General features: G+C 61.4%; 59 protein-coding genes and 2 tRNA genes (1 of these 61 cut by a window edge). 34 read left to right on the top strand and 27 right to left on the bottom strand.

Annotated features, from left to right (window positions below; all coding sequences use genetic code 11):
• The 5 genes from GR212_RS00300 to rnhA all read left to right on the top strand — a co-directional run.
• On the top strand, positions 1 to 151 hold the final stretch of the coding sequence (locus tag GR212_RS00300) for a DUF983 domain-containing protein (RefSeq protein WP_163984472.1). It extends 269 nt beyond the left edge of the window; 151 of the gene's 420 nt are visible here — the last part of the coding sequence; the start codon falls outside the window, past its left edge; its stop codon occupies positions 149 to 151.
• Between the two features lie 7 nt (positions 152 to 158).
• Entirely contained in the window at positions 159 to 905 is a 747-nt protein-coding gene (locus GR212_RS00295; RefSeq protein ID WP_163985141.1) for an SURF1 family protein, read from the top strand.
• Between the two features lie 105 nt (positions 906 to 1,010).
• Entirely contained in the window at positions 1,011 to 2,018 is a 1,008-nt protein-coding gene (gene ispH / locus GR212_RS00290; protein ID WP_163984471.1) for a 4-hydroxy-3-methylbut-2-enyl diphosphate reductase, read from the top strand.
• Between the two features lie 193 nt (positions 2,019 to 2,211).
• Positions 2,212 to 3,177 (top strand): homoserine kinase, encoded by a 966-nt coding sequence (locus tag GR212_RS00285; RefSeq protein ID WP_163984470.1) that lies wholly within the window; start codon positions 2,212 to 2,214, stop codon positions 3,175 to 3,177.
• A complete protein-coding gene (gene rnhA / locus GR212_RS00280) occupies positions 3,174 to 3,614 on the top strand; it encodes a ribonuclease HI (RefSeq protein WP_163984469.1) in 441 nt (146 codons plus the stop codon). Before GR212_RS00285 ends, rnhA begins: the two co-directional genes overlap by 4 nt.
• Positions 3,615 to 3,818: 204 nt before the next feature.
• On the opposite strand, the gene GR212_RS00275 is transcribed toward rnhA, so the two are convergent.
• Both GR212_RS00275 and GR212_RS00270 read right to left on the bottom strand, forming a co-directional pair.
• The gene (locus GR212_RS00275; protein ID WP_163984468.1) at positions 3,819 to 4,958 is read right to left on the bottom strand and encodes a DUF262 domain-containing protein; all 1,140 of its coding nucleotides are present in this window, start codon (positions 4,956 to 4,958) and stop codon (positions 3,819 to 3,821) included.
• Positions 4,951 to 5,574, bottom strand: a complete 624-nt coding sequence (locus GR212_RS00270; protein ID WP_163984467.1) for a hypothetical protein — start codon at positions 5,572 to 5,574, stop codon at positions 4,951 to 4,953. The genes GR212_RS00275 and GR212_RS00270 overlap by 8 nt, the downstream gene beginning before the upstream one ends.
• A 217-nt stretch (positions 5,575 to 5,791) precedes the next feature.
• Here GR212_RS00270 and GR212_RS00265 point away from each other — a divergent pair, with 217 nt between their 5' ends.
• Complete coding sequence (locus tag GR212_RS00265) at positions 5,792 to 6,100, top strand: Dabb family protein (RefSeq protein WP_163984466.1); 309 nt, start codon at positions 5,792 to 5,794, stop codon at positions 6,098 to 6,100.
• A 51-nt stretch (positions 6,101 to 6,151) separates the two neighbouring features.
• On the opposite strand, the gene GR212_RS00260 is transcribed toward GR212_RS00265, so the two are convergent.
• From GR212_RS00260 to GR212_RS37480, 4 genes are read right to left on the bottom strand one after another with little or no spacing between them, the layout of a single operon-like run.
• On the bottom strand, positions 6,152 to 7,054 hold the full coding sequence (locus tag GR212_RS00260; RefSeq protein WP_163984465.1) for a metal ABC transporter solute-binding protein, Zn/Mn family: 903 nt from the start codon (positions 7,052 to 7,054) through the stop codon (positions 6,152 to 6,154).
• A gap of 19 nt (positions 7,055 to 7,073) precedes the next feature.
• Complete coding sequence (locus GR212_RS00255) at positions 7,074 to 7,946, bottom strand: metal ABC transporter permease (RefSeq protein WP_163984464.1); 873 nt, start codon at positions 7,944 to 7,946, stop codon at positions 7,074 to 7,076.
• Positions 7,943 to 8,725, bottom strand: a complete 783-nt coding sequence (locus tag GR212_RS00250; RefSeq protein WP_163984463.1) for a metal ABC transporter ATP-binding protein — start codon at positions 8,723 to 8,725, stop codon at positions 7,943 to 7,945. Before GR212_RS00250 ends, GR212_RS00255 begins: the two co-directional genes overlap by 4 nt.
• Positions 8,722 to 8,850, bottom strand: a complete 129-nt coding sequence (locus GR212_RS37480) for a hypothetical protein (RefSeq protein ID WP_281411010.1) — start codon at positions 8,848 to 8,850, stop codon at positions 8,722 to 8,724. The genes GR212_RS00250 and GR212_RS37480 overlap by 4 nt, the downstream gene beginning before the upstream one ends.
• A 182-nt stretch (positions 8,851 to 9,032) precedes the next feature.
• Here GR212_RS37480 and GR212_RS00245 point away from each other — a divergent pair, with 182 nt between their 5' ends.
• Both GR212_RS00245 and GR212_RS00240 read left to right on the top strand, forming a co-directional pair.
• Positions 9,033 to 9,278, top strand: coding sequence for a type II toxin-antitoxin system ParD family antitoxin (locus GR212_RS00245; RefSeq protein WP_163984462.1), 246 nt, complete (start codon positions 9,033 to 9,035; stop codon positions 9,276 to 9,278).
• Positions 9,279 to 9,587, top strand: a complete 309-nt coding sequence (locus GR212_RS00240; protein ID WP_163984461.1) for a type II toxin-antitoxin system RelE/ParE family toxin — start codon at positions 9,279 to 9,281, stop codon at positions 9,585 to 9,587.
• Between the two features lie 46 nt (positions 9,588 to 9,633).
• On the opposite strand, the gene GR212_RS00235 is transcribed toward GR212_RS00240, so the two are convergent.
• A complete protein-coding gene (locus GR212_RS00235; RefSeq protein WP_163984460.1) occupies positions 9,634 to 10,119 on the bottom strand; it encodes a peroxiredoxin in 486 nt (161 codons plus the stop codon).
• 83 nt (positions 10,120 to 10,202) lie between these two features.
• Entirely contained in the window at positions 10,203 to 11,030 is an 828-nt protein-coding gene (locus GR212_RS00230) for a protein-disulfide reductase DsbD domain-containing protein (RefSeq protein ID WP_163984459.1), read from the bottom strand.
• Between the two features lie 140 nt (positions 11,031 to 11,170).
• Here GR212_RS00230 and GR212_RS00225 point away from each other — a divergent pair, with 140 nt between their 5' ends.
• The 3 genes from GR212_RS00225 (at position 11,171) to GR212_RS00215 (ending at position 13,260) form a co-directional block, all read left to right on the top strand.
• The gene (locus tag GR212_RS00225; protein ID WP_163984458.1) at positions 11,171 to 11,776 is read left to right on the top strand and encodes a YqgE/AlgH family protein; all 606 of its coding nucleotides are present in this window, start codon (positions 11,171 to 11,173) and stop codon (positions 11,774 to 11,776) included.
• Between the two features lie 95 nt (positions 11,777 to 11,871).
• The gene (locus GR212_RS00220) at positions 11,872 to 12,063 is read left to right on the top strand and encodes a CsbD family protein (RefSeq protein ID WP_112796577.1); all 192 of its coding nucleotides are present in this window, start codon (positions 11,872 to 11,874) and stop codon (positions 12,061 to 12,063) included.
• 141 nt (positions 12,064 to 12,204) lie between these two features.
• Positions 12,205 to 13,260 carry a zinc-binding metallopeptidase family protein gene (locus GR212_RS00215; RefSeq protein WP_163984457.1) on the top strand — a complete coding sequence of 352 codons (1,056 nt, stop codon included), beginning with the start codon at positions 12,205 to 12,207 and terminating at the stop codon, positions 13,258 to 13,260.
• A gap of 7 nt (positions 13,261 to 13,267) precedes the next feature.
• Here GR212_RS00215 and GR212_RS00210 read toward each other — a convergent pair whose 3' ends face one another.
• From GR212_RS00210 to thrC, 4 genes are read right to left on the bottom strand one after another with little or no spacing between them, the layout of a single operon-like run.
• On the bottom strand, positions 13,268 to 16,180 hold the full coding sequence (locus tag GR212_RS00210) for a sensor domain-containing phosphodiesterase (protein ID WP_163984456.1): 2,913 nt from the start codon (positions 16,178 to 16,180) through the stop codon (positions 13,268 to 13,270).
• Positions 16,177 to 16,791 (bottom strand): GNAT family N-acetyltransferase, encoded by a 615-nt coding sequence (locus GR212_RS00205; protein ID WP_163984455.1) that lies wholly within the window; start codon positions 16,789 to 16,791, stop codon positions 16,177 to 16,179. Before GR212_RS00205 ends, GR212_RS00210 begins: the two co-directional genes overlap by 4 nt.
• A gap of 50 nt (positions 16,792 to 16,841) precedes the next feature.
• Positions 16,842 to 18,140, bottom strand: a complete 1,299-nt coding sequence (locus GR212_RS00200) for a M16 family metallopeptidase (protein ID WP_163984454.1) — start codon at positions 18,138 to 18,140, stop codon at positions 16,842 to 16,844.
• Positions 18,141 to 18,160: 20 nt separating this feature from the next.
• Positions 18,161 to 19,558 (bottom strand): threonine synthase, encoded by a 1,398-nt coding sequence (gene thrC / locus GR212_RS00195; RefSeq protein ID WP_163984453.1) that lies wholly within the window; start codon positions 19,556 to 19,558, stop codon positions 18,161 to 18,163.
• 313 nt (positions 19,559 to 19,871) lie between these two features.
• On the opposite strand from thrC, the gene GR212_RS00190 reads away from it, so the two are divergent.
• On the top strand, positions 19,872 to 20,492 hold the full coding sequence (locus GR212_RS00190) for a hypothetical protein (RefSeq protein WP_163984452.1): 621 nt from the start codon (positions 19,872 to 19,874) through the stop codon (positions 20,490 to 20,492).
• Between the two features lie 220 nt (positions 20,493 to 20,712).
• Here GR212_RS00190 and GR212_RS00185 read toward each other — a convergent pair whose 3' ends face one another.
• The gene (locus tag GR212_RS00185; RefSeq protein WP_163984451.1) at positions 20,713 to 21,405 is read right to left on the bottom strand and encodes an HAD family hydrolase; all 693 of its coding nucleotides are present in this window, start codon (positions 21,403 to 21,405) and stop codon (positions 20,713 to 20,715) included.
• A 232-nt stretch (positions 21,406 to 21,637) separates the two neighbouring features.
• On the opposite strand from GR212_RS00185, the gene GR212_RS00180 reads away from it, so the two are divergent.
• The 3 genes from GR212_RS00180 (at position 21,638) to GR212_RS00170 (ending at position 23,590) form a co-directional block, all read left to right on the top strand.
• A complete protein-coding gene (locus GR212_RS00180; RefSeq protein ID WP_163984450.1) occupies positions 21,638 to 22,306 on the top strand; it encodes a GntR family transcriptional regulator in 669 nt (222 codons plus the stop codon).
• Between the two features lie 271 nt (positions 22,307 to 22,577).
• The gene (locus tag GR212_RS00175) at positions 22,578 to 23,168 is read left to right on the top strand and encodes a biotin transporter BioY (protein WP_163984449.1); all 591 of its coding nucleotides are present in this window, start codon (positions 22,578 to 22,580) and stop codon (positions 23,166 to 23,168) included.
• Positions 23,165 to 23,590: a DUF1284 domain-containing protein gene (locus GR212_RS00170; RefSeq protein WP_163984448.1), complete on the top strand. Its 426-nt coding sequence runs from the start codon at positions 23,165 to 23,167 to the stop codon at positions 23,588 to 23,590. Before GR212_RS00175 ends, GR212_RS00170 begins: the two co-directional genes overlap by 4 nt.
• Here the strand turns inward: GR212_RS00170 and GR212_RS00165 are convergent.
• Positions 23,587 to 24,312, bottom strand: a complete 726-nt coding sequence (locus tag GR212_RS00165; RefSeq protein WP_163984447.1) for an ArsR/SmtB family transcription factor — start codon at positions 24,310 to 24,312, stop codon at positions 23,587 to 23,589. The two genes, GR212_RS00170 and GR212_RS00165, sit on opposite strands and share 4 nt — an antisense overlap.
• Before the next feature lie 72 nt (positions 24,313 to 24,384).
• Here GR212_RS00165 and GR212_RS00160 point away from each other — a divergent pair, with 72 nt between their 5' ends.
• The 3 genes from GR212_RS00160 (at position 24,385) to GR212_RS00150 (ending at position 26,346) form a co-directional block, all read left to right on the top strand.
• On the top strand, positions 24,385 to 24,714 hold the full coding sequence (locus GR212_RS00160) for an NIPSNAP family protein (protein ID WP_163984446.1): 330 nt from the start codon (positions 24,385 to 24,387) through the stop codon (positions 24,712 to 24,714).
• Positions 24,711 to 25,076, top strand: a complete 366-nt coding sequence (locus GR212_RS00155; protein ID WP_163984445.1) for an antibiotic biosynthesis monooxygenase family protein — start codon at positions 24,711 to 24,713, stop codon at positions 25,074 to 25,076. Before GR212_RS00160 ends, GR212_RS00155 begins: the two co-directional genes overlap by 4 nt.
• Positions 25,077 to 25,215: 139 nt before the next feature.
• Entirely contained in the window at positions 25,216 to 26,346 is a 1,131-nt protein-coding gene (locus GR212_RS00150) for a site-specific DNA-methyltransferase (RefSeq protein WP_163984444.1), read from the top strand.
• A 129-nt stretch (positions 26,347 to 26,475) separates the two neighbouring features.
• On the opposite strand, the gene GR212_RS00145 is transcribed toward GR212_RS00150, so the two are convergent.
• Genes GR212_RS00145 through mutY form a run of 3 tightly spaced genes read right to left on the bottom strand, consistent with a single transcriptional unit; the run spans position 26,476 to position 28,571 of the window.
• A complete protein-coding gene (locus tag GR212_RS00145; RefSeq protein ID WP_112796605.1) occupies positions 26,476 to 26,841 on the bottom strand; it encodes a nuclear transport factor 2 family protein in 366 nt (121 codons plus the stop codon).
• A gap of 4 nt (positions 26,842 to 26,845) precedes the next feature.
• Entirely contained in the window at positions 26,846 to 27,460 is a 615-nt protein-coding gene (locus GR212_RS00140; RefSeq protein WP_163984443.1) for an HAD family hydrolase, read from the bottom strand.
• 22 nt (positions 27,461 to 27,482) lie between these two features.
• On the bottom strand, positions 27,483 to 28,571 hold the full coding sequence (gene mutY, locus GR212_RS00135; RefSeq protein ID WP_163985140.1) for an A/G-specific adenine glycosylase: 1,089 nt from the start codon (positions 28,569 to 28,571) through the stop codon (positions 27,483 to 27,485).
• 96 nt (positions 28,572 to 28,667) lie between these two features.
• Between mutY and GR212_RS00130 the strand changes: the two genes are divergently transcribed.
• The 5 genes from GR212_RS00130 (at position 28,668) to ppdK (ending at position 37,923) form a co-directional block, all read left to right on the top strand.
• Entirely contained in the window at positions 28,668 to 29,162 is a 495-nt protein-coding gene (locus GR212_RS00130) for a DUF721 domain-containing protein (protein WP_163984442.1), read from the top strand.
• Between the two features lie 167 nt (positions 29,163 to 29,329).
• On the top strand, positions 29,330 to 30,019 hold the full coding sequence (locus GR212_RS00125) for a DsbA family protein (protein WP_163984441.1): 690 nt from the start codon (positions 29,330 to 29,332) through the stop codon (positions 30,017 to 30,019).
• A gap of 144 nt (positions 30,020 to 30,163) precedes the next feature.
• On the top strand, positions 30,164 to 33,625 hold the full coding sequence (gene smc, locus GR212_RS00120) for a chromosome segregation protein SMC (RefSeq protein ID WP_163984440.1): 3,462 nt from the start codon (positions 30,164 to 30,166) through the stop codon (positions 33,623 to 33,625).
• Between the two features lie 136 nt (positions 33,626 to 33,761).
• A complete protein-coding gene (locus tag GR212_RS00115; protein ID WP_163984439.1) occupies positions 33,762 to 35,087 on the top strand; it encodes a hemolysin family protein in 1,326 nt (441 codons plus the stop codon).
• Between the two features lie 169 nt (positions 35,088 to 35,256).
• Positions 35,257 to 37,923 (top strand): pyruvate, phosphate dikinase, encoded by a 2,667-nt coding sequence (ppdK, locus tag GR212_RS00110; protein ID WP_163984438.1) that lies wholly within the window; start codon positions 35,257 to 35,259, stop codon positions 37,921 to 37,923.
• Between the two features lie 11 nt (positions 37,924 to 37,934).
• Here ppdK and GR212_RS00105 read toward each other — a convergent pair whose 3' ends face one another.
• On the bottom strand, positions 37,935 to 38,216 hold the full coding sequence (locus GR212_RS00105; RefSeq protein ID WP_163984437.1) for a hypothetical protein: 282 nt from the start codon (positions 38,214 to 38,216) through the stop codon (positions 37,935 to 37,937).
• Between the two features lie 92 nt (positions 38,217 to 38,308).
• Positions 38,309 to 38,725 carry a hypothetical protein gene (locus GR212_RS00100; RefSeq protein ID WP_348643432.1) on the bottom strand — a complete coding sequence of 139 codons (417 nt, stop codon included), beginning with the start codon at positions 38,723 to 38,725 and terminating at the stop codon, positions 38,309 to 38,311.
• Positions 38,726 to 38,966: 241 nt separating this feature from the next.
• Here GR212_RS00100 and GR212_RS00095 point away from each other — a divergent pair, with 241 nt between their 5' ends.
• Complete coding sequence (locus GR212_RS00095; RefSeq protein ID WP_163984435.1) at positions 38,967 to 39,899, top strand: DUF1499 domain-containing protein; 933 nt, start codon at positions 38,967 to 38,969, stop codon at positions 39,897 to 39,899.
• Between the two features lie 32 nt (positions 39,900 to 39,931).
• Here GR212_RS00095 and GR212_RS00090 read toward each other — a convergent pair whose 3' ends face one another.
• Complete coding sequence (locus tag GR212_RS00090) at positions 39,932 to 40,840, bottom strand: MBL fold metallo-hydrolase (protein WP_163984434.1); 909 nt, start codon at positions 40,838 to 40,840, stop codon at positions 39,932 to 39,934.
• A 2-nt stretch (positions 40,841 to 40,842) separates the two neighbouring features.
• Positions 40,843 to 41,139: a cupin domain-containing protein gene (locus GR212_RS00085; protein WP_163984433.1), complete on the bottom strand. Its 297-nt coding sequence runs from the start codon at positions 41,137 to 41,139 to the stop codon at positions 40,843 to 40,845.
• A 157-nt stretch (positions 41,140 to 41,296) separates the two neighbouring features.
• Here GR212_RS00085 and GR212_RS00080 point away from each other — a divergent pair.
• Positions 41,297 to 41,371: transfer RNA gene (locus tag GR212_RS00080), tRNA-Gln, on the top strand.
• 212 nt (positions 41,372 to 41,583) lie between these two features.
• Positions 41,584 to 42,021: a hypothetical protein gene (locus tag GR212_RS00075; protein ID WP_163984432.1), complete on the top strand. Its 438-nt coding sequence runs from the start codon at positions 41,584 to 41,586 to the stop codon at positions 42,019 to 42,021.
• 70 nt (positions 42,022 to 42,091) lie between these two features.
• Here GR212_RS00075 and GR212_RS00070 read toward each other — a convergent pair whose 3' ends face one another.
• A complete protein-coding gene (locus GR212_RS00070; RefSeq protein ID WP_163984431.1) occupies positions 42,092 to 42,496 on the bottom strand; it encodes a hypothetical protein in 405 nt (134 codons plus the stop codon).
• A 306-nt stretch (positions 42,497 to 42,802) separates the two neighbouring features.
• Here GR212_RS00070 and GR212_RS00065 point away from each other — a divergent pair.
• The 6 genes from GR212_RS00065 to GR212_RS00040 all read left to right on the top strand — a co-directional run bounded on the left by GR212_RS00065 (position 42,803) and on the right by GR212_RS00040 (position 46,117).
• Positions 42,803 to 42,879, top strand: a tRNA-Pro gene (locus GR212_RS00065).
• A 427-nt stretch (positions 42,880 to 43,306) separates the two neighbouring features.
• A complete protein-coding gene (locus GR212_RS00060) occupies positions 43,307 to 44,017 on the top strand; it encodes a pentapeptide repeat-containing protein (RefSeq protein WP_163985139.1) in 711 nt (236 codons plus the stop codon).
• A 36-nt stretch (positions 44,018 to 44,053) separates the two neighbouring features.
• Complete coding sequence (locus GR212_RS00055; RefSeq protein ID WP_163984430.1) at positions 44,054 to 44,551, top strand: GAF domain-containing protein; 498 nt, start codon at positions 44,054 to 44,056, stop codon at positions 44,549 to 44,551.
• A gap of 179 nt (positions 44,552 to 44,730) precedes the next feature.
• A complete protein-coding gene (gene msrB / locus GR212_RS00050) occupies positions 44,731 to 45,180 on the top strand; it encodes a peptide-methionine (R)-S-oxide reductase MsrB (protein ID WP_163984429.1) in 450 nt (149 codons plus the stop codon).
• Entirely contained in the window at positions 45,177 to 45,704 is a 528-nt protein-coding gene (gene msrA, locus GR212_RS00045; RefSeq protein ID WP_163984428.1) for a peptide-methionine (S)-S-oxide reductase MsrA, read from the top strand. The genes msrB and msrA overlap by 4 nt, the downstream gene beginning before the upstream one ends.
• On the top strand, positions 45,704 to 46,117 hold the full coding sequence (locus GR212_RS00040; RefSeq protein ID WP_163984427.1) for a DUF6314 family protein: 414 nt from the start codon (positions 45,704 to 45,706) through the stop codon (positions 46,115 to 46,117). Before msrA ends, GR212_RS00040 begins: the two co-directional genes overlap by 1 nt.
• A gap of 30 nt (positions 46,118 to 46,147) precedes the next feature.
• On the opposite strand, the gene GR212_RS00035 is transcribed toward GR212_RS00040, so the two are convergent.
• From GR212_RS00035 to GR212_RS00020, 4 genes are all read right to left on the bottom strand, one after another.
• On the bottom strand, positions 46,148 to 47,233 hold the full coding sequence (locus GR212_RS00035; RefSeq protein WP_204326215.1) for a 3-deoxy-7-phosphoheptulonate synthase: 1,086 nt from the start codon (positions 47,231 to 47,233) through the stop codon (positions 46,148 to 46,150).
• A gap of 423 nt (positions 47,234 to 47,656) precedes the next feature.
• Positions 47,657 to 48,718: a porin gene (locus GR212_RS00030; RefSeq protein WP_163984425.1), complete on the bottom strand. Its 1,062-nt coding sequence runs from the start codon at positions 48,716 to 48,718 to the stop codon at positions 47,657 to 47,659.
• 428 nt (positions 48,719 to 49,146) lie between these two features.
• The gene (locus tag GR212_RS00025; RefSeq protein ID WP_163984424.1) at positions 49,147 to 49,494 is read right to left on the bottom strand and encodes a hypothetical protein; all 348 of its coding nucleotides are present in this window, start codon (positions 49,492 to 49,494) and stop codon (positions 49,147 to 49,149) included.
• Positions 49,495 to 49,730: 236 nt separating this feature from the next.
• Complete coding sequence (locus GR212_RS00020; protein ID WP_163984423.1) at positions 49,731 to 51,296, bottom strand: MFS transporter; 1,566 nt, start codon at positions 51,294 to 51,296, stop codon at positions 49,731 to 49,733.
• Positions 51,297 to 51,476: 180 nt separating this feature from the next.
• Here GR212_RS00020 and GR212_RS00015 point away from each other — a divergent pair, with 180 nt between their 5' ends.
• Positions 51,477 to 52,400, top strand: a complete 924-nt coding sequence (locus tag GR212_RS00015) for a LysR family transcriptional regulator (RefSeq protein ID WP_163984422.1) — start codon at positions 51,477 to 51,479, stop codon at positions 52,398 to 52,400.
• 242 nt (positions 52,401 to 52,642) lie between these two features.
• On the opposite strand, the gene GR212_RS00010 is transcribed toward GR212_RS00015, so the two are convergent.
• Positions 52,643 to 53,587: a threonine/serine dehydratase gene (locus tag GR212_RS00010; RefSeq protein ID WP_163984421.1), complete on the bottom strand. Its 945-nt coding sequence runs from the start codon at positions 53,585 to 53,587 to the stop codon at positions 52,643 to 52,645.
• 55 nt (positions 53,588 to 53,642) lie between these two features.
• Between GR212_RS00010 and GR212_RS00005 the strand changes: the two genes are divergently transcribed.
• The gene (locus GR212_RS00005; protein ID WP_163984420.1) at positions 53,643 to 53,942 is read left to right on the top strand and encodes an ArsR/SmtB family transcription factor; all 300 of its coding nucleotides are present in this window, start codon (positions 53,643 to 53,645) and stop codon (positions 53,940 to 53,942) included.
• The last annotated feature ends 161 nt before the right edge of the window (positions 53,943 to 54,103 follow it).

Raw genomic sequence — 54,103 nt, 5'->3', positions numbered from 1 at the left:
CAATTATGCGCCGCCGATCTGGGTCTATATCGTGCTGTTCGCCCCGTTGACGATCATTCTGTCCCTTTTGTCCCTGCGTTGGTGCAAGGGCATTCTGATCGCCCTTCAATATCGCAACAACGCCAGCGAGGGGCGCGTCAGTCGTGACTGAGCCGACGATGGCCGTCCGTCGCGCCAATCCCTTGTGGCAGATCGGCAAGGCACTGCTTCTGCTTGTCGCTCTCGTCATCCTCATCGGGCTCGGCACCTGGCAGGTCGAGCGGCTGCAATGGAAAGAAGGTCTGCTCGCCGATATCGCCGCACGCACGGATGCACCCGCCGTCCCCTTGTCGGCGATCGAGACCATGGCTGCGTCCGGGGGCGATATAGAATATCGTGTGGTAACCGCCACCGGCCATTACCTGAATGACAAGGAGCGGCATTTCCTCGCGACTTATGACGGCGACCCCGGCTATCATATCTACACGCCGCTGCAGCTGGACGATGGCCGCTATGTCTTCGTCAATCGGGGATTCGTGCCCACCGAGGCCAAGGAGCCTGAAAAGCGCAAGCAGGGTGAGTTGACAGGCGAGCAAACCGTCACCGGCCTCGCGCGCGCCAAGCTTGCCGGGCAGCCCTCGGGCATGCCGGACAACGATCTCGGCAAGAACATATTCTTCTGGAAGGATCTGGACACCATGGCGTCCAGCGTCGGTTTGCCGAAGGACAAGGTGCTGCCCTTCTTCATCGATGCCGGCAAGACGCCCAATCCGCAAGGCCTGCCGATCGGCGGCGTGACCATCGTCGATCTGCCGAACAGCCATCTGCAATATGCCGTGACCTGGTATGGGCTGGCGGTCGCGCTGGTCGCCATCGTCGCCATTTCCTGGTGGCGCAAACACCACCCGGATGCGCCCGGGCAATAGAGGCATGCAATAGAATAGCTTCATTTCGATGGAATATTCGGCTAGAGCAGGCGGCAAGGCGAACCTATCTATGGCTGAGCCACCGTTGCGGATTTCGGAAGAGAGATGAACATAGCCGTTTCCAAACCTGACCTGACCATCCGGCTTTGCGGGCCGCGCGGCTTCTGCGCCGGCGTCGATCGCGCCATCCAGATCGTCGTTCTGGCGCTGAAGGCCTATGGCGCGCCGGTCTATGTCCGCCACGAGATCGTGCACAATCGCTATGTCGTCGAAGGACTGGAAGCCAAGGGCGCGATCTTCGTCGAGGAACTGGACGAAATCCCGGCCGAACATCGCGCCCAGCCCGTCGTCTTCTCGGCGCATGGCGTGCCGAAATCCGTGCCGGCGGATGCCGATGCGCGCAATCTTTTCTACCTCGATGCGACCTGTCCGCTGGTTTCCAAGGTGCACAAGCAGGCCATGCGCCACAACCGCCTCGGCCGCCATGTCGTGCTGATCGGCCATGCCGGCCATCCGGAAGTGATCGGCACCATGGGCCAGCTGCCCGAAGGCACCGTATCGCTCATCGAGACGGTGGAAGACGCCGACACCTACGAGCCCGCCGATCCTGACAATCTCGGCTTCGTCACGCAGACGACGCTCTCGGTCGACGATACGGCCGGCGTCATCGCGCGGCTGCAGGAACGCTTCCCCAATCTTACCGCGCCGGCTGCCGACTCGATCTGCTATGCCACCACCAACCGCCAGGAAGTGGTGAAGGAAGCGGCTCCGGGTTGCGATCTCTTCATCGTCGTCGGCGCTCCGAACTCCTCCAATTCCAAGCGCCTCGTCGAAGTGGCGCTGCGGGCGGGGGCAAAGAAGTCCGTGCTCGTCCAGCGCGCCGCCGAGATCGATTGGGATAACATCGGCGATATCAAAACCGTTGGCCTTTCGGCTGGTGCATCTGCGCCAGAAGTCATCGTCAACGAGATCATCGAAGCCTTCCGCGCCCGCTACAATGCCGTCGTGGAGCTCGCCGAAACTGTGAAGGAAACCGAGAATTTCCTCGTCAATCGCGAGCTGCGCAGTATAGAGCTGACGACGGCGGACATGGCTTTCGTCAACGGGGATTGAGCAAGACCCCTTCGTCCTTCGAGGCTTTGCCGCTTGCGTTGTCGCTGCATCGGTAAAGCACCTCGGGATGAGGTGGCGTCAGTCTTAAGGCCGTGTGCCAAGGACTAGCCCTCATGGCGAGGAGGCCTGAACGGCCGTCTCGAACCCCGAGGGCGGGTGGCTGCGGCGCATGGGTGTATCAAGGGAATAATTCGTGGCTGTTTATACCGATATTACCGAAGATGATTTGAAGTGGTTCCTGACCGAATATGATGTCGGTGAATTGCTGTCCTACAAGGGCATTGCCGAGGGCGTCGAGAACTCCAATTTCCTGCTGCATACGACGCGGGATCCGCTGATTCTGACGCTCTACGAGAAGCGCGTCGACAAGGGCGATCTGCCGTTCTTCCTTGGGTTGATGCAGCATCTGGCAAGCCGCGGCCTGTCATGCCCGCTGCCTCTGCCGCGCCGCGACGGCGCCTTGCTCGGTCATCTCTCCGGCCGTCCCGCCGCCCTGATCTCCTTCCTCGAAGGCATGTGGCTGCGCAAGCCCGAGGCGCATCATTGCCGCGAAGTCGGCAAGGCGCTTGCCGCCATGCATCTCGCCGGCGAAGGCTTCGAAATCCGCCGCCCGAACGCGCTGTCGCTGCAAGGCTGGCAGGCGCTCTGGGAAAAGTCCGAGGCACGCGCCGACGAGGTCGAAGCCGGCCTGCAGGACGAGATCCGCAGCGAGCTCGACTTTCTCGGGCAGCACTGGCCGAAGGATCTGCCCGAGGGCGTCATCCATGCCGATCTTTTCCCGGACAATGTCTTCTTCCTCGGCGACACGCTGTCCGGCCTGATCGATTTCTATTTCGCCTGCAACGATCAGCTCGCCTATGACGTCTCGATCTGCCTCAATGCCTGGTGCTTCGAGAAGGATCATGCCTACAACATCACCAAGGGCATGGCGCTGCTCGAAGGCTATCAGAGCGTGAGGCCGCTGAGCGCTGCCGAAATCGCCGCATTGCCGACGCTTGCGCGCGGCTCGGCGCTGCGCTTCTTCCTGACGCGTCTCTATGACTGGCTGACCACGCCGGCCGGCGCGATGGTCACCAAGAAGGACCCGATCGAATATCTGCGCAAGCTGCGCTTCCACCGCCAGATCGCCTCCGCCGCCGAATATGGGCTGCAGGCATGAAGCACGTCGATATTTTTACGGATGGCGCCTGCTCGGGCAATCCCGGTCCTGGCGGCTGGGGCGCCGTGCTTCGCTACGGCGAGGTGGAAAAGGAACTCTCCGGCGGCGAGGCGGATACGACCAACAACCGCATGGAGCTGATGGCGGCGATTTCCGCCCTCAGCGCCCTGAAAGCGCCCTGCGAGGTCGATCTCTATACAGACAGCGTCTACGTCAAGGATGGCATCACCAAGTGGATCTTCGGCTGGAAAAAGAACGGCTGGAAGACGGCGGACAAGAAGCCGGTGAAGAATGCCGAGCTGTGGCAGGCGCTGGACGAGGCCTATAATCGCCACAAGGTAACGCTGCATTGGGTCAAGGGCCATGCGGGGCACCCGGAAAACGAGCGGGCCGACGAGCTGGCGCGTAGCGGGATGGAGCCGTTTAAGAAGAGGTAGGGTGGTTGGATGAAGCGTCATCCTTCCTTGCCTTGCGCTGTTTCAAGATTTCAGGAAACATAAGTGCCGGTTGTGCAGGTTTTTTAATAAAATTAATAAGATATTGAGGCACGCTGCGTGGAGATGTGAATCAATACACATACTTCAAGGGCAGCGTATAGCGGTTGGCAACACATCGACATCGATGTCTGGGAGGGCAAAGATTTATTGTGTCACGACGAGTTGTCGGAACGTTTCAGCACGCGTTATTCTCTCAGGTCTATTATTCACTGCTTCACGTGCCGCAATCTGAAACTCTCTCGGGGGATCGATGGCAAATTGCACGAGTTTTTCGCGCGTCGCATCTGGCACGAGTTTTTGGTGATCGAAACTTGTTGCTAATTCGCAGATCATGGTAAAAAAATTAGCCTTGCTCCACCAGATTGTTTTTTTGGGAAGGTTTATTTTTCGGACGATTTCTGCAACATCGTTCAACCAGTCCAGCATTTGCTCGCTCTGCGGGAACTCAGTATTATAGTCCTCAAGGTACTGTTTAACCTTTGCATTTCGACCGTAGTAACCCCCCAGGATTGTGGCCATCACGTTCAAAACAAACATTAGGGGCACTTTTCGTTGGTACTCATATGGCGTGAAGACGTTGTAATCCGCCATCAGGGTCGCAAACGCCCCACCTGCTCGTCCCTGAAGCCAAGCCCACTTTCCTACGGTGATACCGGGGTCTCGCAAAAACTCATTAGCATCGGCTTCGCTTTCGACATCTGGACGCTCGGCGTCATCGAACACATCCATAGCGACCTGAAATTCCTCCTCCGCGACATCGGCGACGGCAATATCACCACAAAGCACGCGGGCGATAAGGAGAAATTCGGATGAGCTATATTCCGTTGCGATGCGTTCAATAGTGGACAGTGAATAGAAAGTCCTATTAAGCCGCTTGAATACATCCTTTAGACGGGGATCTCCAGCGTCCAAATCAAAATCTATTACGGGCACTTCGTATTTTATGAAAGCAGTCTTCTCGTCATTTGTCAGATTTTTAAAATACTTCCCGTTCACCGGAAAGATGCCTGAGGAATATTCCCGTATAGCATTCAGCCGCTGCTGACCATCTACCACGCAAGTGAAACTCTCCATTGTGTTCACGTCAATTGGCCCTCTGGCCAGGAAAATCTGCGGGAATGGCAGCCCGAGAAGAATGGTTTCGATAAAGTCATGCTTGTGCGAGTCACGCCAGACTAGGTTACGTTGGAAATAGGGGGAAAGAATGAGCCGACCTGATCGTAGCAAGGACACCAAGTCACCAATTTCCCTGGAGCGCACTTGATATTTAAGGTCGTTAAGCATGGTCGTTTCCTATAATGTTCGCCAGTGCCGAAGCTTGTTTCCAGCAAAACGCTGCCTCATTTATATATATGGCGAGGCTAATCCTATTGAATTGGGCGCGATATACTCTGCTTATGTCGTCCAAGAATGCCATATCTTTGGTTCTTTCCGGACACCTTGGCAGATAGTCGAGAAGTATCATCCCACGTTTTAACAAATGCGATTTTAGCTTCGCACTGTGATCGGTACCCACCCAAACCGACTCGTCATTAAATGCCTTTGTCACTCTCAAGACGAGAGACCAATAATATTGGAACAAAGAACTATCTATGCAGGCAACATCTAGGTCAGATCGGCCAGGGACAAAGGAAGTGTCTTTGTAAGGACTAAATCCGAGTTGGGCTGAGCCGGAGAACACAACAGACCTGAACGCAATGCCATATTTATCAGCTATCGCTTTTTTGATTTCAAATTCGACGTCGTGCTTTCCCTCAAGGGCGTACGAAGATGTATCAAAATAGATTTTACGAGCGCGAGATACGGCATCTCTCTGCGCTTTAACAGCGGTAACCAATGCATTTCTTCGCGCATCAACGTCAGCAGGCATGCTTCCACCGTCAAACTCTCGTTCGAACATCGCCTACGCCAAGCGAAGGTGCAACCATTTCGAGAAAAAATCACGGCCTGTCCACTGCTTTTGGCGAGTGTAGACGGCGGAATAATAGAAATCCTTGCGATGCGTTAGCGCCGGTCCGCGCAGTTTCAAATAGGCTTAATTTATCCAGCACACTGCTCCCCATCTTGCCCGGCCGCCCTTTCCCTCTATGCTGGCCGCGACATCCAGGGAGGTAGGCATGATCCTGCATTGCGTTTTTCTTCGGCTCAAATCCGCCATGACACAGGATGAGAAGAAGGCTCTCTTCGAAGCGGTGGACGCCTTGCGGAAGGTCATCCCCGGCATCGTCGATGTGAAATACGGGCCAAACGTCTCGCCCGAGGGCTTGCATGGTGGTTTCGCGGATGGATTTGTCGTCACCTTCGAGAGCGCCGAAGCGCGCGATGCCTATCTGGTGCATCCCGATCACGTCGCCGTCGGCGAGCGGATCGTTTCGTCCACGGATGGCGGCTTGGCCGGCCTGATGGTCTTCGACTTCAATATCTGAGTTGGCGCGGTCGCAGGCGGATTATGGCTGCGACCGCGCCTGTTTCTGGGATCAGCTTGATTTCGCCATCGCTGTCGCCAGCTGCTGAACGTTATAACGGAACATTTTTTCGTATGTCGAAGCCGGTCCGTTGGACTTGGAGAGAGCCTCGACATAGAGCTCGCCGCCCGGCTCCGCGCCGGTTGCCTTGGCGACCTGCTTGACCAGGCGCGGATCGTTCGAGTTTTCGAAGAAGTAGGTCTTCACATGCTCGGTCTTGATCTGCTCGATCAGCTTGGCGACGTCGGCGGCCGAGGCTTCCGTTTCCGTGGAGACGCCGAGCGGCGACAGGAAGCTCACCTTGTATTCGCGGCCGAAGTAGCCGAAGGCGTCGTGGCTGGTCAGCACCTTGCGGCGATCGTCCGGGATCTTGTCGAACTTGCTGTGCGCATAGGCGTCGAGCTCGGTCAGGACCTTGGTGTAGCGCTCGGCATTGGCCTTGAAGTCGGCGGCGTCGGCCGGATCGGCGGCGGACAGGGCCTTCTCGATATTGGCGACCCAGATCTTCACATTGACCGGGCTGTTCCAGACATGCGGATCGGTGACCGTCTTGCCGTCATCGACCATGGTGCGCGTGTTGATGCCTTCCGAGACGACGACAGGCGTTCCCTTGTAGCCCGATGCGGTGATCAGCCGATCCATCCAGCCTTCCAGGCCTTCGCCGCTGACGAAGGTGACTTTCGCGGCGTTGAGCCTCTTGGCATCGGCCGGCGACGGCTCGAATTCATGGGGGTCGCCATTCGGGCCGACGAGGCTCGACACCTTCACATGGTCGCCGCCGACCTGCTTGACGACATCGGCAAGCACGGTGAAGGAAGCGACGACATCAAGCGTCTCGGCGGAGGCCGGTGCCGCGACGCCAAAGGCGACGAAGGCCGTTGCTGCGGCAGAGAGGAGCAGTCTTCGTTTGTTCATGCGAGTCTCCTTGTTTGGATTAGCCCCGGAGATGGGGACGGGGAAAGAACCGCCGGGCAAGGCCCGAGGGCGCGAAGAGAATGGAAAGGCCATAGATCACGCTGGCGGTGATGATGATCGTGGGGCCAGAGGCAAATTCGAGGTGATAGGAAGCGATCAAGCCGATATAGCCGGCAGCCATTGCCGTGCCGGTTGCGATCGCCATCATGGCAGGCAGGCTGCGCGACCAGAGTTGCGCGACCGCCGCCGGCAGCATCATCAGCCCGACGGCCATCAGCGTGCCGAGCGCTTGGAAGCTGGCGACGAGGTTGAGCACGACGAGCAGCAGGAACAGGAAATGATAGATCGGCCCGCGCCCGCCGACGGCGCGCAGGAAGCCGGGATCGAAGCACTCCATGACCAGCGGCCGGTAGATGATGGCGAGCGCGAGCAGCGTTACCGTGGTGATGGCGCCGATCTGGTAGAGGGCCGGCGCGTCGATCGCGAGGATGGTGCCGAAGAGCACATGCAGCAGATCGATGTTGGAGCCGCGCAGCGACACGATGAGAACGCCGAGCGCCAGCGAGGTCAGGTAAAAGCTGGCGAAGCTCGCATCCTCCTGCAGCACCGTCACGCGGCTGACGAGGCCGGAAAGCAGCGCCACGGAAAGGCCGGCCACCAGCCCACCAAGCCCCATGGCGGTCAGCGACAGCGAGCCGGCAATGAGATAGCCGATCGCAGCCCCGGGAAGAACCGCATGGCTCATGGCATCGCCCATCAGGCTCATGCGCCTGAGCATCAGGAAAACACCGATCGGCCCGGAGCCGAGGCCGAGGCAAATGCATGCGACGAGCGCGCGCCGCATGAAGCCGTAATCCGCAAAGGGCGCCAGGAAGATGTCGTAGGCGGTCATTCGGCCGGCTCCCGCTTCACCAGGCCGCCTTCGCTTTCCACATCGTCGGCCGAGCACTCGTCGGCTTCCATGTCCCAACGTTCGGCCATGGCGCGCGCCCTGATGAGGTTGGTCGCGCTCATTACGTCCTGCGTCCTGCCCCATCCCACAAGTTCGCGGGCGATCAGCAGCGTTTCGGGGAAATAGGCGCGCACCTGCTCGAAATCGTGCAGCACGGCGATGACGGTGCGCCCCTCCCTGCTCCATCGCAAGACGATGTCGAGAAGGTCGCGCGTGGTCCGCTGGTCGATCGCCGTGAACGGTTCATCCAGCAGGATGACGCGGGCATCCTGCAGCAGCAGCCGCGCAAAGAGGACGCGCTGGAACTGCCCGGCCGAAAGCGAGCCGATATGCCGCCGCTCGAAGCCGGAGAGCCCGACGAGATCAAGCGCTTCGCGCGCCCGCTCGGCATCCTTGCGGGAGAATTGGCCGAAGGCGCCGGCATTCTTCCAGGCGCCGAGCATCACGGTGTCGGCGACCGAAATCGGAAAGCGTCTGACGATATCGGCCGCCTGCGGCAGGTAGCCGAAATCGTTGCGCATCAGCGTGCCACGGTCGATCGATCCTTCCGCCGGGCGCAACTCGCCGACGATCGCCTTGAGCAATGTCGATTTGCCGGCACCGTTCGGCCCGGCGATCGCCGTCAGGCTGCCTTCCGCAAAGCTGCCCGAGACATGGTGCACCGCCGGATGACGTTCATAGGCGACAGTGAGATTGCTAAGGCGGATCAGTGCGCTCATGCCAGAGCCACCGCCCAGCCGATGGCAGCCCAAAGCACCACAATGCCGACCGCCACATAGGCGAGGCGCATCACGGCCGAGCGGCCCATCAGGGAGGGCGCGAAGGGATCACGGTCGAAGGGCATTCAAGGAGCTCTCAATTATGTAATAACATTACATGTAGTAGCCGATCAAATGCGGCGAAAAAGAGGCGGATGATGGATTGACGGTCGTTGAGCACCGGTGATTGGAGTTTTGCCTCATCAATGCTATATATCATGCATTATCTGTTATTAGCTCTTCGGAGTGGCCTGCAGGGGAGGCGCGCATGAATGTTTCCATCGGCGAGCGCTGGGAAAAATTTGTCGAGAAAACGGTGGAAGAAGGCCGCTACAGCTCTGCCAGCGAAGTTGTGCGGGAAGGTCTCCGGCTAGTGGAGGAGCGCGAAGCAAAAATAGCAGCTTTGCGGCGTACTCTGGAGGCATCGATTGCGCGCGGCGGCGACATATCTGACGAGGATCTTGGTGCCGCCTTGGAAGCCAAAGCCGCTGAACTGGCAAAGGAAGGCGATTGAGTGCCTCGGCTCCGTTATACAGCCGCAGCGCAAGATAATATCCTTGATATTCTTGTATTCATCATGGGCCAAAGCGGCAGCCAAGAGGTTGCTCCACAGTTCACTGGCCAGCTACGCCGCAAATGCGCGGATCTCGCGGCTTTGCCGGGCCAGATGGGCCGCCCGCGCCCGGAGCTGCGAGATGATATGCGCAGCTTTGCATTTCGCGGCTATATAATCTTCTTTCGCTATGTCGATGATGTTTTCGAGGTCTTGAATGTGCTCGAAGGACATCGCGATTTCGATGCCCATTTCAACGAAGAAGAATAAGGCAGGAGCGCCCTAGGGGCGCTCCGCATCTTACCTGTGAACGATCTTAGAGCTGCTCGATCATCGCGGCCGCACCCGATACGGTTGCCTGACCGGGGCTTTCCTCGATGTTCAGCGTCTTCACCACGCCGTCTTCCACCAGCATGGAGTAGCGCTTCGAGCGGATGCCGAGGCCGCCGGCGGAGAGATCGACGTCGAGGCCTAGCGCCTTGGTGAAGGAGCCGTCCCAGTCGGCGAGGAAATGAATCTTGCCGAGGCCGCCGGACGATTGCGCCCAGGCGCCCATGACGTGCCAGTCATTGATGGCGACGACGGCAATGTCATCGACGCCCTTGGCGAGAATGGTGTCGCGGTTCTCGAGATAGCCCGGCAAGTGGTTGAGCGAGCAAGTGGGCGTGAAGGCGCCGGGGACGGCGAAGAGCACGACGCGTTTGCCGGCAAACAGCTGCTCGGTGCTGATCTCGACCGGGCCGTCGGCGGTCTTTTCCTTGAAGGTGGCGGCAGGCAGCGTGTCGCCGATGGCGATGGTCATGGCACTCTCCTTGGGTCGTGAATTCGCGGCGCTCGCGTGGCCGCCGATTGCATGAAAACGGTTTGTGAAACTATAGATCCGCTCTACTCGAGCGCAAGGGTGGTTTCCATGGCGCGATCGCCATCGACCACCAGGATGCCCCAGCTCTTGCCCTTCGGATCGTAGTTCTTCGGCAGCTTGCCGATCTCTATGTCGGTCGAGAACGTAGCCCCTTCCCACGTCGCGTTCGCCTGCTGGAAAAAGACATAGCCCGACGGCCCGGTTACATAGATCGCCGGTGCCGTCCCGGCCGCTTTCGGCAGCGTCAGACGCAGCGAAAGGCTCTTGGCATCGGCGGAGATCGTGTGGCTCTGGACGGCGAAATCCGCTGACGGTGCTTCCGGCAACAGGGCTTTTGCCGCGTCCAGCAGGGCCAGTTCATGCGATGTCGGCTGCTCGCCCACCGGCAACGTCAGCGAAAGCTCGGCCTGGAAGGGGATACAAATGTCCTTGCAAAGGCCGATGAAGGCGCTCAGCTCAAGCTTTTCCGGCGGTTTGCCCATAAGGCGAAAATCGAGCGGCAACGTAACCGGCGCGTCGTAGCCGATTTCCTGTATGGGCCCGACGCTGATCGGCTTCGGTATGGGATACCCGGTCTTTTCCAATGTCACGCCGCTGCCGGGCGCAGGCGTCACCTGTGGCGGAATCCCGCCCTGGCCAGGCTCGCGCCAATAGGTAATCCAGCCGGGCTCCGGCTCGATCTGCAGGGCCGCGCGTATATGCCCCTGGGCGTCCGGCGCCAGCGCCACCAGGCGCATTCGGCCGCCCTGATTGTCCACCCAGTCGCTTGTGGCGGCATGGGCCATCGCAACGCCGCACAGCAGGGCGGCAAATGGTATCGACAGGCGGGCGAGAGTTCTTATTCCAATCATGAAACAAGGATTTAGCGGATTGGAGCATCGGGAGCCAGCACGCTCGAAGCAGGAAATGATCATTTTCAGTTGATTGATTTATGACATTGCCCCATCTTGGCTACAGGCGGTGCAGTTGTGGACTGCGGTCAGGAGGCACGATGTCCCTATCGACGCTGAAGAATAGACGCGAAAGAGGTTTTCTCGACGGTCAGTTCCTGATCGCTATGCCCGGTATGGAGGATCGGAATTTCCATCGGACGGTCATTTATATTTGCGCACATTCCGACGCAGGCGCCATGGGCTTCGTCATCAACCGTGCCCAGAAGCTGACATTCACGGATGTGCTTTTGCATCTGGACATGATCAAGGACGACGATGCCATTGTTCTTCCGGCGATGGCGCGCGATTTTCCGATCCAGACCGGCGGCCCGGTCGAAAGCGGCCGCGGTTTCGTGCTGCATTCGGACGATTACATCAGCGACAGCAGCATTCCGGTCAGCGACGACATCAGCCTGACGGCGACGCTCGATATCGTGCGGGCCATTTCAAAAGGCAGCGGACCGAAGCGTGCGACGATGCTGCTCGGCTATGCCGGCTGGGGTGCCGGCCAGCTCGAAGCGGAAATCGGCAATAATGGCTGGCTGAATTGCCCGGCAAACGAGGAATTGATCTTCGACCGCAGCCTCGACAACAAGTACGAGCGTGCCCTGGCGCTGATGGGAATCCATCCGGCGATGCTGTCGCCCCATGCCGGGCATAGCTGAACCGATTTGCGTTATTTTGGAACGAAATAGCGTGCGCGACGTTTTCCTGACAGAGCAACGGCAATTCTGCCGTGCCAGCCAAGGAGGCGTAAGACATGAGCAGCACGACCGACAAGGTGTCCGGCAAGGTGAATGAAATCGCCGGCAAGGCCAAGCAGATGGCCGGCAAGGCGACCGACGACAAGGAAATGCGCGCCAAGGGTGCGGCCCAGGAAGCCAAGGGCAAGGTACAGACTGCCGTTGGCAAGGCCAAGGACAAGGTGAAGGGCGCGGTAGACCGGATGTAGCCGGCTGCTTGTATTCTTACATCTATGGTCGCTGCTCCGTTTGAATGAATGTTGCAGCAGCGATGTTGGGAGGAAGGGCCTGTTACGGAAACGTGGCAGGCTCTTTACTGTGGGGTCGGTACATCTTTTTTCCGAGGGACCATGCGGCTTTTCACCTGCGATCACTGCGGTCAGCCTGTTCATTTCGACAACAGACAATGTGTCCGTTGCGGCCATCAGCTCGGCTTCGTTCCGGATCGTCTGGCAATCCATGCGCTCGACGCCGACGAGGGCTCGAATTGGCATCTCGTTTCCGAGCCAACGCGACATGTGCGCTTCTGTGCCAATGCGGACCTCGATATCTGCAACTGGCTTATCGATGCGGACGATCAGCAACCCTATTGCGTCGCCTGCCGTCACAATCGTCTGGTTCCGATTACCGATACCCAGCAGGGAATAGACCGCTGGCGGCGCATCGGGCAGGCGCAGCGGCATCTGTTCTATTCCCTGTTGCGCTGGAACCTGCCGCATCCCGACCGGGTGGAGGATCCTCAAGGCGGATTGGTCTTCGATTTCCTCGAGGATGAGGTGCAAGGCGGCACCGTTGTCCCGGCCATGACCGGCCATGAGGAGGGGCTGATCGCCATTCGTGCCGCCGAGGCCGACGACGTGACGCGCGAACAGGCGCGCACCTCGATGAACGAGCCCTATCGCACCTTGCTTGGCCATTTCCGCCATGAGACCGGGCATTTTATCTGGAACAAGCTCGTTCGCGACCGCGGGCAGTTCGATGCGTTCCGTGCGGTCTTCGGCGACGAGCGCGCCGATTATGGCATGGCGCTTCAGGCCCATTACGACAACGGCCCGCCCGCAAACTGGCAGGAGAACTTCATCAGCGCCTATGCGAGCGCTCACCCGTGGGAGGATTTTGCCGAATGCTTCGCGCATTACCTGCATATCGTCGATACACTGGAAACGGCGCGCTCCTTCGGCCTGGCGATCGATCCCCAACGGTATCACGAGATGGCGGCCGAGGTGGATTTCAATCCCTATAAGGCTGAAAGCGCCGAGCAGCTTGTCAGCGCCTGGATCCCGTTGAGCGTGGCGATCAACTCCATTCAGCGCAGCATGGGGCAGCCGGATTCCTACCCCTTCATCCTGTCGCCCCCTGTCGTCGCGAAGCTCGACTACCTCCGGGAGCTGATCGACAACGCCTGACCAGGCATCAGGCGCGCTTCGTCAGCGGAAAGCGTTCCTTCAATAGACGCAGCACCGAATCCGAGCCCATCGGCGGGCCGAAGATGAAGCTCTGGCCATAGGTGCAGCCGATCTTGGCAAGCTCCAGCGCGTCCTCTTCGGATTCGATGCCCTCGGCGACGACGCGCATGTTGAGTTCGCGCGCCATGGAAATGACCGAACGCAACAGCACAGCCTTCTTGTCGCTCTCGTCGCGGACCATGGCCTTGTCGAGCTTGATCGTGTCGAACGGGAAGCGGGTGAGATAGGCAAGCGACGAGTAGCCGGTACCGAAATCGTCGAGCGCCAGGCCGATGCCGGCGTCGCGCAGCTTGTCGAGCACCAGCCGCGCCTGCTCCGGGTTCTCCATCACCTGCGATTCCGTCAGCTCGAGCTTGATCCGGCTCGGATCGCAATGGGTCTTGGCAAGCAGGGCGCGGATATCGTCGTAAAGCTCATTGTTGAGCAACTGCACGCTGGAAAGGTTGATGGAGACGAACAGCGGCAGATCGCCGGTCTGTCGCTGCCATGCCTTCAGGTCGTTGGTTGCCTGTTCGAGAGCGAACATGCCGAGCGGGCCGATGATGTCCGATGCCTCGGCGATCGGAATGAACTCCGATGGCGGAATGTTGCCGCGCTTGGGGTGTTCCCAGCGCATCAGCGCCTCGAAGCCCGCGACTTCGGCGTCCTCCAGCCGCACGATCGGCTGGTAGACGAGTGAGAGCTCCTTGCGCTCGACGGCGCGGCGCAGATCGGTTTCGAGCTGCAGCCGGTCGGTGCCGAAGCTGCGGAAGGCCGGCTGGAAGGGCTCGACGCGATTGCCGCCGGCGCGCTTGGCGCGGTACATGGCAAGTTCGGCGTCGCTGAGCATCCCGGCCGCATTTTCCTGCTGGTCGACCCACGATGTCAGCCCGACCGATGCCGTCAGGATAATTTCGCGATTGGCGAAGTTGATCGGCACCATGATCGCCTTGCTGATCGCATCGGCAAAGTCGGCCACCTTGGCCGGATCGCGTTCGGAAACCAGAATGAGGCCGAACTGGTCGCCCGAGAGGCGGGCAAGCGTATCCTGAGGCTTCATCAGGCGGCGAAGACGACGGGTCAACGCGATAAGGATATTGTCACCGGCGGCAACGCCGAGCGTATCGTTGACGAGTTTGTAGCGGTCGATGTCGATGACCATCACGGTCGGCCGCAACTGGTTTCCGTCCGATGCCAGCGTCAGAACGGCCTGCAGGCGATCGAGGAAGACCTGCCTGTTCGGCAATCCGGTCAGGTTGTCGTGCACGGCGTCGTGCAGCAGGCGTTCGACCGAATTCTTCTGCTCGGTGATATCGACGATCGTGCCGACGCAGCGAATGATCTCGCCGTTGGAGCCAAGCACCGGCCGGGCGCGGATCGACAGCCAGTGGAAATGCCCGTCCTCCGCGCGAATGCGGAATTCATGGTTCAGCCGGCCGCGCCGATGTTCCAGCAGCACATCGAGCGTCGCTCGGAAACGGTCGCGATCGTCGGGATGCAGCCGTGGCAGCCAGTTGCGCGCCGCGCCATGCATGGTGCCGGGCGAAAGGCCGAGCTTCATCGAGATATCGGGCGTCGTCACGACACGGTCGCGCGCGACGTCCCAATCCCAGACGGTGTCGCCGGAACCCGTCAGCGCCAGCGATTGCCGCTCCAGATCCGAAAACAGCCCCTGCTGGAACGCGCCGCCGGCAAAGGCGTGCTGCATGACGGTGAAGCCGATCAGCAGAACGATCAGCACCAGACCGCCACCGAGCGCGGGCTGGATGATGTCGTTGTCGAGCTTGCCCATGACCGTCATCCAGCCGCCGAAGAGCCAGACGAGGATAAGCGCCCAGGCAGGGACGAGCAGGATGGCGCGGTCATAACGGCTGAAGCCGAGATAGATGATGAGCAGAAGGCCCGCCGTCGCCGTCAGGGCCAGCGACAATCGTGCGATGCCGGACGCAATCGACGGGTCATAGATCGCGACGCCGAAGAGCAGGGCAAGGCCGAGGACCCAGGCCAGCGTCACATAGCCGAGATGGGCATGCCAGCGATTGAGGTTGAGGTAGGTGAACAGGAAGATCACTAGGCTCGACGCGAGCGCCACCTCCGCACAGGCGCGCCATATTCGCTGGTCGCTGGAGGTGATGCTGATGAGCTTGCCGAGGAAGCCGAAATCCACGCAGATGTAGCCGAGCACGGCCCAGGCGAGTGCTGCCGTCGCCGGCAGCATCGACGTGCCCTTGACCACGAAAAGGATGGTCAGGAACACCGCCAGCAGCCCGGCGATGCCGAGCACGATGCCGCGGTAGAGCGTGAAGGCGTTGACCGTATCCTTGTAGGCGTTCGGTTCCCAAAGGTAGAGCTGCGGCAGGCTCGGCGAGGAAAGCTCCGCGACGAAAGTGACGACCGCGCCCGGATTCAGCGTGATGCGGAAGACATCGGCCTCATCGCTCGGCTGCCGGTCGAGCGCGAAACCTTCGCTCGGCGTGATCGCGACGATGCGCTGCGAACCGAGATCGGGCCAGAAGACCTTCGAATTCACAAGGCGGAAATGCGGGGCGACGATGACGCGTTCGAGCTGCTCTTCGGAGACGTTGGCGAGCGCGAAGACCGCCCAGTCGCCCTGGTGGTTCGGCGAAGAGGATCGTACCTCAATGCGGCGCCGGATGCCGTCGGCGCCGGCGGCTGTCGAAACCTGAAAGGCTTCGCCCTGGTTGGTGTAGATTTCCGTCGTTGCCGTCAGGTCGAGAGCGGTATCGTCGCGTGAGATCTTCACGGGCTCGGCTGCGTGCGCCATGCCGGCGATCAACAGCAGCATAGCGGCCGCAAGCGTTGCGATCACGGCGCACAGCCGCCTGGCCATCGGCCATGTCTGCAGCACTCCGGCGATCATCGCTGGTCGAAGCTTCGGTTCAGGTCGGCATCGGATGCCAGCCTTGAAAACATCACATGGTCGCGCCACTGACCGTTGATTTTAAGATAACCGCGCAAATGACCTTCCCGCTGGAAACCGGCTTTTTCCAAAAGCCGCATGCTACGCTCGTTATCCGGAATACAGGCTGCTTCAATTCGGTGCAACTCAAGTCCGGAAAAGATATAGGGTATAACCAACTGAAGTGCGGCGAACATGTGGCCCTGGCCGGAATAGCGTTCGCCCATCCAATATCCGATCATGCAGCTCTGCGCGGCACCGCGGCGAATGTATCCGATCGTGATGCCTCCCACCAGCGTCATGTTTTCCCTGAGGAAAACGAAAAGCGGTATGGCCTGGCCGGAACTGTATTCCTGCTTGCCGCGGATGATGCGCGCCCGATAGGCGCCTTCGGTCAGCTCGTCATGCCGCCAGGTCGGCTCCCACGGCTCCAGAAAGCGGCGGCTTTCCGCCCGAAGCCTGTGCCATTGGTTGAAATCGGAATAGCGCGGCAGGCGCAGCAAATATTGTTCGTTTTCGAGTTCAACCGCGTCCGGGTGACGTGAGAGAAATCGAAAGACAGATTTTTGCATGCCGCCAAGCACTCCCCCGAGAATTGAACCCATAGGCCCGCGGCGTGCCCTTAGCCGCTAGCGCTTCTGGAAGCAGGTGCCGGCGACGACAGCGACGTGACGATGTCTTCCATCGGCGCGAGCTGCTCCAGCGGCCCGATCGCCGAAAGCGTCGGTACTGTATCGAAGAACAGCCGGCCGGCAAGATCCGTCAGACGGTCGATCGTGATGCCTTCCAGGCGTTCCAGCATCTCCTGGTTCGGGATGGGGCGACCATAAAGCATCATCTGCCGGGCAACCTGGCCAGCGCGAGCGGCCGGGCTTTCCTGGCCCATCAGCAGCTGCGCGCGGATCTGGGCGCGGGCGCGCTCGATTTCCTGTTGCTGGATGTCATGGGACGACTTGCGAAGCTCGTCGATGATGACAGGCAGCAATTCCGGCAGGTTCTCTCCGCCGGTCGCGGCATGGATGCCGAAGATGCCGGTGTCGGAAAAGCCCCAGTGAAAGGCATAGACCGAATAACAGAGGCCGCGGAACTCGCGAACTTCCTGGAACAGGCGCGAGGACATGCCGCCGCCAAGGATATTGGCGAGGATCTGCGAGCAGTAGAAATCGCGGGTATGATAGGCCCGGCCTTCGAAGCCGAGCAGGATCTGCGCATCCATCAGGTCGCGCGTTTCCCGGATGTTGCCGCCGATATAGCGGGCAGGCTCGATAACGGGCGGAGCGGACGGTTTCGTCGGCAGGCTGGAAAAGCGCTCCTCGACCTGACGCACGAAACTCTCGTGATCGACCGCGCCGGCCGCGACGACGAACATGCGGTCGGTCGTGTAGTTGCGTCCGAGATAGTGGCGGATCTGTTCCGGCGAAAAGGAGACGACCGTTTCCGGCGTGCCGAGAATGGCGCGGCCGAGTGTCTGGCCGCGATAGGCGACCTCGGAAAACTTGTCGAAGACGACGTCGTCGGGCGTGTCGTTCGCCGCATTGATTTCCTGCAGGATGACCTGCTTTTCACGCGCCAGTTCTTCTTCGTCGAAGGCGGACTCCGTCAGGATGTCGGCAAGGATATCGACGGCAAGCGGCACATGATCCTTCAGCACGCGGGCATAATAGGAGGTGGTTTCGGTCGAGGTGGCGGCGTTGACTTCGCCGCCGACATTCTCGATTTCCTCGGCGATCTGCCGCGCCGAGCGCCGCGCCGTGCCCTTGAACGCCATATGCTCGAGCAGATGCGCGATACCGTGTTCCGCTTCGGTCTCGTTACGCGAACCCGACTTGATCCAAACGCCGAGCGCCACGCTTTCGAGGTGTGGCATCGATTGGGTCGCTACTGTCAGCCCGGACGCTAGCCGGGTGCACTCCACTGTCATCGCCTGTCTTTCCGCGTCTGTCATTCGCCGGCCCGGGTATGCTTGCCGATAAAGCTTTCAACGGCTTTAAGTTCCGGATCGAGAATGTCGAAACGCTCCTCCCTGGTCGTCAGACCAGCAAGCCACGTCGGAAGCGCCGGGTCAATACCGGATGCGGATTTTACTGCGGCGGGGAATTTTGCGGGATGCGCGGTGGCCAGCGTCACCATCGGGCTTGTCGGCCGCTCGTTCTTCCCGGCGACGAAGACGCCGATCGCCGTATGCGGATCGAGCAGATAGCCCGTATCGGCGAGGGTCTTGCGGATGGTTTCGGCTACCTGCTTCTCGCTGGCGCGGCCGGCGCGGAAGTCCTTCTTGATGAACTTCAGGGCTTCCTCGCTGATCGAAAATCCGTTCGACTGCTTCAGGCCCTCCATGGCGGCGCGCACCTTTGATGCATCGCGGCCGTTGGCTTCGAACAGCAGCCGCTCGAAGTTGGAGGAGATCTGGATATCCATCGATGGCGAGGTCGTCGCCGTGACCGAGCGCATTTCATAGCGGCCGGTCTTCAGGGCGCGCGCAAGGATATCATTTTCGTTGGTGGCAATGACCAGCCTCTCGATCGGCAGGCCCATGCGCTTGGCGACATAGCCGGCGAAAATATCGCCGAAATTGCCTGTGGGCACGGTGAAGGAGATTTTCCGGTCCGGGCCGCCGAGCGCAACTGATGTCGTGAAGTAATAGACCACCTGCGCCATGATTCGCGCCCAGTTGATGGAGTTGACGCCGGAAAGCCTGACCTTGTCGCGGAACGGGGCATCATTGAACATGGCTTTGACGAGGTTCTGGCAATCGTCGAAATTGCCCCTGACCGCCAGCGCATGGACGTTGGACGCGGTCGAGGTCGTCATCTGCCGCTGCTGTACCGGCGAGACCTTTTCATGCGGGAAGAAAATGAAGATGTCGGTGCGCTCGCGGCCGGCGAAGGCGTCGATCGCAGCGCCGCCGGTATCGCCTGACGTGGCGCCGACGATGGTCGCGCGCTGGCCGCGCTTCTCCAGCGCGTAGTCCATCAGCCGTGCCAGCAGCTGCATGGCGACGTCCTTGAAGGCGAGCGTCGTGCCGTGGAAAAGCTCCATGACGAAGCTGTTCGGACCGGTCTGGACCAGCGGCGCCACGGCAGGGTGCCGGAAGGTGGCGTAGGCATCGTCGATCATGCCGCGGAAGACGTCCGCCGGGATCTCGCCATTGGTGAAGGGCGACAGAACCGCGAAGGCGACGTCCTGATAGCTCTTGCCGCGAAAGGCGCGGATTTCCTTTTTCGACAGCGTCGGCCATTCACGGGGAACATAAAGCCCGCCATCACGAGCAAGGCCGGCCAGGAGGGCGTCGCAGAAGCCAAGGGCAGGGGCTTCTCCCCGCGTTGAAATGTAGTCCACGGTCTAGAATTCCTTTGGTCGCAAAATTGCCTGAGTGATCGATTGAGAGGGTAGAGGAACGAAACGACGGCGGCCTGTCTTTTTGCGTCGGATCAGCCGCGTGGTTTTCGCGTTTGCGCAAGGCGCGTGGGATCGGCGCCGAGTGGCGACTGTTTGTGGCAATCTGTCGATCTCGAAAAGTGAGCCAAAACGGTGTCTACCCAATCGATTTTTCGCTGCGTCGCTGGTATAGACCATCGCCAAGTGTCATAAAAGGCCCGTCTGACAGGCTGCAGGCCGATAATGTGAAATATATGGAGAGGGTGGAATTATAGTGTTTGGCAGGGTTTCGCGTCGTCTTTTCTCCGCTTCGCTTCTGGCATTGCTGACCGGCTGCAGTACTCTCGGTATCGGTGGCAACAACGACAAGCAGCCGGCAACGGACGTAACCGTTGCGCCGCAGGCCGGGGCTCCGAGTGCCGCTCCGACCGGTGGCCAGGTCTATGTCGCGGGCAAATGCCCGCAGGCTGTTATCCGCGATGAAGACTCGGTCTATCGCCTCTACGCCAAGGGCGCCAAGGATGATCCAACCCAGCTGACCTATCAGGCCTCGCTCGCTCAGGCGACCCGCCAGTGCACGACGGACGGCACCAGCCTCGGCATTCATGTCGTGGCGCAGGGACGTCTGGTCGCCGGCCCGATGGGCAGTTCCGGCAAGGTGACGCTGCCGATCCATGTCGCTGTCATGGACAATGACAACGCCCTCTACAGCAAGACCATCAACTACACGGCCGAAATTCCGCCGGGCGAGACCACGACGCAGTTCCTCTTTACCGATGACGATATCCAGGTTGCCGGCGGCTCCGGCGGCTTCACCATCGTCCAGATCGGTTTCGAGCAGGCTCCGCAGAAGCCCGCCAAGGGCGAAAAGCCGGCGCGCAAGAAGCGTCACTGAGATGTTCTCGTCGCGGGTCGCCCGGATGGCGGCGCGCGATACCGTCTGGTGCAGTGCATAAAGAAAAGGCCCCGCCGATCGGTGGGGCCTTTTCTTTTGGTCGGTGGTGGAATCCGCCCTGGAGCAATTTCAGGAAAAGTGCGTCGCGGCTTTCCATTCGCAATTCCATGGGAGCAGCGACCGGGAGTCGCTAAGCGATTCCATGAGCCGCTTAACGGCTCTAAAGAACGCCGTCCCATTCTGCGAGTGCCATGACGACGCCGGGCAGATCGGCCATGCGGCTGACGACAGTCTCGGCGCCGGCATCGGTCAGCCGGTCGGCGTGGGAAGGATAGGTGTGCGATGCGCCGGTGAAGCCGACGACGCGCATGCCTGCGGCCCGCGCCGCCTGGACGCCGTGAACCGAATCCTCGACGACGATCGTGTTGGCCGGGCTGACATTCATCTGCTGGGCGCCGTGCAGGAAGATATCCGGCTTGGGCTTCACCCGGTCGGCGCCGAGATCCTTGGCGGAGTAGATATGCGGTGCGAACAATTGCTTATAGCCGACCTTCGACAGCATCATGTCGAGGCGCGCTGAGCTGGAATTCGAACAGATGCAACGCGGCATCGGCAGTCGCGACAGCGCAAGCGGGATGCCCGATATCGCCTGAACCTCATTGGCAAGCTTGAGATCGAGCAGCTTTTCCGACTTGTCGAGCAGGGAGGCGGAGAGCGGGATGCTCGCCTCGCGCTCGACTTCGAACAGGATGTTGCGCCAGGTCATGCCGGCGAAGCGCTCGCCCATTTCCTCGGCGCTGATCGGGTAGCCCGCATCGGTCAGCAATTTTGATTCGACCTGTGCCGCGATGATTTCGGAATCGACCAGAACGCCGTCGCAGTCGAAGATGATGAGGTCGAAGCCATTGCTCATAAGAATTTTCTGCCTTTGATGTGGCTGGGTTCGGCACGCTCCAGGAAACCATCGGTGTTTCGGGAGAGGCTCTGAAAAATGACCGCCGGGCTTTACACGATATGACGGCAAAGCTCAACCAATTGGCGGACATGGCTGGAGTGCAGTGAGCGAAAGGGTCGAAATGCTCAAAAGATATCATCGGCATCGCTTGTTGCTCGACATCGGGCGGGGCCGCCTTTAAGGATCGGCCATGGCCAAGGAGCGCGACGACACCATTGCCAGCCGTATCAGCCGGGTGCTTGCCGACCGCATCATCCGCGGCGAGATCGCGCCCGATGCCCGCCTGCGGCAGGATCACATCGCCGAGGAATTCGGCACCAGCCATGTGCCCGTGCGCGAAGCGTTCCGGCGGCTGGAGGCGCAGGGCCTTGCGATCAACCTGCCGCGCCGCGGCGTTCGCGTCGCCTCTTTCGATCTCAAGGAAGTCCGCGAAGTCGCGGAAATGCGGGCGGCCCTCGAGAGCCTCGCGTTGAAGCACGCCGCGCCGCATTTGACCGCAGCCATTCTGGACGAGGCCGAGCAGGCGACCCGCGACGGCGATGCTGCCGCGGACGTCCACGCCTGGGAGGAGGCCAATCGCCGCTTCCACCGTCTGATCCTGGCGCCCTGCGGCATGGCGCGTCTGCTGGCCGCCATCGATGATCTGCATGCGGTGAGCGCCCGCTTTCTTTTCTCGGCGTGGCAATCCGGCTGGGAGAAACGTACGGATCACGACCACCGCGCCATTCTGGCCGCACTGCGCCAGGGCCGGGCCGACGAGGCTGCCGCGATCCTGCAGAAACATGTGCAATGGATCGGCCGCGCCCCCGTGCGCACGCCCTCCGGCTCGACGCGCGAAGCCTTCGCGATCGTCGGCTGAAATTATAGATAATTCTTAAAATGTATTGCCGGCTTCGTTTTCGAAAGCGAATCCTTTCGCTTTCTGATCGCCTTTTCTCGACCCTCTACGGCTCGAATTCGTCGCCTGAGTTTAAGGTCGGCGTGCTTCTCCTATTTTAAGATTCCTTGTTTCCCAATAGCTTCGCGCGTTTCAGCGGAATTTCATCCGCCCGCCACTTGCCTGATTTTGCGATCTCCATCATAAAATAGATGAGACTGAAAAATTATCTATAATTTGAAAAGGAGAGCCCATGTCCCTGTTGCAGCATCACGATGAAGCCGCTTTCGATCCCCTGCGTCTCGGGCAGCGATCGCTGGTCGTCAAGGCCGCCTTCGTTCTTGCGGGAACGCTGGTGCTGGCGCTTGCGTCGCAGATCTCGGTGCCGATGGTGCCCGTGCCGATCACCATGCAGACCTTCGCCATCACCATGATCGGCGCGCTCTATGGCTGGCGCCTTGGTGCAGTCACCGTTCTCGCCTGGCTGGGCGAAGCCGCGGTCGGCTTTCCGGTGCTGGCCGGCGGAGCCGGTGGTATCGTGCCTTTCATGGGCCCGACCGCAGGGTATCTGGCATCCTTCCCGATCATCGCCGCCCTTGTCGGCTGGCTCGCCGAGCGCGGCTGGAGCGGCAATCGCGTCGTGCGCAGCTTCCTTGCGCATCTCTCGGCCAACATTCTTTGCCTTGCGATTGGCGGAGCCTGGCTGGCAGCGCTACTCGGCGCGGAAAAGGGTTGGCTCTTCGGCGTGGCGCCCTTCATCCTCGGTGGGGTGCTGAAATCGGCCCTGGCCGCTGCGGTGCTGAAGACCGTCGAGGTCTATGGCGGCAAGGCGCGCCTGAATTGACCGTCAGGCTTCGTGCCCATCATCTGCTCTGCATGCTGACCTTCGTCGGTGAAGGCTATACACCCGCCTTCACCGAGAATTATCGCCGCATCGCCGAGCGACTGTCGAAAGGGGAGGAGATCAGGCTGGTCTCCGGCCCCGACGATATCTGCGCTCCGCTCCTGAAGGGGGAGGAGCCGCACTGCTTCAAGGCCTCCGTCATCGAACGGGATGCGGCAGCGCTTGCCGATGTGGCGGCCCTGCTGGGCGAAGAGATCGGCCCCGGTGCCGTCCTGGTGCCGGACGCAAGGTTGCTCTCCAAGCTGCGCCGGAATTTCGCCGATGGCGATATTCGCCACGCCTGCCGTGGCTGCGAATGGGGCGAACTTTGCGGCCGCATCGCCGCCAGCAATTTCAGCGGCGTCCTGATCTCGGCGGCCTAAAGCTTTTCGTCCAGCTCAAGCTGCGGGTTGCCGTCGCCAAGTTCGAGCGGAAAGAGCGTCAGAAAGCGGCGCTCGCCCTCGGGGGTGAAGAAGATCGAGCGGCTGTTTTCGGTGCGCCGTGCCCAGCCCTTTTCGAAGAAGTTCGAAAGCAGGGCCTTGCCGAGGCTGCCGGCCAGATGCGCCCGTCGCTCGCTCCAATCCAGGCAGGATCGGCAAAGCGGGCGGCGGTTGGAGCGCAGCCCGGAAACATCGATGCCGATCGATCCGAGTTGTTTTTCTCCATGGGCCGTCAGGCTCAAACCCTCTCCCACGACTGAAATCGAACCCGCCTCTATCAGGCTGTCGAGCATGCGCACGCCGTAGTCGCCGGCCAAGTGGTCGTAGCAGATGCGCGCCTTGCGCAGCGCCGGTTCCTTCGGGCCGGGACGATGGCGCAGATGTCCGCGGCTTGCGGCAAAACCCATGATCCCTTCCAGCAGCTTGCCGACGCGGTCGTCGGCCAGCGTGAAATAGCGATGGCGACCCTGCTTGCGTTGCGCGAGCAGGCCGCCCGCCTCGAGCTTGGCCAAATGGGCGCTTGCCGTCTGCAGCGTCACGCCTGCCGCCGCCGCCAGCTCGGTTGCCGTCAACGCGCGGCCGCCCATCAGCGCCGTCAGCATGTTCGCCCGTGCGGGATCGCCGATCAGCGAGCCGATCTGCGCTATGTCTGGGCCTTCCTTCATACTTCGATCGTAACCGAAGCATCTCCGTTCGGCAATGTGCGAAAACATCGTCATCAGCAAAGGAGAAAGCCAATGATCACCTGTTTCATCCGCTATCGGATCGATCCCTTCAAGCAGGAAGCCTTCGCCGAATATGGCAAGGCCTGGGGTCAGATCATCCCGCGCAACGGCGCGGATCTTATCGGCTATTTCGCGCCGCACGAGGGCTCGCTGACGACGGCTTACGGCATTTACAACATCGAGAACCTGGCCGCCTACGAAGCCTATCGCAAAAGCCTGGCTGCCGATCCGCTCGCGCAGGCCAATCACGATTTCTCCCGCAAGGAGCGTTTCATCCTGCAGGAGGATCGCATTTTCCTGAAAAACATATCCCTGCCGCATGCTCCGGGGATATCGCCATGATCGCGGTCATCTTCGAAGTCGTTCCCCATCCGGATGAGCGCCAGCACTATCTCGACATTGCCGCAAGGCTGCGCTCCGAGCTTGAAGCGATCGACGGCTTCGTCTCCATCGAGCGCTTCGAGAGCCTCAGCCAGCCGGGCAAGATCCTGTCGCTTTCCTTCTGGAGCGACGAGGCCGCAGTTCTCGAATGGCGAAACCGCGAAGCCCACCGCGCCGCGCAGAAAGCGGGCCGGAAGACGGTATTTGCCGACTATCGGCTGCGTGTGGCGGAGGTCCTTCGCGACTACGGAATGAATGAACGCGCCGAAGCGCCTGACGACAGTCACGCGGTCCACGATATCCAGGGAAATTCAGCGCGATAGCGCCGCCCAACGCGCCGTGAATTCCCGGGACCTTCTCGGGAATTCGGAAAATATGACGCCGCTTTAGTCTTTGGTAACCAAGTTAGGTAACCATAACACGCAGTTAAGAGCACCGAGTAAGTGTAACAGCGAGTATCACATGGCGTCAGTTTTCCCGCTTGCCGACCTCAGGACCTCCGCAGTTCCGGGTTCCTGGATCGACACGATCATCAAGGGCGATTGCGTGGCCGCTCTTGAGGCACTGCCCAATCAATCCGTCGACGTCATCTTCGCCGACCCGCCGTACAATCTTCAGCTTGGCGGCACGCTTCATCGTCCCGACCAGTCGCTGGTCGACGCCGTCGATGACGAGTGGGACCAGTTCGCCTCCTTCGAAGCCTACGATGCTTTCACCCGCGCCTGGCTGCTCGCCTGCCGCCGCGTGCTGAAGCCGACCGGCACGATCTGGGTTATCGGCTCCTATCACAACATCTTCCGCGTCGGCGCGACTATGCAGGATCTGAACTTCTGGATCCTCAACGACATCGTCTGGCGCAAGACCAATCCGATGCCGAATTTCAAGGGCCGCCGCTTCCAGAACGCGCATGAGACGATGATCTGGGCGAGCCCGAATGCCAAGGCCAAGGGTTACACCTTCAACTACGACGCCATGAAAGCCGCCAATGACGACGTGCAGATGCGCTCCGACTGGCTGTTTCCGATCTGCAACGGCAATGAGCGGCTGAAGGGCGACGACGGCAAGAAAGTGCATCCGACGCAGAAGCCGGAAGCCCTGCTTGCCCGCGTCATCATGGCCTCGTCCAAGCCGGGCGACATCATTCTCGATCCCTTCTTCGGTTCGGGCACGACGGGCGCCGTCGCCAAGCGCCTCGGCCGTCACTTCGTCGGCATCGAGCGCGAGCAGGACTATATCGATGCGGCCAGCGCCCGCATTGCCGCCGTCGAGCCGCTTGGCAAGGCGGAACTGACCGTGATGACCGGCAAGAAGGCCGAGGTTCGCGTCGCGTTCAACGTGCTGATCGAAAGCGGCCTCATCAAGCCGGGCCAGGTGCTGACGGATGCGAAGCGCCGCTATAGCGCCATCGTGCGCGCCGACGGCACGGTTGCCTCCGGCGGCGAGGCCGGCTCCATTCATCGCCTTGGCGCGAAGGTGCAGGGCCTTGATGCATGCAATGGATGGATGTTCTGGCACTTCGACGACGGCCGTTCCCTGCGTCCGATCGATGAGCTCAGGGCCATCATCCGCAGCGATCTGGCGAAGGTGGAGTAGGTCTCCACCACGTCCCGCGATATCCGCCTTCTTCCGTCGTGTACCTCCAGTTAGGGAAGAAGGTGAAACGCCCAGGGCCTTGCCGGACGAGATCCGGCGAGGCCCTGGGCGTCTTGTCAGCTCGAGATCTCAGAAGTCCTGATAGTCCGTGACGTCGACGCGTACGACGCGGCCGTCTTCATCGAACGTAATCGTCTCCTCGCCTTCGCGAATCAGCGGCTTGCCCGTCTTGCTGTTGGTGGCGCGCACGGACCAGACGGCCCGGCCCGAAAGCGGCGTCAGAGTCTCCACCAGGGAATTGGACGCAGTCTGGTCGGGATAGGTATCGAAGTAGCCGCGGAAGGCCTCCATGATCGCCGCGCGGCCGGCAAGACTGCCGACGCCGTTGGAGACGTAGGTGGCATTCTCGGCGAAGAAGTTCTCGATCGCCTCGTAATCGAGACGATTGATGGCGTCGTGAAACAGATCGATGCGCTCTGCGGGATCGAAGATCATTGGCTCAAACCTTTATGCCATGGGCGGCGAGATCGCTGCGCAGCTTCTCGGCGCCGGTGAAGTGAACTGCATGCCAGCCGGCAGCCCGCGCGCCTTCGACGTTCGGATAGGAATCGTCGATGAAGATCGTCGCGGCCGGATCGAGGTCGAAGCTCCTGGCGTGGGTGTCGTAGATTGCTACATCCGGCTTGATCAGGCCGACATCGCCCGAAACGGTCACGCCGCGCGGCTTCTTGAGGAACGGATAGCGCGCCTGCGCCTCGCGAAACGTGTCGGAGGCGAAATTGGTCAGCATGGTCACGTCGCGGCCCTCGTCGATCAGCTGTTCCAGAATGGAGACGCTGTCTTCATAGGCGTGCGGAACCATCTCGTGCCAATACTGGCGGAAGGCGCGGATATGCTCTTCACGCTGCGGATGGTCGGCGATCAGCAGCGCTTCGGCATCTTCCCAGGTGCGGCCGCGATCCTGTTCGATGTTCCAGTCGTGGGTGCAGACATTGGTGAAGAACCATTCGCGCTCGGCATCGTCCGGAATGATGCGGCTGTAGGGAATGTTCGGATCGTAATGAATAAGAACCTTGCCGATATCGAAAACGATATGCCGTATTTCCGTCGTCATGAATGGATTCCTGATTTCTGCTCTAAACGCGTTTTGCGAACGCATTGGGAATAGCCTGAGCGATCGCTTTTTTCATGACTGTCGGCAAGGCCTGCTCTTCAAGATTTGTAACCGGCGCCCACCATCCGTCATGGTTGTCCTTCTCCGTGACCGACTTGGCACGCCAGATCGACAGTCGCAATTCGAAATGCGTGAAGACATGCGTCACCGTGCCTGCCGGCTGCCAATCGGCCGGGAAGGGGGCTGCCTCGATACCGGTGTCGCCGTCGACGCGCGCCGTCCATCCCGTCGTCGGCACTTCCGTCATGCCGCCGAGAAGGCCGCTTTCGATGCGACGGCGCAGGAAGATTTCGCCTTCGTCATTGACGGCAACGAAGGCCGCTCCCTGGCGCACCGGCTTTTCCTTCTTGGCGGCTTTGACCGGGAAATGTTCGGGATCGTGCCCCGCCAGCGCCTGACAGGCGCCGTTGAAGGGACAGAGCGAACAGACCGGACGCCTCGGCGTGCAGATCGTCGCGCCGAGATCCATCATCGCCTGAGCGAAATCGCCCGGCCGGTCGGCCGGCGTCAGCTGGGCCACCTTCTGCTTCATCAGCGGCTTGGCGGCGGGCAAGGGCGCCGAAATCGCATAAAGGCGGGAAATGACACGCTCCACATTGCCGTCCATCACTGCCGCCTGGCGATTGAATGCGATGGCAGCGACCGCAGCGGCGGTGTAATCGCCGATGCCGGGCAACGCCCGCAAGCCGTCCTCCGTATCGGGAAAGCGCCCGCCATGGTCGGCCGCAACCGCTTCGGCGCATTTCTTGAGATTGCGGGCGCGGGCGTAGTAGCCGAGCCCGGCCCACGCCACCATGACGTCTTCGTTCGCCGCGGCCGCGAGATCGCCGACCGTCGGCCAGCGCTCCAGGAATTTCGCGAAATAGGATTTGACCGCCGGCACGGTCGTCTGCTGCAGCATCACCTCCGACAGCCAGACGCGATAGGGGTCCGGCATGACGCCGCGCGCGGCCATGGGCGGCGAGACGCGCCAGGGCAGGTCGCGGTGGTGGCGATCGTACCAGGCAAGCAGCAACGCGGCCGTGGGAAATTCTAAAGTCGTCGTCATGATTTGCCGCATTGAGGGGAAGTGCACTATACTTTGGCCAAGCTGCGTCGGGCGATCAAGGTGCCGACGGTATAAAGCCTGTGCAGAGACCTGGATGAAATGAGTTATCCCCGAAAAGGCGAGCGTCAGATTTCCGAGCTGACCAATAGCATCGTCGATCCGGTCCTGGCGAAGCGCGCCGGTATCAACACGACGCTGCTCGGCTGCTGGGACGAGATTGCCGGCGAGGACTTTGCCGACTGCACGCGGCCGGAAAAGATCGCCTGGGCCAGGCGAAGCGGCCACGGCATGGATGATCGGTTTCAGCCGGGCGTGCTGACCATCGCCTGCGAGGGCGCCCGCGCCCTCTTTCTCACCCATGCTCAGGGCGAGTTGATCCAGCGCATCAACAGCTTCTTCGGCTTTTATGCCGTCAACCAGATCCGCATCGTGCAGAAGCCGGTTTCCGTCGCATCCAAACGCTCCCGCACGCCGCCGCCGCTGAAGGGCGAGGCGGCGCGCAAGCTTGCGGGCATGATGGAAGGTATCGAGGACGAGAAGATCAGGGCCGCCGTTCACCGTTTGGGCACCGCAATGGCCTGGAAGCGGCGCTAGGAGCAGGCTGAACCGCCGGTTTCGTGGATTGTGGATGGAATTTAAGTTGTCTGTCTTTCCCAGGTCACAATTCTTTGAAGAAAGTTTGCCAACCGTGCCTTGTTAGCGGCAAGCAGCCGTTATATCGCATGAAACATTCGAAGATCTCTTTAACGACGGGTGACTCTATGCCGATGTCCGACATGCTCTTGACCAAGCGCCACCTGCTGGGCGGTTCTGCCGTTGCAGCTCTTTCCGTGGCGTTCTCTGCCTTTGCCGACACCGCATCCGCCGCTTCAGCAGAAGACGAAGTGCCGCCGGCGGACGGCGACGTCAACATGACGGACGTGCTGAAGCCCGGTCCGCTGCCGGAAATCGCACTCGGCAAGCAGGATGCGCCCGTCAAGATCGTCGAATACATGTCCCTGACCTGCCCGCATTGCGCGCATTTCGCGGTGACGACCTTCGACACGATCAAGCAGAAGTATGTCGACACCGGCAAGGTTCTCTTCATCATCCGCGAATTCCCGTTCGATCCGCGCGCAGCCGCAGCCTTCATGCTGGCCCGTTGCGCCCCGCAGGAGCAATACCTGCCGATGGTCGAAATGCTGTTCAAGCAGCAGATCGCCTGGGCCTCGCCTGACGTCGATGGCCGCGCCGCACTGCTTCAGATGTCGAAACTCGCTGGTTTTACTGAGGATAGCTTCACGAAATGCTTGACGAACCAGAAGCTTCTGGATGATGTCAACTCCGTACGTGAACGCGCAGCCAAGGATTTCGGCGTCAATGCAACGCCGACCTTCCTCATCAATGGCAAGCGCTATGCAGGGGACATGTCTGTTGGTGCCATGTCGAAGCTTATCGACAGCCTGCTCTGACCCGCGCCTTTTTTCATCACAGGCGGGCGGCCGGGGTCGCGCGCCTGTGATCGTCTCTCCTGAATACAAGTCCGGAGCGGTCACGCTCGCGATGCCGGCATTGTCGACGGCCTTCTCCTTTCGGGGGAGAAGAGGGCATCGCCTATGAAATTCAATAGACTGAGACTTGTCGGCTTCAAATCCTTCGTCGAACCGGCAGAATTCGTCATCGAGCGCGGTCTGACCGGCGTCGTCGGGCCGAACGGCTGCGGCAAGTCCAATCTTGTCGAAGCGCTGCGCTGGGTGATGGGCGAGAATTCCTACAAGAACATGCGCGCCTCCGGCATGGACGACGTGATCTTTTCCGGATCCGGCAATCGCCCCGCGCGCAACACTGCCGAAGTCGGGCTTTACCTCGACAATAGCGACCGCACCGCGCCTGCCGCCTTCAACGACAGCGACGAAATCCAGGTCACGCGCCGCATCGAGCGCGAACAGGGTTCCGTCTATCGCATCAACGGCAAGGAAGCGCGCGCCAAGGATGTGCAGCTGCTGTTCGCGGATGCCTCCACCGGCGCCCGTTCGCCCTCCATGGTCGGGCAGGGACGCATCGGCGAACTCATTCAGGCAAAGCCCCAGGCAAGGCGCCAACTGCTGGAAGAGGCGGCAGGCATTTCCGGCCTGCATTCGCGCCGGCATGAGGCGGAACTGCGCCTTCGCGCCGCCGAAGGCAATCTCGAGCGGCTGGACGATGTGACGTCGCAGCTCGAAAGCCAGATCGAGAGCCTGAAGCGTCAGGCGCGGCAGGCCAACCGTTTCAAGATGCTCTCGGCCGATATCCGTGCCCGTGAAGCCATGCTGCTGCATATCCGCTGGGTGCAGGCCAAGGAAGCCGAAGTCGAGGCCGATAGCGCGCTCAACCAGGCAACCGTGCTGGTCGCGGAAAAGGCGCAGATCCAGATGGAGGCGGCCAAGGCGCAGGGCATCGCCAGTTTCAAGCTGCCCGAGCTGCGGGATGACGAAGCGAAGGCGGCGGCGGCGCTGCAGCGCCTGCAGTTCGCCCGCAACCAGCTGGAAGAGGATGTCAATCGCATCCTGCGCCGTCGCGACGAGCTGACCCGCCGGCTGGTGCAACTGGCCGAGGATATCAGCCGCGAGGAGCGCCTTGTCGCCGACAATGCCTCTATCCTCGACAGGCTGGACGCCGAAGAGGCCGATCTCGCCGATATCCTCGCCGACTCCGGTCGGCTTGCCGAGGAGACGCGTGTCGCCTTCGAGGAAGCGGCCGCCAAGCTCGCCGACAGCGAGCGCATATTTACGGCCCTGACGGCCGAACGCGCCGAGGCCGCCGCTGCCCGTAATCAGCTGGAGCGCGCCATCCGCGATCTTGCCGATCGCAAGATGAGGCTGGAACGCCAGGCCGACGAAGCGAACCGCGAGCTTGCCGCCATCGACGAAAAGATGGCCGATCTGCCCGATCCCGGCGAAAAGCGCGACATGGTCGAGGCGGCGGAAAACGTCGTCGCGGATGCGGAAGGCGAGATCCAGAGTGTGGAAGCGGTTCTTGCCAAGGCACGCGAAACCGAGGCGCTGTCGCGCGGACCGGTCGAGCAGGCGCGCGCGGGCCTGAACGCGCTCGAAACCGAGGCACGGACCATTTCGAAGATGCTGGCGGCGGGCGATACGTCCGGCGCCTTTTCGCCCGTTGCCGAGGAGCTGCGCGTCGACCGCGGCTTCGAGACCGCGCTTGGCGCAGCACTTGGCGACGATCTGGAATCCTCGCTTAATTCCGAGGCGCCGGTTTACTGGTCCGACAATGGCAGCGGTGCCAACGACCCGGCCCTGCCGGAAGGTGCGGCACCCTTGATTACCCATGTCGGCGCGCCGGCAGCACTGACGCGTCGCCTGCGCCAGATCGGTATTGTTTCCGCTGAACATGCGTTGCGGCTGATGCCGGAGTTGAAGCCGGGGCAACGGCTGGTGACCAGGGATGGCGCGATGTTCCGCTGGGATGGTCATGTGACCGGGGCGGATGCGCCGAGTGCCGCTGCCTTGCGGCTCGCCCAGAAGAACCGTCTCTCCGAGCTGGAAGCCGAAGCTGAGCTTGCTCGCGACGTGCTGATGGAGGCCGAAGAGCGCCTTTCGGCCGCCGCCGACGCGATCCGGAGCGAAGAAGGCCGTTTGGCCGCCGCCCGCGACGCCAGCCGTGTTGCGGCTCGTCATCTGGCCGAGGCGCGTGAAGCGCTTGCTGCTGCGGAGCGCGCCTCCGGCGATCTCATCCGCCGCCGCGACGTGATCGTCGAGGCGGTTAGCCGGTTGCGGGAGCAGTTGGAAGATGTGGCGATGCAGGACGAGAATGCCCGCATCGAGCTGGAAGACGCACCGGATCTGTCAGCCATCGACCTGAAGCTGCGCGACCAGCAGGTGGAGGTCGCGACGGATCGCGGCGCCCTTGCCGAAGCGCGCGCCAGCCATGAGGGCCTGAATCGGGAAAACGAGGCGCGGCAGCGCCGCCTCCTGGCGATCCGGCAGGAGCGCGACACATGGCGCCAGCGCGCGGCCAGTGCCGAGGAGCATATCCAGACGCTGCGCGACCGCGAAGAGGAAGCCCGCGAAGAGGCTGCCGAGCTCGATCTCGCCCCCGATGAATTCGACGACAAGCGCCGCGCATTGATGAACGAGCTGCAGAAGGCCGAGGATGCCCGCCGCGTGGCGGCCGATCGTCTTGCCGAAGCGGAAGTCGTTCAGCGCGAGGCCGATCGCCATGCCGCGACGGCGCTCTCCGAACTCGCCGAAAGCCGCGAGAAGCGCGGCCGCGTCGAGGAACGGCTGGTGTCCGCGCGCGAGCGTCGGCAGGAGAGCGAACTGCGCATTCGCCAGACCCTCAATGTCGAGCCGCATGAGGCCATGCGCCTGACCGGGCTATCGGCTATGCAAAACGTGCCGGACCTGCGCGAGGTCGAGCGCGAGCTGGAACGGCTCAGGATCGAGCGCGAGCGTCTCGGCGCCGTCAACCTGCGCGCCGAGGAGGAGAGCAAGGAGCTGACGGAGCGGCTACAAGCGCTGATCAAGGAGCGCGACGACGTCATCGACGCCATCAGGAAGCTGCGCGGCGCGATCCAGAGCCTCAACCGCGAGGGCCGCGAACGCCTCATCGTCGCTTTCGACATCGTCAACGCGCAGTTCCAGCGGCTGTTCACGCATCTTTTCGGCGGCGGCACGGCCGAGCTCCAGCTCATCGAATCCGACGATCCGCTGGAGGCGGGCCTGGAAATTCTCGCCCGTCCGCCGGGCAAGAAGCCGCAGACCATGACGCTGCTTTCGGGCGGCGAGCAGGCGTTGACGGCCATGGCGCTGATCTTCGCCGTGTTCCTCACCAATCCCGCGCCGATCTGCGTTCTGGACGAAGTGGATGCGCCGCTCGACGACCACAATGTCGAGCGCTATTGCAATCTCATGGACGAGATGGCCGCTTCCACCGAGACCCGCTTCGTGGTCATCACCCACAATCCGATCACCATGGCCCGCATGAACCGCCTCTTTGGCGTGACCATGGCGGAGCAGGGCGTATCGCAGCTCGTGTCCGTCGATCTGCAGACCGCCGAACGGCTGCGCGAAATCGCCTGAGAGCGCTCGCGCAAAGTTGAGAAAACTGTTCTCGTTTCGACAAGAAATTGCTGTCTCGCCTGCCGCACATCACTAAAGCGTGCTAGCTTCGTCTTTCGATCAACAACGAGGGCGCTGATCCGCCCGGAAGGGAAGTATGTCTGACTCGACTGGCAGTATTTTCGATTTTCTCGGAATACTTGCCGTATTGCTGCTCGTCGTCGCGAACGGTTTCTTCGTTGCGGCCGAGTTCTCTCTGGTTTCCGTTCGCCGCAGCCGCGTGACGGAGCTCGTTTCCGAAGGGCGAATGAACGCCAAGGCGCTGCAGAAGGCCGTCGACAATCTCGATGCCAATCTGGCGGCCACGCAGCTCGGCATCACCATTTCCTCGCTGGCCCTCGGTTGGGTCGGCGAACCCGCACTGGCCCATCTGCTGGAGCCGCTGCTCGATTTTCTCCCTGGAACCTGGGCCTCGGCCGGATCGCATGCGATCGCCGTCGCCATTTCCTTCGTCATCATCACGGCGCTGCATATCGTCCTTGGCGAGCTTGCGCCGAAGAGCCTGGCCTTGCAGCGCAGCGAAGGCACCGCGCTCGGCGTGGTGCGGCCGCTCGGCCTGTTCCTCTTCCTGCTGCGCCCGGCGATCACCGTGCTCAACGGCCTTGGCAATCTCGTCCTGCGCCTTTTCGGCCTGCGCCCGGGTGCCGGCGAAGGTTCCCTGCATTCGCCGGCGGAGATCAAGCTCCTGATCGCCGAAAGCCAGGAGGCGGGCCTGCTCGAACAGGCCCAGCAGGATCTGGTCGAGCGTGTTTTCAATATCGGCGACCGCGATGTTTCGGACATCATGACGCCGCGACTTGAGGTCGAGTGGATCGACGCCGAGGATCCGCCGGAAGAAATGCAGAAGACCATCCGCGAAAGCCGCTTCGAGCAACTTCTCGTCGGGCGCGGATCGATCGACGAGCCGATCGGCATGATCCTGAAGAAGGATCTTCTTGATCAGCTTCTGAATGGCGGGCCGCTGGACCCGATGGCCGTCATCCGCCAGCCGCTGGTCGTCCATGAGTCCACCGCTGTCTTCAAGGTGCTTGAGAACTTCAAGCGCGCACCCGTTCGTCTCGCCATGGTCATCGACGAATATGGCAGCCTGGAAGGCATCGTCACGCAGACCGACTTGCTGGAAGCGATCGCCGGCGATCTGCCCGACATGGAAAACGAGGCGCCCGATGTCGTCGAGCGTGCCGACGGATCGTTGCTGATGGAAGGCATGATGCCGGTCTATGACGCCTTCGCGCGGCTGGGGCTGCGTGTGGGCGAGGAGGACGTCAATTTCCACACGCTCGCCGGCTTTGCCCTCTACCAGCTCGGCCATCTGCCGGAAGTGGGCGAAAGCTTCTCCTTCGGCGGCTGGCATTTCGAGATCATCGATCTCGACGGCATGCGGATCGACAAGATTCTGGCCCAGCGCGAGCCGCCAGCCTAGCCGTCAGTTGCCATGAATGACCCGGATGTGTCCCGGTTTTTTGATCAATCGATTGAAACCGGGAAGCTTCGGGTCATATTTATTGTGCAGCGCAACATTTTGCCGTATTTGTCGATTTTCATTTGTGCCTCAATGAATTAAGTTCAACCGGAGGAGTTGGGCGGAGACAATGACGAATTGGGTTTATACATTCGGTGACGGCAAGGCCGAGGGAGGCGCCGGAGATTTCGAGCGGTTGGGCGGCAAGGGCGCAAACCTTGCCGAAATGTGCAATCTTGGATTGCCGGTCCCGCCGGGGCTGACCATCGTCAGCGATGTCTGCGCTTTCTACTACAAGAACAGCCGCAAGTTCCCCGATGAGCTGAAACCGCAGGTCATGCAGGGTCTGCAGCGGATGGAAGCCATTACCGGCCGCAGGTTCGGCGATACCGAGCGGCCGCTGCTGGTGTCCGTGCGCTCGGGCGGCCGCGCCTCGATGCCGGGCATGATGGATACGGTTCTCAATCTCGGTCTCAACGATGCCACCGTACAGGCGCTCGGCCACGATGCCGGGGATGCCCGTTTTGCCTGGGACAGCTATCGCCGCTTCATCCAGATGTATGCCGATGTCGTAATGGGTCTCGACAATGAGGTCTTCGAGGAGATTCTGGAGGATGAGAAGGCGCGGTTCGGCCATGAGTTCGACACCGACCTGACAGCCGTCGAATGGCAGCACGTCGTCTCGATCTACAAGACCGTCATCGAGGAGGAGCTGGGCGAAGCCTTCCCGCAGGAGCCGGAAGTTCAGCTCTGGGGTGCCGTCGGCGCGGTCTTTTCCAGCTGGATGAACGCGCGCGCCGTCACCTACCGCCAATTGCACAACATTCCCGAAGCATGGGGAACCGCCGTCAATATCCAGGCGATGGTTTTCGGCAATCTCGGCAATTCCTCGGCCACCGGCGTCGCCTTCACGCGCAACCCCTCCACCGGCGAAAAGGAGCTTTACGGCGAATTCCTTGTCAATGCGCAAGGGGAGGATGTCGTTGCCGGCATCCGCACGCCGCAAAGCATCACGGAAGTCGCCCGCATTGCCTCCGGCTATGACAAGCCGTCGATGGAAAAGCTGATGCCCGAGGCCTTTGCCGAGTTTAAGGGGATCTGCGCGCAGCTGGAGGCGCATTATCGCGATGTTCAGGATCTGGAATTCACCATCGAGCGCGGCAAGCTCTGGATGCTGCAGACCCGCAACGGCAAGCGGACCACGAAGGCGGCGATGAAGATAGCCGTCGATATGGTCGACGAGGGCTTGATTACCGAGGACGAGGCGGTTTCCCGCATCGACCCGACGACATTGGACCAGCTGCTGCACCCGACCATCGACCCGCGCGTCCGCCGCGAGGTCATCGGCTCCGGTCTTCCGGCATCGCCGGGCGCTGCCACCGGCGAGATCGTTTTCACGGCGGAAGAGGCGATCGTTGCCGAGGAGGAGGGCCGCAAGGCGATCCTCGTGCGGATCGAGACGAGCCCGGAAGATATTCACGGCATGCATGCCGCCGAAGCGATTCTCACCACCCGCGGCGGCATGACCAGCCACGCGGCCGTGGTTGCCCGCGGCATGGGCATCCCCTGCGTCGTCGGCGCCGGCACCATGCGCATCGATATGCGCAATGAAAAGCTGATCGGCATCGGCATCACCCTGACGAAGGGCGATATCGTCACGATCGATGGATCCACTGGCCAGGTTCTGAAAGGCGAGGTGCCGATGATTCAGCCGGAGCTGTCGGGCGATTTCGGGCGCATCATGGCCTGGGCCGACCGTTCGCGGCGCATGACGGTGCGCACCAATGCCGATACGCCGGCCGATGCGCGCGCGGCCCGCTCCTTCGGCGCCGAAGGCATCGGCCTTTGCCGCACCGAGCACATGTTCTTCGAAGGCGATCGCATTCATGTGATGCGCGAGATGATCCTTGCCGAAGACGAGACCGGCCGGCGTGCCGCCCTTGCCAAGCTCATGCCGATGCAGCGGCTCGATTTCACCGGTCTGTTCACCATCATGCACGGCCTGCCGGTTACGATCCGCCTGCTCGATCCGCCGCTTCACGAATTCCTGCCGAAGACGGATGAGGAGATCGCCGAAGTGGCCGGCATCATGGGCATGGAACCCTCCGTCCTGCGCCAAAGGGTCGACGCGCTGCATGAGTTCAATCCCATGCTTGGCCATCGCGGCTGCCGTCTGGCGATTTCCTATCCGGAGATCGTCGAAATGCAGGCCCGTGCGATTTTCGAGGCGGCGGTCCTTGCCGCGCGTGAGACCGGGGCTGCCGTCGTGCCCGAGATCATGGTGCCGCTTGTCGGCCTGCGTTCCGAGCTGGACTACGTGAAAGCCCGCATCGACGAAGTGGCGCGTGCGGTCATGACCGAAGCCAGGATGAAGATCGATTATCTCGTCGGCACGATGATCGAGCTGCCGCGAGCCGCATTGCGCGCGCACATCATCGCCGAGGCTGCCGAGTTCTTCTCCTTCGGCACGAACGACCTGACCCAGACCACGTTCGGCATGTCGCGCGACGATGCCGCCGCCTTCATCCCGACCTATCAGCGCAAGGGCATCATCGAGCACGATCCCTTCATATCGCTCGATTTCGACGGGGTGGGAGAGCTCATTCGCATTGCGTCCGAACGCGGCCGCCGCACGCGCAACGACATGAAGCTCGGCATTTGCGGTGAGCATGGCGGCGATCCCGCTTCCATTCATTTCTGCGAGGATATCGGGCTGGACTACGTGTCCTGCTCACCCTTCCGCGTGCCGATCGCGCGGCTTGCCGCGGCGCAGGCTGCCATCAAGGGAAGAGCCTGATTCCCTGGGGATCAGCGGCGCCAATAGCCGCGATGATAGTAATATCCGGGCCCGCCGACCACGACCGTCGGCCCCCAGAAGAAATCATCGTTGCTTTCCATGAAGGCACGCTGGTCCGCGCGCCGGCTAAGATCCTGATTCATCAGGCAATTGGCAAAATTCTCCGTACCGTGCCGGAAGCCGTAGCTGCTGCACCTCGCCTCGTCGGCCGCGCGGATTTCTTCCGCCGTCTGGCAGGAGGAGAGTACGAGCGTGATGGCGAGGAGGGATAAGACGGAAGCGGCGATACGCATGACGTGATGTCCTGAATGCAGATGTGCAGGCACGAATTATAGCGCCGCGCCGGATGGCGCGAAAGGCGTATCAGCGCCGCAGGCCGGTTTCCTTACGCAGCTTCCTTCGGCTTTGCCGGCAGGCGCTGCAGCAGATCGACGAAGGCGTCGGCGAAGCGCAGCAGATGCTCGGTGTCTTCGTCCGGTTGCAGCAGCCGGATTTCCGCGCCGTCGCCGTCCAGCGCCGCAAAGAGCGTGCGCATCGTCGCATCCCCTTCGGGAATCCGGATGACCGCCAGCCTGCGGCAATCGGAGACAAGTCCCGCGGCCGGCAGATCGAACAGGAAATCGCCGCGCACGGCCGAAGCGGCGTTGCGCACGGCTTCGCAGAAGCCCGGCTCGCCGCCGGAAAAACCTTCGAGCGAGAGCTCCAGTTCCAGAAGTTCCAGCGGCAGAACCGGATCGACTGCATCGGTCGCGGCAATCGCCGCCCCCGGCAGCGGCTTGGCAGCGATGTCTCGGGAAACTATCGGTTCCATCCCATCAAGTCCTTTCACAGCCTCGATAAAACGCTGAAGAATGGCCTTTTTTGAGAATTTAAGCAAGTGCTCACGTTTTTGGTCTAGGCGTTACTGGTTTCAGCCCTGAAGAAACATTGCGCGTTGGTGTCGTGACATTCGATTTATTTTCGCCGTTTCTTGATCTACACATAACTCTCTTTCCGGGATTCGGTGCATCCGGCTTCCGATCCGACGCGCCGACGAGCCCTTGATGACCATTCGCTTCGACCGTCCCGTTTCACATGCCGCCCGCGCCGCGCGTTTGATCGCTTCCTTTGCCTTGGTGCTCTGCGGCGTGACGCTGATCGGCCATCGCTTCGGGCCGCTGGAAACGCCTTATTTCGTGCTGTTGCTGCTGATATCAGCCGGCTGCGCCGTCCTTGCGGTGGTGCTGGCGCTGCTCGGCCTCGTACAGCTCTGGCAAAGCGCCGCCATCGGCGGTGTCTCCGCCGTCAAGGCGCTCGTCTATGCCGCGCTGCCGCTCGCCATCTTCGCTTTCGGCGCCGAGCGCTACTGGACCCGGCCGCCGATCTACGAAATTTCGACCGATCTCAGCGATCCACCGGAGTGGCTGGCGACCCCGGACGTCAGGCAGATGTGGCTGCCGCCGCGCCATCTGGTGACGCAGCAGGAGCGCGAGGCGCAGTTCGATGCTTATCCCGCGCTCATCAGCCGTCGCTACGAAGGAGCGAGCGATCGCGTGCTGGAGGCCGTGCGCAAGGTCGCGCGGGATTATCACATCAACATCGTCAAGGCCGATGGTGCCGATGTTGCCGATCCCAACGGCAATGTGAAGCCGAAACGACGCGGCCGCCCGCAGACCGTCAACCCGGCGCAGGACGACAGCGCCGTCGGCGATGTGCCCGATGTCATTCCCGTGCCGACGCCGCGCCCCTTCCGCGACGGGGTGGCGGACCTCATCCGCCAGAATACCGACGTGATTCTGCAGGGAGAGACGCGCACCCGCATCTTCGGCCTGCCGTGCGACCTGGTGATCCGTATCCGCGAGGAGGCGGAAACGACGCTGGTCGACATCCGTGTCTCCTCCCGCTACGGCCAGCACGATCTCGGCGTCAGTGCCGATCTGGCGGATAGCTATCTGAAGGCGCTGGATGCGGAGTTGCTCGGTATCGCCGGCGGCTAGTCGCTCCGGAAAGCGCGCGTAGTGCCACAGGCTCAGGCCGGGCGGTAGGCCCCCAGCAGCGCCGGCGGTCCATCGGTTACCACCTGACCCTTTTCCACCAGATCCTCCAGATGCGCCAGTACGGAAAGCGCGGCCGCTCCATGCAGGCGCGGGTCGGTATCGCGATAGATGGCCTTCACCATGTCGGGGATCAGCCGGTCTCCCGCCTTGATACGCTCCAGCACGGCGCGCTCGCGCATGCGGCGATGGGTTCTGAGGCCGCGCATGAAGGACGCGGGCTCCTTCACCGCCCCGCCATGGCCGGGCAGGAACAGCCGGTCCTCGCGGGCAAGAAGCCTCTCCAGCGAGGCCATGTAATCCGCCATCGATCCGTCCGGCGGTGCGACGATCGAGGTTGCCCAGGCCATGACATGATCGGCGGAGAAGACGATGCCCGTGCCGTCGAGCGCAAAGCAGGCATGGTTTGCCGTATGGCCTGGTGTCAGCAGCGCCGTCAGCTGCCAGCCGTCTCCGGAGACGCTTTCGCCGTCGGCGAGCACGATATCCGGCTGGAACTCCATGTCCGAGCTTTCGGCAAAGGGATTGACCTCGCCGTGGTAGAGCGGCCGGGCGGCACGATGCGGCCCTTCGCCGACAGTCAGCGCCCCCGTCGCCTCCTTCAGCCGTTTCGCCAGCGGCGAGTGGTCGCGATGGGTGTGGCTGACGAAGATATGCGTGACCTCGCGCCCCTTCAGCGCCGCCATCAGCGCGGCGAAATGCTCTTCATTCTCCGGACCGGGATCGATGACCGCCACGGAGGAGCCGCCGACGATATAGCTGTTGGTGCCGTGAAAGGTGAAGGCGCTGGGATTGTTGACCGTCATCCGCTCGATGCCGGGCGCCGTGGGGACGGCGCGGCCATAGGCGGGTTCGAAGGCAAGGTCGAAGTCGGGCGTGCTCATGATTACTTGTATTCGATTTCGATAAAGGACATCGGCTCGGAGCCGGCATTGACGACATTGTGCTCGACACCCGCTTCGCGGCGGTAGGCGGCACCCCTGGGGATATCGACCCGGCGGCTGCCGTCAGGCTCCTCGAGCAGAAACCGACAATCCGTCATCGGCACCACGACATAGCCGAGGCCGTGGACATGATGCCCGGTATCGGCGCCCGGCTCGAAATCCCAGCGCGTGATCCGCACGACGGCATCATCCAGAAGAACCGTGGGCACGGCCGGCGGGCGGGCGCGAAACTGGCTCATCGGACCTCCTCATTCGCAATGCAGTGCAGCAAGACCTATCATAGCCGCCCAAAAAGCACACAGAAATATGCGGCCGCGCATCACTTAGTCATTGTAGCGGCAAGCGACCTTTGCTAATCAGACGCCGATTTGGCTGAGATGCGGCCATTTCCTCTGTTGGGGCGTCGCCAAGCGGTAAGGCACCGGTTTTTGGTACCGGCATTCCCAGGTTCGAATCCTGGCGCCCCAGCCACATGCTTCCCATATTCCAAAATCGCGCCGACCTTCATGATGTCCGGGCTACAACAATGGTCCACGCAATATACGGGATATTCTCCGAAGAAACTCTCTTCGCGAAGCCGCGTTGGTGATGATCGGCCGGCTACCGCGCCGCCAGGCTCTCTTTGTCGTCATCATGCTGTCGACGGTCGTGCTGGGCAGGACCGCCTGGATCGGCGTCAACTGGTGGCAGGGGAGGCCGATGCCGCTGACGTCCGTACTGTTCTGGCGGCCGTGTCCGAGGGTGCGGCGGTCCTGCCGGTCATGCACCAGCAGAGCGAGCATGATGGTGCGGATCATCGCTACTTCGCATGGAACCAGGATACGTTCCGGCATCTGCCGACGCTTGCCGTCCCTTACGCGCACGCCTTCGTGCCGACCATCTTTGGCGCCAAGGGCAAGCAGCCGCTGACCGTGTTGCCGCCGAAGAGCGACATCGCCGTTCCGGAAGGCAATCTCTTCTCCATAAGCCTGCTGGATCGCCCCGAGGAGATCAGGGCTGTCAGCGGCTTTGCGCCCTATCTCGCCGTTTGTCAGGCTCTATGCGATCGGCAAGGCTTTGGTACCGGTGGTCCCGCACCGCAGCCGAAAAGCTGCGCCGAGATCGCCGCGGCCGACGGCTGAAACCCACCAAGATTACAGGCGGCCCTTGCAGGCCGCCCGCTGGCATCGTCCCGCGGATGAACCCTTGGCTTCAGCTCGCCTTTTCCGGCGGTGCGAGAAGTTCGGCGCAATAGGACGAGCTGCTCACGCCCGGCTGGTCGCCGAGAATGTGAACCGAGCGAATCTCGTAGCTCTGGTTGGTGACGATATCGGCCTTGCAGCTGAGGGAGCGCTTGCCGGCCTTCTTGCCGTCCTTGTTGACGATGGTGACGTTCTTGTAGCCACCGCGCCAGGTGTAGACGCGATTGCCGCCTTCGTCGCGGTCGGAGATCGGCGGACCATAGGCCGCGAAGAAGCGGCCTGCGGACTCGCCCTGCCAGCGATCCTGAACGGGGTTCTTCGCAAGCAGCGGAAGGGCTGCGGTCGTGGTCGTCGTGGTGCTGCAACCGGCCAGTGCCAGCAACAGTCCAGCCGCGGTGATCATGCGGATATTCATCGTGTCGTCCTTGAGCTTCTGTCACGCATACGGTCGCGGAAAAGCCGCGCTGTCCCACGACGTTTTCCACCTGTCCCGCCTAGGGCTTTAGCGCCAAAGCCGGCAAAAGAAAATTCCCATCCGCGTGTACAAGCTGGATTTTAGTTGATCTGTTGCGTCTTTTGCACGCCGGCAATTTTCGCCTCCGCTTCCTGCCGATTTTCTAGGCAGGTGCGGCTGTAATTTTTTCGTCAAAAATCAAACGCTTTTTTTGAAATTGGTGCTTGTGCATCAAAAATGGCTGGTCTATAGAAGCGCCGCTGGTCACGGAGTGTAGCGCAGTCTGGTAGCGCACCACGTTCGGGACGTGGGGGTCGAGTGTTCGAATCACTCCACTCCGACCAGCTGAAAAAACTGATCTTTCCCGAAAACCTCCACTAGAAAATATGGATTGCCTTGCTCGCGCGGGGCGTGGCGTCGCTCCCTCGATGGGCGGTCGGCAGCATTTCCGTTTTCGTATGCCGCTTGACCCTTTGCTTGCGGCTCGGGCGTGACGGTTTCGCCTGCGCCATGGACCATTCCCCGTTCCTGCCGGTTATCGTCCAAACCACACGTTAGATATGCTTTTATAAAACCGGCTCTTTTTGTCGTTCGACGCACCATATAGAAAGAAGAGGGACGTGCATCCGACTCATGGAGGAGTTCGGATAGCGGGCGCTGAAGCGGAGTTATGGAATGAAGCGTGTTGACGGGGCGGCCGGATCGGCCTGGGAGAAATTCGCAGTTGTGCAAAGGCATCGTGCTGCGTCGCCCGGTGTCGTCGGGCAGAGAATGGGGGTTGCCGCGGGGTTTGGTGTTTTGGCGCTGGGCGCGGTGTTTCTTCTGGGGCCTGGCATCACGGTCTCGCACGCTGCCGATTGCGGCAATGTTGCCGCGCCCGGTCTCGACTGGAGCGGATGCAGCAAGACCAACATCATGCTCCAGACCAGCGATCTGCAGGGAGCCAATCTCGTCGGCGCCCATTTCGACAGCACGGATCTCAGCGATGCCGATTTGACCTCGGCCAACCTCGAGAAGGCGACGCTGGTGCGCGCCTGGTTGAAGAATGCCAAGGCGGATGGAGCGAACTTCGCAAAGATCGAGGCCTATCGCTCCGATTTCAGCAATGCCTCCGCCAACAACGTTTCCTTTGCCAATGCCGAGCTGCAACGGGCCGAATTCGCCGGCGCGCAGCTCAACAATGCCGATTTCCAGAAGGCGGAGCTCGGTCGTGCCGATTTCGACAAAGCGTTGCTGACGGGTGCGAACTTCTCCTTCGCCAACCTGTCGCGCGCGACGCTGAACGGCGCCGTCATGGAGGGGCCGACCTCGTTCGGCGGAGCCTTCATGTATCTGACCCGTATCGAGGGCTTGGATCTGTCGAAGGCAGGCGGGCTTCAGCAGGCGCAGATCAATCTGGCGTGCGGGGACAACACGACGATATTGCCATCCTGGCTGAAGGCGCCCTCCGCGTGGCCCTGTCCGCCGGATGAAAAGGACTGAGTTCTCGTCAAGTCAAAACCTTCGAAAGACCAAGCCATGTTCGTAGAAAAAACGATCCAGCATGACAGCAAGCCGGAATTCTATCGCGAGCTTGCCGATCAGCTAAGAGCCTTGCTGGAAGGCGAGCAGGATCCGATTGCCAATGCGGCCAACACGTCGGCGCTGATCTTCCAGATGCTGCCCGATCTCAACTGGGCAGGCTTCTACTTCCTGCGGCAGGAGGGCGAGCTGGTGCTCGGGCCGTTCCAGGGCAAGCCCGCCTGCGTGCGCATCGCCGTCGGCCGCGGTGTCTGCGGGACGGCGGTCGAAAGAGCGCAGTCGGTCCTTGTCGAGGACGTGCATGCCTTTCCGGGGCATATCGCCTGCGATGCGGCCTCGCGATCCGAGCTGGTCGTGCCGCTTGCCCGCAACGGCAAGGTCTTCGGGGTGATCGATCTCGACAGCCCGCTCGCCGGCCGCTTCGACCGTGACGACCAGGCCGGCATCGAGGCGCTTGCGGTCATCTACGCCGCTTCAAGCCGGGCGGATGTGTGAGTAGAAGCGGGCAGGGCGTCACGCAGTCGTGATCGATATGGCAAATCGTTCCGATGATGCCTATATTGGCTCTGCAAACATTCCCTTAGCGTTGATCGAGCTTTATCCGGCCCTCCCGCGTCCTCCTGAAGGACCCCGGCCAAGCTCGGAAGGCATGTCGAGGGGTAAGGAGAACAACAATGGGCAAATACAGCAAGACGGCAGAGGCAGTGGCCAAGCTCACCCCCGAGCAGTATCGCGTGACGCAGCAGAGCGGCACCGAACGTCCTGGCTCCGGCGAATATCTCTACAACAAGCAGTCGGGCATCTATGTCGATATCGTCTCGGGCGAGCCGCTTTTTGCCTCTGCGGACAAATTCGATTCCGGCTGCGGCTGGCCGAGCTTCACCAAGCCGATCGAACCCGCCCATGTCAGCGAATTGACCGATATCTCGCATGGCATGGTGCGCACCGAAGTCCGCTCGGCGAACGGCGACAGTCATCTGGGCCATGTTTTCCCGGATGGACCGATCGATCGCGGCGGCCTGCGCTATTGCATCAATTCCGCCTCCCTCCGCTTCGTGCCGCGTGACCGCATGGAAGCAGAGGGCTATGGCGCCTATATCGATCAAGTGGAGGATGTAAGATGACAACGGAACGTGCAGTTCTCGCCGGCGGTTGCTTCTGGGGCATGCAGGATCTCATCCGCCGCTACGACGGCGTCATCTCGACCCGCGTCGGCTACAGCGGCGGCGATGTCCGCAACGCCACCTATCGCAACCACGGCACGCATGCCGAGGCGATCGAGATCATTTTCGATCCGCAGAAAATCAGTTACCGCGATTTGCTGGAATTCTTCTTCCAGATCCACGACCCAAGCACGCGCAATCGTCAGGGCAACGATGTCGGCATGAGCTACCGCTCCGCGATCTTCTATACCAGCGACGAGCAGAAGCGTGTCGCCCTGGATACGATCGCCGACGTCGATGCCTCGGGCCTTTGGCCAGGCAAGGTCGTGACCGAAGTAGCGCCAGTCGGCGACTTCTGGGAAGCCGAGCCGGAGCACCAGGATTATCTGGAGCGCTACCCGAACGGCTATACGTGCCATTTCGTCCGGCCGGGCTGGAAGCTTCCGCGCCGGCAGGCAGACACAGCGCAGCGCGCGGCCTCCTGATGGAAGGGGCGGCCGGCATCGACCGGCTGAAGCTCTTCCTCGGTACATGGGAGGTGAAGCGGCGGATCATCGATCGCTTCAACCGCTCGCTGGTGACATTCGAAGGACAGGCGTTCGTGACGCCTGTCCAGTTCGAGGAACACGGCGATACGTGCAGCGACGACACGACGCTGCGAAGCAGCCGTACCTATCGGCTCGACGAAGGCGATGACAGTCTCGTCGTGCGTTTCCCCAATCTTTCGGAATTCATCCGCATCGGTGAAGACGCCTCGCAGCGCGTCATCCATCATTGCGGGCAGGATCTTTACCGTGGCCGTCTCTTCTTTCGCGGAGTCGATGCCTGGGCGGAGATGTGGCATGTGCGCGGGCCCAGGAAAAACTACCTGAGCCTCGCGCATTATCGGCGTGCCTGACCCGAGGGCGCTTTCAGGCCAAGGGCGGCCTTACTTGGCCAGTCGTCGCCGTGCCTGCACTGCCTTTGCCAGGTCTTCCAGCGTACGCACGGAGGTCGGCCAGTCGATGCAGCCATCGGTGATGCTCTGGCCATAGACCAGCGGCTTGCCCGGAACCAGATCCTGGCGGCCGGCCACGAGATTGCTTTCCATCATCATGCCCTTGATCCGGCGATCGCCGGCCGAGACCTGTTCGGCGACGGCGGTAACGACGAGCGGCTGGTTTTCCGGGTTCTTGCTGCTGTTGGCATGGCTGGCATCGATGATGATCCGCGGCTCCAGTCCGGCCTTCTCCGCCTGTTCCGCGGTTGCCTGGACGCTCGCCGCATCATAGTTGGGCTGCTTGCCGCCGCGCAGAATGATGTGGCAGTCCTCATTGCCGCGCGTCGAGGCGATTGCGGCAAGGCCGTCCTTCGTGACGGCCGGGAAGTGGTGCGGCTGCGACGCGGCGATGATGGCATCGAGCGCTATGCGCACGTCGCCATTGGTGCCGTTCTTGAAGCCGACCGGGCAGGAGAGGCCCGATGCCAGCTGCCGATGGACTTGGCTTTCGGTCGTTCTTGCGCCGATCGCACCCCAGCTGACGAGATCGGAAATATACTGCGGCGTGATCGTGTCGAGATATTCGCAGCCTGCCGGCAGGCCGATCTCGTTGACGTCGAACAGCAGTTTGCGGGCGATGCGCAGGCCTTCCTCGATGCGATAGCTGCCATCGAGATGCGGGTCGTTGATGAGGCCCTTCCATCCCACGGTCGTACGCGGCTTCTCGAAATAGACCCGCATGATGATTTCGAGATCGCCGGCGAAGCGGTCCCGTTGTTCCTGCAGCCGCTTTGCATAATCGAGGGCCGCGACGGGATCGTGGATGGAGCAGGGGCCGATGACGACGATCAGCCGGTCGTCCTCGTCACGCAGGATGTTGTGGACGGCGTCGCGCGCGCCGGTGACGGTGGCCGTCACCGCCTCGTCGCGGGGAATTTCGTCTATGATCCGAGAGGGCGGCGTCAGCGCCGTGATCTCGACAATGCGCAGGTCATCAGTGGAATTCAGCACGGTATCGGTTCCTTCAAGGGTCATACCGTGGCGACAAAAAAGCCGCCAGGTAGACTAGCGGCTGTTCGGGTCTTTGCTGTCGTGTCTTTTCTAACTACGCACAGGCCCGGCTCCGCTGAAAGCAGCGGTACGAATAAAATCGCGAGGCATATGCATAGGTGAACGACATGCGCTGTCTCTACGACAAAAAAAGCTGAATGTCGATGCATCGATGCGGGAGAAATGAACGAGACGGCATGGCGGCGTTGCTTTTGGTTCAGGGCATGCGCCTGTCCGCCGATCATCGAGCGTCGTTTGTCGGGCCTCGGAAGGCTGGCTCGCTGCTCATAGGGCATCGCGCCAACGAATTAACCCCTGCCTCGGAAGGGTCGGCCCGACCTCGCTGGAAGTCGGACCGCCCCCCATCCGATCAGGGGTCAAGTCAGATCAGATCTCGGAAACGAGGTCTTAGAAGCTGCGCTGGAAACGCAGAACGCCGGCCCACTGGTCCTGGTTGATGGAGTCCCAGTTGGTGTAGGAAACTTCCGGCTGAACCAGGAGGTTCTTGACCGGGTTCCAACGGACGTTTGCGGTCGCTGCGAAGATCTTCGAGTCGGTGTAGGCAACCTGAGCGTTGGCCTGCAGCTTCGCGTTGATCGGAACGGTCACGCCGCCCCAGACAGCCCAGTCGCCCCAGCCGATGGTCTTGGCCGGGCCGGTGCCGTTCGAGCTGGCATACTTGTTCAGCTTGTCGCCGTCGGTGTTCCAGCCGCCCATCAAGAAGGCCTTGAGGACGCCGAAGTCTGCATCGACGCGAGCCTTGATGGCGCCTTCTTCGACGATGGAGTCATAACCACCGACGACCTTGAAACCGAAGTTACCAGCCTTGTAACCGAGACCGGCAACGACGTCGGGAGCGTAGTGGTCGGAGCTGTCTTCGCCGTTGACGCCCTTGGCGCCCGAACCGGAGTTCGAGTCTTCGAGCGAGATCACAGCCGTGAAGCCGTTGCCTGCGTCGTAGTTGTAGGTCAACTGGTTGAGTTCGTACGGGCCGTCATAGACCACGTCGTCGTTGATGACGTTGCCGGCATAACCGACGTACAGGTTGTACTGCGAATCGAGCTTACCAACGGTGAAGCCGGCGAGGCTGATGTTTGCGAACAGCAGCTTCGTGGAAGTCGAGCCGCCATCCTGCCAGTCGAAACGATAGACGGTGTTGGTCTTCAGCGGACCGTATTCGGTGTCGCTTGCGGTGTCGACATGCAGCTGAGCACGGGTATGCCACAGCGTGCCGTAACGGTCGGCCGGGTTGTAAGCGTTGTACCACTTACCTTCGGTACGAACCATGCCGCCGATCTTGAGGCAGGTTTCCGTGCCCGGGATAAAGAAATAACCGGCGCCGTATGCGTCGCAAATGCGGACGTATTCGAGCGGTTCCGGCTCAGCGGCGACGATGGCATCTGCTGCCTGCGCGCCAGAAACTACTGCGAGGGCAGCAGCGGAGCCGAGAAGAAGGCTCTTGATGTTCATAAAAACTCCAATCCAATATAGATTGGGCATAGGCAATCGCGCCGAAAAATCGACGTGCCTTAACCCCATCCCTGTTTAAAAACCCCGACTCGGGAGAAACGGGCCCCACCCGCTTCTGGTCGTTATTAAAGACGAATTCCTGCAAAGTTATATGATATATTTTTCTCGGAATGTCGTTTTCTTGATTTTTAAATTCTAGTTGCATGAATGCCACATATGCAAACGCAGATAGTAAGTGCGGCATAATATTGGCGTAGCAATAGTCACCTAGCGGGATGAAATCGTGCTGGCGCGAGCCGCCCGGATATCGTTGGGTGCAACGCAGCACCGCGGATGGCGTGGCCAGCCGTGTCCATCAGCCAACGGCTGCAGCGCTCACAACAGGCGTGCGGCTAGCCTTCGAATGGTGGCTGATGTTCTGCCTGTGATTAGGATGAAGCCGGCCGCTTGGAAGCTGAAAGGACGAGCCTGCTCAGAGCAGAGCCGATCATGATGCCCCAGAGTCCGCTGGTCATGCCGACGATGATATCGAAGGTCGAGCCATAATTGCCGTTTGCCAGGAAATGCGAAACGGAAAGCGCCAGCACGCTTCCGATCACCAGAAGACAGGTGAAGGAAGGCGATTGCGGGTAGGCGAGGCGAGCCAGCATGCCCGCAACGCAAAGAGCACCGGCGCGAAAGATATCGAACGGATTGCCGAACGCAGCCTCCCAATTGAGATGCGCAAGGGTGACGCCGATGAGCGCCCCCAGGTAGGTCCAGGCAGTAATCTTCAAAAACCGGTCTGATATCATGAAGATATGATATAGCAGCGGCGACTTCAAACACCAGTCTCGTGCTGTTTCGAAACCTGTCCGCGCGTCGATTCGACGTGCACATTTTATGTGGTTGCGAAACATTCTGTTGCGGAGCGGCGGGAATTTAGGCCGCTTTCGGTCTTCGATTTGCCGTCTTGCTATGCCGCGATAGGCGCTCCGACTGGCCGGCGAGACCCGGCCAGTCGTCAAGCCATCTAGGCGTTCGACGCCCGAAGCGCCTCTTCCTCCTCCTGCAATTGCTCGGCGTCTTCGGTCACGACGGTCGATGACGATGCCCGGCCGAGGAAGGAAAAGACGACGACTGCCGTCATGACCGTAATGGCGGTCAGAAGCCAGAGAAGCGCGCTGAAGGCGTTTGTGTAGCCCTGGATCAGCACGTCATGCCCGATTGCCGGCACGTTCGATGCCGCTGCGGACAGATTGCCGGTGACGAGCCGTTGCGCCGCCGCTGAAGCGTGCTCGCCCGCCGAGGTTCCGAGATTGGACTGGATGAACGCGGAGAGGATTGCGCTGACGACCGCAAGCGCCACGCCTTCACCGGCGACGCGGGTGGTGCTGAAGATGCCGGTCGCCATGCCGGCCCGCTCCTTGGGAACGACGCTGACCGCAAGCCCGTCCATCAGACCCCAGGGCAGGCTGATGCCGACCCCGATCGTCAGCAGCGGGCCGATCAGGGCGGAGGGAGCCGCACTCGTGGCGAAGTGGCTGAGCCAGAACAGACCCGCCGCCGAGATGAGGAGGCCGGTGCCGCAGATCGTTGCCGGGCTGAACCAGCGGGTCAGAAGGCCGGCAACGATCGGCAGGACAAGCAGCGGCGCCGAGAGCGCGACCATCATCCGCCCGGCGGCAATCTCGCTCATGCCCTCGATGCCGACGAAGCGCACGGGCAGCAGGATCAGCAGCACGACGAAAGCATAGGCCGGGGCTGCCGCCAGCAGCTGCACGCCGACGAAGCGCGGATAGCGAAACAGGCTGAGATCCAGCATGGGCCGCTTGACGATGCGCTCGATGATGCCGAAGGCGAGAAAGAGCAAGGCGGCGCCGACCAGCAAGGCGATGACGAGCGGATCGCTCCACCCGGTTTCCGGAGCGCGCAGCACGCCATAGGTGAACAGCGTCAGGGCAAGCGTGAAGCTCAGCGCGCCGGGCCAATCGAGCCCGGCGGCGTCCGGATCACGGGACTCGCGCAGGAAACAGGCTCCGAGCCCGAAGGCAAGCAATGCCAGCGCGACCACCAGAACGAAGATCGACGGCCAGCCGAAGGCATCAATCATCAGGCCCGATGCGATCGGCCCGAAGGCGAGGCCGACGCCAAAGCTGGAGCCGACGATGCTGAAGGCGCGCATGCGTGCCGTACCTTCGAATTCCTGTGCAAGCGACGCCATTCCGCCGGAAAAGGCGGCAGCCGCGCCGAGGCCCTGGAGCGCCCGCAACAGATCGAACCAGACGATGTTGCCGGCCAGTGCCAGACCGGCCGAAAACACCGCGAAGCAGGCGACGCCGGTCAGAAAGATGCGCCGGCGGCCGAAACTGTCGGCCAGCGCGCCGGCGGCCATCAGGCAGCTGCCGAAGGTCAGCATGAAGGCGTTTGTCACCCAGTTGAGGGCGATCGGGCTGCCGCCGAGCGTCCGGCTGATGGCCGGCAAGGCGACGGCCGGGCCGGTGAACGTAAGCGGCATCGCCGCCGCAGCGCAGCAGACGGCGACAAGGACGAAGAATTTCTCGGTCGCGCTTGCGACCTTTATCTCGGTTGGGGACATCGGATTACCGTTGGGTTGGAGCAAGGGAAAGGCCGCGGGCAATCCTGGGAGCGATGCCGGCCAAAAGGCCGCCGCCCACGGCTTCAGATGACCATGGGAGGATAGTTTTGCTGGAGTGATGTGGAAATAAGGCTATAACTCCACATATACCGGAATAAAACTCTCGAATGGGATATGCGTATGGATCGCTTGAGCGGCTTGACGGCCTTCGTTCGCACGGCGGATCTCGGCAGCTTCGCCGCCGCCGGCCGCGTCCTTGGCCTCTCGGCCTCTGCCGTCGGCAAGGCGGTAAGCAATCTGGAGCGCCAGCTTGGTGTTCGGTTGCTGCAGCGCTCCACGCGCAGCATTCGTTTGACCGAGGAGGGGCGGCTTTTTCATGAGCGTTGCCGGCGGGTGCTCGACGATCTCGACGATGCGCAGGCCTCGCTCGCGCAGGCCGTCGCCGTGCCGCGCGGGCGGCTACGCGTCAGCGTGCCCATCGTCAGCTACCATTTTCTGCTACCGGTCGTGCCGGAATTCGTGGCGCGCTATCCCGATGTCGAGCTGGACATCGATTTCAACGATCGCATCGTCGACATGATCGAGGAGGGGATCGATGTCGCGATCCGCAGCGGCGATCTGCCGGATTCGCGGCTGATATCGCGCACTTTGCGGCCGTTTCAGATGCTGCTCTGCGCAGCGCCCAGCTATATCGAGCAGTTTGGCCTTCCCGATTGCCCGCGCGCGCTCAACGAGCATCAGGCCGTCAGATTTCGGTTTCCCAACAGCGGCAAGCTGCAGGACTGGCCTCTCACCATGCCGGAGGGCGAACCGGAACTGCGCATGCGAACGGCCTTTTCCTGCAACAATATGGAGGCGGTGCGCGGCGCGACCGTTGCCGGCCTCGGCATCGGCTGCATGCCGAATTTCCTCGTGCGCAGCACGCTTGCCGAAGGCAAACTGCGAACCGTCCTTGACGACTTCATCGACGAGCCCGGCCATTTCCATCTACTTTGGCCGTCCAATCGGCACATGTCGCCGAAGGTCCGCGTGTTCGTCGATTTTCTGAGCGAGCGGCTTTTTGCGAAAAGCTGTGAGATCTTGTCGGTCACGGCCGCTGCTTGAGAAAGAGACCCGGCGGCCGGTTCAAGACGGGCCAGCCCTCTCGACCGGCTCGCTCCGGCGGGCGCCGTGGCGGCCTGGAAGGATCGCGACTGGTTCGAGCGCCATCCTGCCCTGATTATAGCCTCAGCATCGGAACGGATGAAGAGTGCGATCGCCTGCTGGCGGCGCTCGGCGAGATATTGCGTCGACGGGGGCCTCGCAGCGATCGCTCCGAGGCCGTCAGTCGGCGGAGTGGATTTCCCTCACTCAAACCGTACGGCGGTGGTGTTGGCGCCGCAAAGCAGCACGGCCACGCGTTCGCCAGCGGCGGGGACATATTTGCCGGCAAGCAGGGCAGCGAAAGCCGTCGCGCCGCCGGGTTCGGCGACGATCCGCAGCCGGTCCCATAGGGTTTGCAGCGCCAGGCGGATATCGTCGTCGGATACCAGTACGGGGCGCTGTACGTAGGCTCGGGCAATCGGGAACATGAGCTCGCCGACGCGCTTGGGCGCAAGCGAATCGGCCGCGACGCTGCCGGCGGGAGCATCGACCGGATGCCCTGCCTCGAAAGCTTTCCAGAGCGTCGGCGCCCCTTCCGGCTCGACGGCAACGACCCGGACGCGCCCCTGGAGCCAGGCCGCAATCCCGCCGATCAGCCCGCCGCCGCCGACCGCGACGAGCAGCGTGTCGATATCGGGAATATCCGCCTCGATCTCAAGCCCGAGGGTCCCTTGCCCCAGCAAGGTCTCCGGCTGGTCGTAGGCGTGGATGGCCATGGCGCCCCGTTCCTCCACCCATTGCTGGCTGGCGGCAAGTGCATCGGCATAGCGTTCTCCGCCGATGACAAGGTCGGCTCCATAGCCACGGATGCGCTCGGCCTTTGCCGGCGATGTCACGCTGGGCACGAAGATCGTCGCCGGAATGCCGAGCCGCATGGCGGCATAGGCGACCGCCGCGCCATGATTGCCGCCGGATGCCGCAACCACCCCTGCCGCCGGCACCCGTCGGCCGAGCAGGCTGGAAAAGGCGCCTCGCGCCTTGAACGAGCCGGAATGCTGCAGATATTCGAGCTTGAAATCCACCGGGCCCGGATTGAGGCCGAAATCCGCCAGGTCGGTATGCAGAACCGGCGTATGACGGATATGCGGGCGGATTCGTTTTTCGGTTTCCGCAATGCGCTCGGGCGTAATCGTCGTGTCGGGAAGCATGGGCATCTCGCGAACAGAAGTTGACAATAAGTTTGTTACTTAGCAAACTGACGAAATGCAAGAGCTCGATCTCATCAAGGCCTTGGCCAACGAACGCCGCATCAGCATTCTCCGCTGGCTGAAGGACCCCTGTGCCCATTTCACACCGCAGATCGACGGCGATCTGGTGGAGGATGGCGTCTGCGCTCTCCTCATCGCCGAAAAGCTCGAAATCTCGCAGGCGACCTTGAGCGAGCATATGCGCATTCTGGTTCAGGCGGGGCTGGTGCGGCCGAAGCGCATCAAGCAGTGGATCTTTTACAAGCGCGACGAAGCCCGCATGGCGACCTTGGCTGCAATTGTCGCAAGCCTCTAGGACCAGCGCTATGTCCCGGGCGGGCATTGTCTCCAAGTCATGACCTCCACCAAAGGTGGAGGTTTGAAACGCTGCGCTTGAACCACTAGAAGTGGTTTTGTTAGTGCTTAGTAGCTACGATTAAAGAGGTCGGCAAAGTCGGAAGCTTTGTCGGCCTTTTC

Origin of the sequence: Martinezella lusitana, from assembly GCF_010668395.1 — a bacterium.
In the GTDB taxonomy this organism is placed as follows: Bacteria; Pseudomonadota; Alphaproteobacteria; order Rhizobiales; family Rhizobiaceae; genus Rhizobium; species Rhizobium lusitanum_A.
This window is presented reverse-complemented; position numbering and strand designations above follow the sequence as displayed.

What these genes read in the sequence shown, in the direction of transcription:
- GR212_RS00055 (WP_163984430.1), top strand. Translation starts at nt 44,054, where the DNA reads ATGTTCGTAGAAAAAACGATCCAGCATGACAGCAAGCCGGAATTCTAT.
- GR212_RS00040 (WP_163984427.1), top strand. Translation starts at nt 45,704, where the DNA reads ATGGAAGGGGCGGCCGGCATCGACCGGCTGAAGCTCTTCCTCGGTACA.
- GR212_RS00205 (WP_163984455.1), bottom strand. Translation starts at nt 16,791, where the DNA reads ATGCAAAAATCTGTCTTTCGATTTCTCTCACGTCACCCGGACGCGGTT.
- GR212_RS00175 (WP_163984449.1), top strand. Translation starts at nt 22,578, where the DNA reads ATGTCCCTGTTGCAGCATCACGATGAAGCCGCTTTCGATCCCCTGCGT.
- GR212_RS00145 (WP_112796605.1), bottom strand. Translation starts at nt 26,841, where the DNA reads ATGATCTTCGATCCCGCAGAGCGCATCGATCTGTTTCACGACGCCATC.
- GR212_RS00095 (WP_163984435.1), top strand. Translation starts at nt 38,967, where the DNA reads ATGACCATTCGCTTCGACCGTCCCGTTTCACATGCCGCCCGCGCCGCG.
- msrB (WP_163984429.1), top strand. Translation starts at nt 44,731, where the DNA reads ATGGGCAAATACAGCAAGACGGCAGAGGCAGTGGCCAAGCTCACCCCC.
- GR212_RS00015 (WP_163984422.1), top strand. Translation starts at nt 51,477, where the DNA reads ATGGATCGCTTGAGCGGCTTGACGGCCTTCGTTCGCACGGCGGATCTC.
- GR212_RS00020 (WP_163984423.1), bottom strand. Translation starts at nt 51,296, where the DNA reads ATGTCCCCAACCGAGATAAAGGTCGCAAGCGCGACCGAGAAATTCTTC.
- GR212_RS00270 (WP_163984467.1), bottom strand. Translation starts at nt 5,574, where the DNA reads ATGTTCGAACGAGAGTTTGACGGTGGAAGCATGCCTGCTGACGTTGAT.
- ppdK (WP_163984438.1), top strand. Translation starts at nt 35,257, where the DNA reads ATGACGAATTGGGTTTATACATTCGGTGACGGCAAGGCCGAGGGAGGC.
- GR212_RS00030 (WP_163984425.1), bottom strand. Translation starts at nt 48,718, where the DNA reads ATGAACATCAAGAGCCTTCTTCTCGGCTCCGCTGCTGCCCTCGCAGTA.
- GR212_RS00085 (WP_163984433.1), bottom strand. Translation starts at nt 41,139, where the DNA reads ATGAGCCAGTTTCGCGCCCGCCCGCCGGCCGTGCCCACGGTTCTTCTG.
- GR212_RS00035 (WP_204326215.1), bottom strand. Translation starts at nt 47,233, where the DNA reads ATGACCCTTGAAGGAACCGATACCGTGCTGAATTCCACTGATGACCTG.
- GR212_RS00235 (WP_163984460.1), bottom strand. Translation starts at nt 10,119, where the DNA reads ATGACCATCGCCATCGGCGACACGCTGCCTGCCGCCACCTTCAAGGAA.
- GR212_RS00060 (WP_163985139.1), top strand. Translation starts at nt 43,307, where the DNA reads ATGGGGGTTGCCGCGGGGTTTGGTGTTTTGGCGCTGGGCGCGGTGTTT.
- GR212_RS00010 (WP_163984421.1), bottom strand. Translation starts at nt 53,587, where the DNA reads ATGCTTCCCGACACGACGATTACGCCCGAGCGCATTGCGGAAACCGAA.
- ispH (WP_163984471.1), top strand. Translation starts at nt 1,011, where the DNA reads ATGAACATAGCCGTTTCCAAACCTGACCTGACCATCCGGCTTTGCGGG.
- rnhA (WP_163984469.1), top strand. Translation starts at nt 3,174, where the DNA reads ATGAAGCACGTCGATATTTTTACGGATGGCGCCTGCTCGGGCAATCCC.
- GR212_RS00180 (WP_163984450.1), top strand. Translation starts at nt 21,638, where the DNA reads ATGGCCAAGGAGCGCGACGACACCATTGCCAGCCGTATCAGCCGGGTG.
- GR212_RS00155 (WP_163984445.1), top strand. Translation starts at nt 24,711, where the DNA reads ATGATCGCGGTCATCTTCGAAGTCGTTCCCCATCCGGATGAGCGCCAG.
- GR212_RS00265 (WP_163984466.1), top strand. Translation starts at nt 5,792, where the DNA reads ATGATCCTGCATTGCGTTTTTCTTCGGCTCAAATCCGCCATGACACAG.
- GR212_RS00200 (WP_163984454.1), bottom strand. Translation starts at nt 18,140, where the DNA reads ATGACAGTGGAGTGCACCCGGCTAGCGTCCGGGCTGACAGTAGCGACC.
- GR212_RS00165 (WP_163984447.1), bottom strand. Translation starts at nt 24,312, where the DNA reads ATGAAGGAAGGCCCAGACATAGCGCAGATCGGCTCGCTGATCGGCGAT.
- GR212_RS00245 (WP_163984462.1), top strand. Translation starts at nt 9,033, where the DNA reads ATGAATGTTTCCATCGGCGAGCGCTGGGAAAAATTTGTCGAGAAAACG.
- GR212_RS00295 (WP_163985141.1), top strand. Translation starts at nt 159, where the DNA reads ATGGCCGTCCGTCGCGCCAATCCCTTGTGGCAGATCGGCAAGGCACTG.
- GR212_RS00130 (WP_163984442.1), top strand. Translation starts at nt 28,668, where the DNA reads ATGAGTTATCCCCGAAAAGGCGAGCGTCAGATTTCCGAGCTGACCAAT.
- GR212_RS00220 (WP_112796577.1), top strand. Translation starts at nt 11,872, where the DNA reads ATGAGCAGCACGACCGACAAGGTGTCCGGCAAGGTGAATGAAATCGCC.
- GR212_RS37480 (WP_281411010.1), bottom strand. Translation starts at nt 8,850, where the DNA reads ATGCCCTTCGACCGTGATCCCTTCGCGCCCTCCCTGATGGGCCGCTCG.
- GR212_RS00090 (WP_163984434.1), bottom strand. Translation starts at nt 40,840, where the DNA reads ATGAGCACGCCCGACTTCGACCTTGCCTTCGAACCCGCCTATGGCCGC.
- GR212_RS00225 (WP_163984458.1), top strand. Translation starts at nt 11,171, where the DNA reads ATGTCCCTATCGACGCTGAAGAATAGACGCGAAAGAGGTTTTCTCGAC.
- GR212_RS00070 (WP_163984431.1), bottom strand. Translation starts at nt 42,496, where the DNA reads ATGAATATCCGCATGATCACCGCGGCTGGACTGTTGCTGGCACTGGCC.
- GR212_RS00260 (WP_163984465.1), bottom strand. Translation starts at nt 7,054, where the DNA reads ATGAACAAACGAAGACTGCTCCTCTCTGCCGCAGCAACGGCCTTCGTC.
- GR212_RS00255 (WP_163984464.1), bottom strand. Translation starts at nt 7,946, where the DNA reads ATGACCGCCTACGACATCTTCCTGGCGCCCTTTGCGGATTACGGCTTC.
- GR212_RS00250 (WP_163984463.1), bottom strand. Translation starts at nt 8,725, where the DNA reads ATGAGCGCACTGATCCGCCTTAGCAATCTCACTGTCGCCTATGAACGT.
- GR212_RS00150 (WP_163984444.1), top strand. Translation starts at nt 25,216, where the DNA reads ATGGCGTCAGTTTTCCCGCTTGCCGACCTCAGGACCTCCGCAGTTCCG.
- smc (WP_163984440.1), top strand. Translation starts at nt 30,164, where the DNA reads ATGAAATTCAATAGACTGAGACTTGTCGGCTTCAAATCCTTCGTCGAA.
- GR212_RS00125 (WP_163984441.1), top strand. Translation starts at nt 29,330, where the DNA reads ATGCCGATGTCCGACATGCTCTTGACCAAGCGCCACCTGCTGGGCGGT.
- GR212_RS00215 (WP_163984457.1), top strand. Translation starts at nt 12,205, where the DNA reads ATGCGGCTTTTCACCTGCGATCACTGCGGTCAGCCTGTTCATTTCGAC.
- GR212_RS00230 (WP_163984459.1), bottom strand. Translation starts at nt 11,030, where the DNA reads ATGATTGGAATAAGAACTCTCGCCCGCCTGTCGATACCATTTGCCGCC.
- GR212_RS00185 (WP_163984451.1), bottom strand. Translation starts at nt 21,405, where the DNA reads ATGAGCAATGGCTTCGACCTCATCATCTTCGACTGCGACGGCGTTCTG.
- GR212_RS00115 (WP_163984439.1), top strand. Translation starts at nt 33,762, where the DNA reads ATGTCTGACTCGACTGGCAGTATTTTCGATTTTCTCGGAATACTTGCC.
- GR212_RS00160 (WP_163984446.1), top strand. Translation starts at nt 24,385, where the DNA reads ATGATCACCTGTTTCATCCGCTATCGGATCGATCCCTTCAAGCAGGAA.
- GR212_RS00005 (WP_163984420.1), top strand. Translation starts at nt 53,643, where the DNA reads ATGCAAGAGCTCGATCTCATCAAGGCCTTGGCCAACGAACGCCGCATC.
- GR212_RS00105 (WP_163984437.1), bottom strand. Translation starts at nt 38,216, where the DNA reads ATGCGTATCGCCGCTTCCGTCTTATCCCTCCTCGCCATCACGCTCGTA.
- GR212_RS00140 (WP_163984443.1), bottom strand. Translation starts at nt 27,460, where the DNA reads ATGACGACGGAAATACGGCATATCGTTTTCGATATCGGCAAGGTTCTT.
- GR212_RS00275 (WP_163984468.1), bottom strand. Translation starts at nt 4,958, where the DNA reads ATGCTTAACGACCTTAAATATCAAGTGCGCTCCAGGGAAATTGGTGAC.
- GR212_RS00210 (WP_163984456.1), bottom strand. Translation starts at nt 16,180, where the DNA reads ATGATCGCCGGAGTGCTGCAGACATGGCCGATGGCCAGGCGGCTGTGC.
- msrA (WP_163984428.1), top strand. Translation starts at nt 45,177, where the DNA reads ATGACAACGGAACGTGCAGTTCTCGCCGGCGGTTGCTTCTGGGGCATG.